The organism is Pantoea sp. (assembly GCF_028283705.1).
GTDB lineage: Bacteria > Pseudomonadota > Gammaproteobacteria > Enterobacterales > Enterobacteriaceae > Pantoea.
The window spans coordinates 286,771-335,397 of sequence record NZ_JAPWKD010000019.1 but is presented as its reverse complement, the minus strand read 5'-3'; the positions used below and the strand labels follow the sequence as shown (position 1 = coordinate 335,397).

Genomic DNA, 48,627 nt, shown 5'->3' with positions numbered 1-48,627 from the left:
CTCTCTCTCTCTCTCTCTCTCTCTCTCTCTCTCTCTCTCTCTCTCTCTCTCTCTCTCTCTCTCTCTCTCTCTCTCTCTCTCTCTCTCTCTCTCTCTCTCTCTCTCTCTCTCTCTCTCTCTCTCTCTCTCTCTCTCTCTCTCTCTCTCTCTCTCTCTCTCTCTCTCTCTCTCTCTCTCTCTCTCTCTCTCTCTCTCTCTCTCTCTCTCTCTCTCTCTCTCTCTCTCTCTCTCTCTCTCTCTCTCTCTCTCTCTCTCTCTCTCTCTCTCTCTCTCTCTCTCTCTCTCTCTCTCTCTCTCTCTCTCTCTCTCTCTCTCTCTCTCTCTCTCTCTCTCTCTCTCTCTCTCTCTCTCTCTCTCTCTCTCTCTCTCTCTCTCTCTCTCTCTCTCTCTCTCTCTCTCTCTCTCTCTCTCTCTCTCTCTCTCTCTCTCTCTCTCTCTCTCTCTCTCTCTCTCTCTCTCTCTCTCTCTCTCTCTCTCTCTCTCTCTCTCTCTCTCTCTCTCTCTCTCTCTCTCTCTCTCTCTCTCTCTCTCTCTCTCTCTCTCTCTCTCTCTCTCTCTCTCTCTCTCTCTCTCTCTCTCTCTCTCTCTCTCTCTCTCTCTCTCTCTCTCTCTCTCTCTCTCTCTCTCTCTCTCTCTCTCTCTCTCTCTCTCTCTCTCTCTCTCTCTCTCTCTCTCTCTCTCTCTCTCTCTCTCTCTCTCTCTCTCTCTCTCTCTCTCTCTCTCTCTCTCTCTCTCTCTCTCTCTCTCTCTCTCTCTCTCTCTCTCTCTCTCTCTCTCTCTCTCTCTCTCTCTCTTACCTGCTTAAATACAAAACGGACTCTGAATAATGGCTTCCTCAACGCTTTTGCCCGCCATTTTACAGGCGGTGATGCAGGGCCAGCCCAGGGCGCTCAGTGACAGCCACTATCCCGGCTGGCACCTGGCTCCGGTAACCGGCCTACTCAACGATCCCAACGGCTTTATCCACTTTGCCGGGCGCTACCATTTGTTCTACCAGTGGAATGCACTTGGCTGCCAGCATAAGCATAAATGCTGGGGGCACTGGAGTTCGGCGGATCTGCTGCACTGGCAACACGAACCTATTGCGCTGATGCCTGATGAGGACTATGACCGCAGCGGCTGCTACTCCGGTAGTGCCGTCGATAACCAGGGCGTGCTGACGCTGGTCTATACCGGCAACGTCAAATATGACGACGGCTCGCGCACCGCCTGGCAGTGTCTGGCGGTGCAAAATAGCGCGGGTGGTTTTGATAAAACCGGCCCGGTGATTGCGCTGCCAGAGGGTTATACCGGGCATGTACGAGACCCGAAAGTGTGGCGGCACGGGGACGACTGGTACATGGTGCTGGGCGCTCAGGACCCGCAATTGCAGGGCAAAGTGCTGCTGCTGCGTTCAGCGGATTTGCACAGCTGGCATAACCTCGGAGAAATTGCCGGAAGTGGTCTCGGTGGCCTGGGAGAGGCAGGTTATATGTGGGAGTGCCCGGACATGTTCTCCCTCGGTGACAACACTTACCTTATCTGCTGCCCGCAGGGCGTGATGCGGGAAGAGAAACGTTATCTGAATACCCATCCGAGCGCGTATCTCAGCGGTCAACTCGATTATGACAACGTCCATTATCGGCACGGATCGTTGCGGGAACTGGACGCCGGATTCGAGTTTTATGCGCCGCAAACTACACTCACCGCCGACGGTCGACGCTTGCTGGTAGGCTGGATGGGTGTACCGGACGGCGAAGAGATGGTCCAACCCACCGTCGCCCAGGGCTGGATCCATCAGATGACTTGCCTGCGTGAACTGAGCTCACGGGATGGCAGGCTGTATCAGCAACCCATCGCAGAATTGCAGGCACTGCGTGGGGAAGAACAGCGTTACCACGGCAGCGCTGATACCGCTCCGCCGTTAGAGGCGCAACGGCTGGAACTGTTGCTGGAAAGCCAGGGTGAGGTGACGCTGAATTTTGCCGACACGCTAATTCTGGAGTGGCGTCAGGATGCACTGCGCCTCGCCCGCCGCAGTCTGGAGACCGGTGAGTGGCTGTATCGTTACTGGGAAGGAACCGCCAGCCGTTTGCAGATCCTTTGTGACCACTCCAGCGTGGAAATCTTTATTAACGATGGTGAAGGCGTGATGAGCAGCCGTTACTTCCCGGCCCATCCGGCACGTTTAATCCTGAGCGGCAGCGCAGATCTGCAAGCCCGCTACTGGTCGTTACGTCACTGCATGGTAGAATAAGTCATTGTTTCATTAACCGATGCATTGTCGTGAGAAAAACAAAACGCGTTACCATCAGTGATATCGCCGCGCTGGCAGGGGTGTCAAAAGCCACTGCCAGCCTGGTGCTGAACGGCCGTGGTAAAGAGTTGCGCGTGGCAAAGGAGACGCGGGAGCGTGTGCTGACGCTGGCGCAGCAACATCATTATCAGCCGAGCATCCATGCCCGCCTGCTGCGTGATGACCGCAGCCATACGCTGGGGCTGGTGGTGCCGGAAATCACCAACCACGGTTTCGCCGTGTTTTCTCACGAGCTGGAAAATTTGTGTCGCGAAGCGGGCCTGCAACTGCTGATCTCCTGTACCGATGAAAATGCCGGGCAGGAAATGGTAGTGGTCAATAACCTCGTGGCGCGCCAGGTGGATGGTCTGATCGTTGCCTCCAGCATGTTGAGCGACAGTGACTACGTAAAACTCAGCGAACAGCTGCCGGTGGTATTGTTTGACCGACATATGAACGAGACTCAGCTGCCACTGGTGATCACCGACTCCATTACCCCCACAGCCGATTTAGTGGAACGACTGGCACGCGCCAGACCTGATGAGGTTTACTTTCTCGGCGGCCAGCCGCGCCTGTCACCTACCAAAGACCGTCTGGCGGGTTTTATGCAGGGGCTGGAGCGCGCCGGAGTCACACTACGGCCGGAGTGGATTATTCACGGTAACTATCACCCCAGCAGTGGCTACGAGATGTTTGCCGCACTATGCGCCAGACTCGGACGTCCCCCTAAAGCGCTGTTTACCGCCGCCTGCGGCCTGCTGGAAGGGGTACTGCGTTATATGAGTCAGCACCATTTGCTGACCAGCGATATCCGCATCGCCAGTTTTGATGATCACTATCTTTATGATTCGCTGTCAGTGCCTATCGACACCGTAGAACAGAACGTGCCACGCCTGGCGCAGGAGTGTTTCTCCATGCTGACGCAGATGATTCAGGGACAGGACCCGGCAGAAAATCAGATCATCCTTCCCGCTACGCTGCGCTTACGTTCCGTGTAGATCCTGGTGTTTAAAAAAGGGGCTCCCAATTCGGGAACCCCTTTTTGTACTCCTGCCGGAAAGGAATAAGGCAGGTTATTTAATTTCGGTGACGAAGTTTTCACGGCTACGACGAACTTTCTTCAGGTTCACCAGCCAGTCGCCTTCATCAGCACGGTAGCCCAGCGGCAGAATGATCACACTGCGCAGACCTTTCTCTTTCAGACCAAGGATTTCATCGACCGCTGCCGGGTCAAAACCTTCCATCGGTGTCGCATCAACTTCTTCAAAAGCGGCGGCAATCATTGCACTACCCAGTGCGATGTACGCCTGACGCGCCGCCGACTGATAATTACCTTCGGTGCCACGCTCAGCAACAATGCCCAGCAGCATCTGACGGTAATTCTCCCAACCCTCATTACGGAAGCCCCTGACTTCATTGGTCAGATCGAACATCATATTGACGCGATCGGGGGTGATGTCATCCCAGGCAGCAAACACCATCAGGTGAGAACAATCCGTAATCTGCGCCTGATTCCACGCCACAGCACGAATTTTTTCACGGATTTCTGCGTTGGTAATGACCATCAACTCAAACGGCTGCAATCCGCTGGAGGTTGCGGTTAAGCGCACGGCTTCAATGATGCGTTCCAGTTTGTCGTCTGGCACCACTTTGCTGGCATCAAATTTCTTGGTTGCGTAACGCCAGGCAAGTTTGTCATTAAGAGTGGTCAAGATATCTTCCTTATGGTGTTTGAGAACGCAGGCCACATCAGGGCGGCCTGCAAAGCGTTTCAGAGGATATCAGCACTTATGGATTGCCGTTGAAGCAGAACGAGCCTTGAGTTCATCATCAATACGAAGATTTATGCTACCCATACAGCACTCCTCACAATAAACGTATTTACAAACGTCATTACAATTATTGCTGGTTAGTAGCCAGTCACAACCTCGCCTGATCATGCTTTTAAGACCTGATACGTACCCTGGCACATCATTTACGATATAAAGCTGATATTTTATTAACTTAACAAATTAATATGATAATCAGAAATCCACATAATCCTATCCCCCTTTAACCATCACAAACTCAGGCGGGTTGAAGGCCGTCACTTCTGGTAGCGGTTCGTTCCAGGCAACGATCTCGACCCAGCAACTCTGCGCGCTACAGCCCTGCCCCAATCTTGAACTGCCACGATCCTCCGTCAGCACGTTCGGATTACCATGTTTATCAAGTGAATCTGTCAGGCTCGGGTCCTGCGGGTCATACCAGGCGCCCGTTGACATCTGCACCACACCGGGACGAATGTCTTCACTAAGATGAACACCAGCCAGAATGGCACCGCGCTGATTAAACACCTTCACCACGCTGCCTTCGCTGATGCTACGTGTTGCGGCATCCAGAGGATGCATCCACAGCGGTTCCCTGCCCTGAATCTTGGTTTTGCGACTCACGCTACCGTGGTCATATTGGCTATGCAGACGGGTTCGCGGCTGGCTGGAAAGCAGATGCAGCGGCCATTGGGCGGCGATTTCACGCTGTGACTCAGCTTCAGGTTCATACCAGAACGGATGCCCCGGACACTCTTCATATCCGAAATCGGCCACGGTCTGAGAAAATAGTTCAATTTTACCGGAAGGGGTCGGCAGTGGTGCCAATTCCGGGTTGTCACGGAAGGCTTTCAGGAAAATCTGCGGTTCGTCTGGACGTGCATACTCCAGCATTCCCAGCTCCCAGAAATCGTCGAAGGTAGGTAAATCGATACCATCTGCCAGCGCACGCGGTCTGGAAGCATCATAAATAAAGCGCAACCACGCATCAGCATCACGCCCTTCGCTGAAACTCTCGCCAAAACCCATCTTTTCCGCCAGCGCGTGGAAGATGGCGTAATCATCCCGCGCCTCTCCCTGCGCGGCAATATGCTGGCGCATGGCAATGATAAAACCATCATTACTGGAGCTGCCGATATCGTTGCGTTCCAGCGAAGTGGTAACCGGGAAAACGATGTCAGCGAATTTCGCCTGGGCAGTCCAGTATTGCTCGTGTACCACCACGGTATCCGGCTGTCGCCAGGCCTCAACCAGACGATTCAGATCCTGATGATGGTGGAAAGCGTTACCGCCCGCCCAATAAACCACACGGATATCGGGATAGGTGCAATCCCTGCCGTCAAACTGATAATGACCACCCGGATTCAGCAACATGTCCGAAAGACGCGCCACCGGGATGATTTCGTTGACCGCGTTGGTTCCTGCCGGGAAACGCGGGCCGGAGAAAGTACGACGTACCGAACCCGCCAGGTTGGTGCTGGCATAGGCAAAACCGAGGCCACCGCCTGGAGTGCCGATCTGGCCAATCATCGCCGCCAGCGCCACAGTTGCCCAGAAGGTTTGCTCCCCCTGGAACGCGCGTTGCAGTGACCAAGCAATGTTAATCATGGTGCGTTTTGCCATCATCTTGCGCGCCAGCTCGCGAATGACTTGCGCCTCTATCCCCGTGATAGCGGCTGCCCATTCCGGCGTTTTTGCCTTGCCGTCTTTGTGGCCCAGCAGATAGTCCCGATACTCAGCAAATCCGACGGTGTGACTGGCAACGAAACGGGCGTCGTAGAGTGATTCATCAATCAGCACAAAACTCAGCGCCAGCAACAACGCCGTGTCACTGCCCGGTTTCAGTGAAAGCCATTCCGCGTTAGTAACACCGGAGAGATCGTTTTTAACCGGACTCACATTAATAAAATGGGTGCCGTTATGCTGCATCTCCCCCAGCCAGTGCTTGAGAGAGTGATCGTTTGCTGCGCCGCCATTAACCTGCGAATTACGTAAAGGCAGGCCACCAAAAGCGACAAACAGCTCGCAATGCTCGGCCAGCGAAGACCAGTGAGTATGCTGCTTCTGCAACACATCCAGCTCTCCGATGATATGCGGTAATAACCGCTCGGCCGCCGCCAGGCTATATGTGTTAGTGCTGTCCGTGTAGCCACCCAGCTGGTTAAAGAAACGGTGCAACTGGCTTTGCGCGTGATGGAAGCGACCAGCACTCGACCATCCATAAGAACCGGCATAAAAGGCCTGGTTGCCGTGAGTCTGCTTTACCCTTGTCAGTTCATCGGCGACCAGCGCGATGGCCGTTTCCCAGCTCACTTCAACAAAAGGTTCTTTACCACGACCATGACGTGAATCGTGGCCATGCTGGAGATAACCTAGACGCACTGCAGGGCGACGGATACGGCTCGGGCCATTCACCGCACCGACCAGAGACAGGCCGATCGCTGAAGGGTTACGGTCCCATTCGACTGGTTCAACGGCAGTAAGGGAGCCTTCGGAAGTAGACACGCGATACGTGCCCCAGTGCATAACGGCGAGGTTGTGATGTTTGGTCATGGTGATTTGCGATGTGAATTACGTTATTGGTATTCCGTCACAGTAGCACAGAGGGAAAAGGTACAGAGATAAAATATCTGTACTACAGCGCTAACCTGCCCTCTTGCTTCGCTTGCAATATGCTGACCTCTCGCCGGCAATGAGACTTCGATACGATGAGGCGTCAACTGACTTGCTGCATTGTTAACATTAAGTTCCGCGTGACTACCTCGTTTTAGGTGATAAGTTTTTTATATGGGAAGAACCGTTAAAACATTTCTACTTTGGTAATAGCAAATTATTTCACAAATAAAGAAATGGATGCCTCATGTTTTCAATCGCCACCTGCCCCCATCACTCTTTTGTGCCCCTGGTTCAACACCCGGCACCCGCTAATGTATGGGGGGCACGGACACTTTCTGACGGGTGTTCTTATGCGAAGAACGTCGTTGATACACCCTGTTCCACATCCGCTGTTAATCGCAACGATTCCCGTCATGCCCCGGTCTCGTTTTCTGCGATGACCGATCAATCGCATTCAATAACGCTAAATATGTGCGACATGCCCGGCGAAGTCGATATCGGACGGGCTTTTGATAAGGATTTCACTGCAATTGATATGGAAGAACTTCCCGAACAGTCGTTTTTCACGAAGGATTTTAGCGCGATTGAGATACCAGAATTTGTTGCTGAAATCTCGAAAGCTGACTTTTCTCAGTTCTTAAATAATTTTCGCGCTGTTTTTTCACGCAACCTTGCATCCGTAGGCTTGTCCACCGCTGCGCGTGAAGTTGTCAGGCATGGTGTGCTGTCACACTTATCGACAATAGCGCCAACAGCCGTCACCACTGCGGGTGCCATCTCCGGCCTTCTTCCTGTTTTATTGCAATTTGCAGGCCTGGCTTCAGATGTTTATCAGGGAAGGCAAACGGTGCAGAGTAACTGTGCTCGACTGGCTAATATAGCCATGGTGACCGGGGCAATGGCCGGACTGGCCTGTTCTGGTGGTCTTGCTGCGGCTGCTCCAGCATTAATTTCTGCTTTCTGGGTTTATGTCCCTGTCCGAGACCTTTGCCAGTATTTTTTGACGTTACATGATAATGCAACACCTGCCCCCATTCTGCCTGCGATAGCTTGTGCTGCGGGTGCCTACGCTGTCAATCAAACTCTGGTCTGCCTGGCGATGGCCTATGTCGCCGATGCGTTATCAGCACTGGGGCCGATAACGGCGAATGTTGTTTCTGCTACCAGCCTGAATATCTTTGGTGAAACGGTAGAGCATATTACCTGCCGACAGTTACATGCTTACTTCACTGACGCAGAAGCACTACACATTCGTTGTCATTTGCGTTCTGCAGATGACATCAACTGGCAAAGTGTTGGCGATCTGGTCACTATTCCCATTGCCAGCCGCTCATCTTTATTTGCTTCCACCTATGCCAATACTTTTGCGATTCAGGGTGACAGTCTTGTTCAAAGTGTGACCGCCGCAGGCAGTCTGGCGCTGGGGTATCCTATGTTCATTTACAGTGCTGAACATAAAGCTTCACCCACTGCAAAGGGAGAGAAAATGTGATGTGCTTTGCTGCATTTTTCTGAAAAGCTTTTGGGGGTGGTAACGCCTTAAAGATAGTTCGGAGAACTCCTCTCTGTTGATTTTGGCATTAAGGCATTCAGGATTTAGTGAAACCATCCGATGAACATCATCATGTTATATTGTTATCTTAATAAGATAATCACATGATAACAGTTCATTTTAATAAGCCCATATCTTGTTAACATTAATTATGACAACCCACATATTAATAAGTTAATTCCTTAACAAGATATCATGATGACAATATCGTTTTTTATGATCTTGTTAAGTCAGCATCGTCTTATCGACTGCGTATATTACTAACCCTGTCGATGTTGGCACACTGCCGATTATAACCACTATCTGTTATCTTAACTCAGTCATTGCACCGGATGTGAACATCAATATCCTTCTTAATAAGATGATAAGAAGTTATGTTAGTAACATAATTCTATCGAATTTAACTTATTGCCATCACAATATCTTGTTAAGATAATAATGAATTAAAATATTAAATTGATAATTTTTTAGTGGCTTAGTGGCTTAGTGGCTTAGTGGCTTAGTGGCTTAGTGGCTTAGTGGCTTAGTGGCTTAGTGGCTTAGTGGCTTAGTGGCTTAGTGGCTTAGTGGCTTAGTGGCTTAGTGGCTTAGTGGCTTAGTGGCTTAGTGGCTTAGTGGCTTAGTGGCTTAGTGGCTTAGTGGCTTAACAAGATAATAAATTACTATAATATTATCCCGTCAACTTATTATTATATTAATTTTATCTTAACCATGCTCTAAATCTCTTCCTGGGGCACCTCCGGCATGTGCTCATAATGCCGACTACCCGCATTGCCTGCATACCTGCAATGTCGCAGGTATGATTAATCAGAGTACCTGCGCCAGACCAAATATGTATGTGTCCACGTTACTTCCTCAACACGTTCTGGAATATTGTCAGATGTACAGAGTAAACGTTACTTATTGGGTGCCGAATCGACCGTCACAGCAAAAGAAAAACATTAAGGTGTTAACAAATTAACTTAATAAGATAGTATGTAGGTAAGTGTCAGATATTACAAGCTTGTTAAGTAAACATCTTAATATTTTACTATGATCGTATAGACCTGACGTAACCTCCAATCCGCGTAATAACTTTGAGTTGTTGAGGCAATTTATCGTGATTGCCTCGTCGATATAATATGGCGGAAGAGAATGTTTGAGTGTTGGTGCAGTGCAATTCACGATTGCTATCTTAACAAGATATTAAGAGACAGATACCACAAATAACAACTTAACAAGATAGTATCTTGTCTTGTTGTTATCAGAAGATCTTGTTAAGATATGATGATTACAACATTTCCGCGTTACACAATTTATCGTTATTAATGGAGGTCATCGATGATTATCGTACTGGGTAGTCAGAAGGGTGGGGTAGGCAAAAGTACCCTGGCTGTGTCTCTCGCTGCTGGATTACTTTCCCGTGGCTACAGAGTGCTCATCGTGGATGCCGATGACCAGAAATCCGTATTAACCTGGTATAATAACCGTCCGGAATCACTCCCGCATATTCCCGTAACCGGCGCCTCCGGCAATATCAAAGCTATGCTTAAAGAGCATGCGAAATCTTACGACTACATCATTGCTGATTGCGCTGGTCGAGACAGTGCAGAAATGCGCAGTGGCCTGATGGCCGCAGATGTCTTCATTTCACCTCTGCGTCCATCACAAATGGATCTCGATGTGGTGCCTCATACCTGCTCAGTGTTCACAGCTGCGAAGGACTTTAACGAAGATGTGAAAGGGTATCTTGTGCTGAACATGACCCCAACCAATATGTTCGTTAATGAAGGCAACGAAGCCGCTAAGGTTCTGGAAGATTTTCCTGAAATGAAACTGGCTGAAACTCGTATCTGCGATCGTAAAGCTCACAGGGATGCCTGGGCAGAGTCTATGACCATTTATGAGACAGAAAACAGTAAAGCTAAAGATGAAGTTGAAAGGCTGATCCAGGAGGTCATCTTATGAGAAACAGAGCTGGCGTTTCGAAAGAAAGAGAGAATGACTTCATTAATGGCGGGACTGCGGCATTAACAACAACGGGTGCGCCGCAACCAAAAGCCCCCGATCCTGAGCCAGTTAAGAAGGCTAAAGCTAAACCAGTCAGTATCTCGTTTACCGATGAGAACCTTAAAGATATCGACAATCGTATTCGTAATGAAATCCTTGCCGGTGGTTCACGAGTAAATCGTTCTGACATTGTTCGCGCTGCAATTCTCGGACTTGAACATTTATCAGACGAAGAAATCTCAGTGCTAATCAGCAAAGCTAAACTTCAGTAAAGAAATCTCAAATAAGTAAGTTATTATCTTGTTAAGATAGTAACTTACTTTGTGACAACGTCACCCTCAATTTGTCTTACTCTCAATATCTTATTGCCCATCAGCCTGATGATCAGTTCGTTAGCATATCGTCAGAACAAATCTTCTTAACTTGTTAAGATCGTAAGTAAGAGCGGGAGGCAGAGATGCCCGTCTCTTACCTCATTTAAGAATGAAAAAACGATACCTGATATTCGTCATACTGCCTGATAGGGTTAAAAGCGTCCTGTATGCTCTCAGAATGCGTTATCAGGCGATTAGTGAGGGTTGGTGCTTATCCATCATGAAAAATGCGGAGAAGGGCTTATACAACGATCCTTTTGGCATGATGAGCAGATCATTTACTGAAGTGTTGGTATGTAGCTTGAAGTAAAAGCTTCTCGTTTTGAGTTGAGTGCACTTAATTCTGGATATTGTCGATCGCGTATTGCCAGAGTCTGATGCTGAAGGCCTGTCAGAAACCGATATCAGACACTCATTAAGATTACTCTCGGTTAGTGAGCAGCGATCGAAGCCTTTTGAGCCAAACAGTAAGATTGAGCCGATGGCTTAACACCCATTTCTTAGCAAGATATCCACTTATCCACTGGTTAGATCCCAATTAATTAGATCCAGTGTAGATCCTATAGAGATCCCAAATAGATCCCCGATCGTCGCAGCCCGCAGCAGCACTGGCCTGAGAGGGTATCGGCATAAGCTATAGTAAGTGAAATATAAACTGTAGTGAGAGAACCATAAACTATAGCATGCTAAATATAAGCTGTAGTTGGAAAACGACATAAGCTATAGTGAGCAAAATGCACTGAACACCGATATTGCTGTGGATTGTTTTTCTCCCTTATCTTCATGCAATTAGGCTCACTTTGCGTGAGTTGTTGTTCTGTAATTCACAATCCTGATGCTTCGATCTTTTCAACGATCATCGACGAAACCGTGAGAATGCCCGTGGATAGCGAGAATCTAGACCTGAAGAAACTGTTTGAGGAAAAGGACAAGAATACAGGTGAGGTCATCACGCTCACACCTAATGTCAACAATACGGTTCAGCCGGTTGCATTAATGCGTCTCGGTGTTTTTGTTCCTACACTTAAGTCACTGAAAAACAGTAAAAATAAAACCTTTGCTACCACGGACGCCACCGAAGAACTGACCCGACTTTCTCTGGCGAAAGCCGAGGGGTTCGACAAGGTCGAGATCGTCGGCCCGCGCCTTGATATGGACAACGATTTCAAGACCTGGGTCGGGATCATTCATTCCTTTGCCAAGCACAAAGTCATTGGTGACAAGGTACAGCTGCCGTTCGTTGAATTTGCCAAGCTATGCGGGATCCCTTCAAGCCGCTCGTCTAAGAAGCTCAGAGAGCGTATCAGCCCCTCTCTGAAGCGTATAGCAGCGACAACCATCTCATTCACCAGCAACATGGGGGATGATGGTAAGGAATATATCACCCACCTGGTGCAGTCAGCCTATTACGATACCAAAAAAGACATCGTTATTTTGCAGGCAGACCCCAAACTCTTTGAACTATATGAGTTTGATCGCAAAGTGCTTTTGCAGCTTAAAGCTATCAATGTGCTGAAGCGTCGTGAGTCAGCTCAGGCGCTTTATACCTATATCGAAAGTCTGCCAAAAAATCCTGCCCCCATTTCTCTGGCTCGCCTGCGTGACAGGCTTAACCTTAAGTCCCCGGTTTTCTCACAAAACCAGACAGTAAGGCGTGCGATGGAGCAACTGAAGGAGATTGGCTATCTGGACTACTCAGAAGTGCAGCGGGGCCGTAGCGTCTATTTCAACGTACATTATCGCCGTCCAAAGCTGAAAGCACCGAAAAATGAGAGCGTTGAAAATCCTCAGCTTCCGACCCCAGCTCCCACAATCCCGGCAGAACCGGTTGATGCAGCGCTTCAGGAAAAACTCGAACTTTTGAATAAGTTAGGGATCTCGATGGCTGACCTCGAGAAACTGTTCAAAGCTAAGTGATGGATATAAGCTGTAGTGAGTAGGTTACTTACTACAGCTTATACTTACCCCTCTTAATACTCTCTACAGTTTATGTTTATCAGCTAACCCCATGATCTTGAAATAACTGATGACTCCGCTCACATGATAGTCTTCGTGCAGATTACTCACTATAGCTTATCTTTCTGCTCTCTATAGATTCTGTCATATGCTGTAGTGAGTAGATTACTCACCATAGCTTATGCTGGGGGAGGGGAATTGGCAGGAATCTACTCACTATAGTTTATAAAAGGCTGACTACATCTCATGATCTACTCCCTGCAGCTTAGGATGCAACACCCCTGGCTGGGGAAGTTACTCACTATAGCTTATATATAGCCTGTGGTAAGCAATCTACTCCCTATAGCTTATATTCAGTTACCCCCCTGGTAACCACTAACCTGCAACTTATTGATTTTGTTTTTGTTAGCAGGTACTAACTTAATCGATAGAATCACAACTTACTCACTATAGATTATGATTACTCCCTACAGCTTATGAAGTATCACCAGAGATGATTTACTCCCTATAGCTTATATATAAACTATAGGGAGTAGAGAGAATCACGCTGATTTAAGGAAATGGTATCGGTTCTTAAAAAAGACTTATTAGCGATAACATAATCTTATCAGCAGGTTAGATAAATTAAATGCATTATGTGACAACGTCACCTGGTTCATGGCGATATGCAGGCTTCTCACAAAATCAGTGGCAGCTGAAAGAGTGATAAAGGCATATCTTTTTGATATTAAGAGACTTTTAAACTTAAAATATCAGAGTCAGAGACTGATGTTTTCTGAGCTGTAATCAGTCCTGAGTCGCCAGATATAAGCTGTAGTGAGTAGATAAGGCTTGAGTGCTGACATAACTGAAGGTATCAGCAAGCAGGCAAGAGGATCCTGCATAAGTAGATAAGATCTGCCGTGGGCTTAACGGGGGGCTTGCACCTGAAAAGTCAGCAAAAGGGAAGACGGTAACGACAGGGCTATCAGTCAGACATGTTTGAAGTCAGAAAGTAAAACTCCTGCCAGCTGTGCAGGAGTTTCATTGAAACGCATTGGACAGAGAATCAGCAGAAGCCCATCAGATGTCCTGACTACTGGTGCTATTTAGTGGCCATGAATCGAACAGGTAACCATCGAAGTAAATATCATCAACGTCAGAAAATTCCAGCAGGCGCTGTTTAACATTTTCCAGATGTTGCCACATTGCCATTTTAGCAGCACGGGCATCTTTCTTGATAAGCGTAGCGAGGATCTTTTTATGATCATCTAACCACTGTTTGCGGTAACTGGTGTTAATCAGATGGCGGTGCAACTGGCTCCACATCACATTGTCTTCACGCCACTGCCATGACTGTTTAAACAGTTCCACCAGCATGCTGTTATGGGTTGCCTCGGCAATCGCCAGATGGAAATTGCGATCACCGTTTTCTGAGCTATTCACGGCACCGGAAGCCAGTTCTTTTTCTTCCAGCTCCAGCGCCTGACGCATTTTCACAATATCTTCGCGGGTGGCCTGAAGTGCCGCAAACTCGGCGATGTTACTTTCCAGTAGCTGACGAGCCTGCAACATCTCAAACGGTCCTGCATCGTTGCAGGCGGGCTGGGCAGGGGCAGGCGGCGAGGGATTATCATTAATCACATAGATGCCTGCACCACGCCGCACTTCGATCAACCCTTCCAGCTCCAGCATGATCAACGCCTCACGCACCAGGGTACGCGTGACATTTAGCATCCCGGCAATTTCACGTTCCGGCGGCAGCCGTTCCCCCACAGCATATTCCTTCTGCGTAATCATCTTGCGGAGAAGCTCTCCGACTTCCTGATAAGGGCGCTGTGGTGAGGCATGAATTTTCATAATGCTCTTTCTGCTGGTTAAGGGATAACAACCCCTGAAGCTGCCATCTTCAGAGACAGGCACTATAGCATAGTGGTGCTGCTGAACTCACAGAGGGGCGGGTGCAAAGTACCGTTGCGCATTGTTGAAGCAAATATCCTGCACCATGTTACCGAGCAGCGGTTCATCTTCAGGCAGGATGCCATCCTTTACCCACTGCCCGAGCAGGTTGCACAGAATACGGCGGAAATATTCATGGCGGGTATAGGAAAGGAAGCTACGTGAATCGGTCAGCATGCCAACAAACTGGCTGAGTAAACCTATTTGCGATAATTGCTCCAGCTGCCGCAGCATCCCATCGCGTTGATCGTTGAACCACCAGCCGGAACCGAACTGAACCTTGCCTGCGATGCCAGCACCTTGAAAGTTACCTGCCATGGTCGCCAGCACTTCGTTATCACGCGGATTCAGACAATAAAGAATGGTTTTTGGCAACCGATCTTCAATATCCATCGCATCAAGCAGACGTGCCAGTGGCCAGGCGATATTGTTATCACCGATAGAATCGAAGCCACTGTCCGGACCCAGCAGACGAAACATGCGCGAGCTGTTATTACGAATCGCGCCGATATGCAGCTGCATCACCCAGCCACGGCGTGCGTATTCTGCGCCAAGCCATACCAACACCGCAGTGCTGAACTGCGCGATTTCCCGCTCCTCCAGCTGAACGCCCCGACGACGTTTTGCCAGAATGGTATCGAGCGTATGATCGTCCGGCACCGGCGCAAAACGCAGGGTTTCGATACCGTGGTCAGCGGCCCGACAACTATGCGCAGCAAAATGATCAAGTCGTTGCATGAGCGCACGACGGAGTGCCGCAAAGCTGTTGATGGCAACATCCGCCGCCGCTTCGAGCCGCTCCAGATAATCAACAAAACCGTCGAGTTCGATCTTAAACACCCGGTCAGGCCGCCAGCTCGGCGCAACATCAATATCAATGCTGTCGTCATCGGCGATCTGACGATGGTATTGCAGAGAATCGACAGGGTCATCGGTGGTGCCGACCATCCGAACATTCATCTGGCGCATGATGCCGCGCGCAGAAAATTCAGGAGAAGCCAGTTTCTCAGCACAGCGGTCCCAGATTTGCTGCGCGGTATCAGGTCCGAACAGGGTGTTAGTGATACCAAATGGACGACGCAATTCGAGGTGAGTCCAGTGATAGAGCGGGTTACCAAGGGTTTTCGGCACGGTATGTGCCCAGGCGATGTATTTGTCGTAATCGCTGGTGCTGGCTCCGGTAATCAGTGATTCCTCAACACCCGCCGCGCGTAATGCACGCCATTTATAATGGTCGCCTTCGAGCCAGATCTGCCCCAGATTGGCGAAACGACGATCTTCGGCGATTTCGCGCGGATTGAGGTGGCAATGATAATCATAGATTGGCATCGCGGCGGCGTAGTCGTGGTACAGACGACGCGCAAAAACGGTTTGCAGCAGGAAATCTTCATCCATAAATTGGCTCATCAGGAAACTCCATAGCTGAGTGATTCGACAGCGGCGCGTGCACCGGCCTGGCACAGCAGCAAATAGGACTGTGTCAGCGTGGCAACAAAGGCCGTATTTGCGGGCAGGTCTTCACCGAAAATCGTGTTAATCGACAGCAATGCCTTGACGCGATCTTCTCCCGTTGCATGCTGCTGATTGATCGCCTGCAAGGTAGTGAATAATGGATCAACCACCTCGATGCTATTGCCCGATTCATCTTCTGCCAGGACATAGCGCATCCACCCGGCAATACCCATCGCCAGATGACGGTAGTCAGTACCGTTTCGCAGATGTTGCCGCAGAGGATCGAGTAAACGTTGCGGGAGCTTCTGGCTGCCATCCATTGCGATCTGCCAGGTACGATGTTGCAAAGCGGGATTGCTGAAACGCTCGATTAACTGCTCAGCGTAACCTCGCAGGTCAATGCCGACAGGCAGGGCCAGCGTAGGAACCTGTTCTGCCATCATCAGGGTGAAAGCGGCCTGGCGATATGCGTTATGTTGCATGGTTTCAGCGACGGTTTGGAACCCACCGAGGTAGCCGAGGTAAGCCAGGAACGAGTGGCTGCCGTTGAGCATACGCAGTTTCATCAGTTCAAACGGGACGACATCGTCAACAAATTGCGCGCCAACAAGATCCCAGTCGGGGCGACCATTAACGAAGTTATCCTCGATCACCCATTGGCGGAACGGTTCGCAGGCAACGCCGCAGGGATCATTCACTCCCAGCATGGCGGCGATTTCCTGTTGCGTTTCTGCGGTAACCGCCGGGACAATGCGGTCCACCATGGTACAGGGGAAGGTCACCTGGCTGGCAATCCACTCAGCTAACTCAGGGTCGCGCTGCCGCGCCAGCCCGAGAACCGCTGCGCGCGTGACATGGCCATTTTCACGCAGGTTATCGCAGGACATAACGGTAAAAGGGAGTAATCCTTGCTCACGGCGCAGGCGTAGCGCTTCCACAATATAACCCATCGCCGATTTGGGCATGTCAGGGTGAGAAAGATCGTGCTGGATTAACGGATGCGTCAGGTCCAGTTCGCCAGAGGCCGCGGAGGTACAATAACCTTTTTCCGTCACTGTCAGGGAAACGATGGCGGTTTGCTCACGCGCCATCGCCTGTAAAATACCGTCACAACCATCCAGCGCCGGATGCAGGGCCTCTTTTACGACACCGATGATTTTGAGCGCGATTTGATCTGCGCCTTTTTCGGCCACGCTATACAGCAAACGCTGTTTACGCAGATTTTCCACCAGCTGCTGGCCACTTGCCGACATCAGGTTAACCTCACTGATGCCCCAGTCGCAGTCGCTGATTTCCAGCAGGTGATGCAGATAAACAGCCTGATGGGCGCGGTGAAAAGCGCCACATCCGAGATGGACAATGCGGGAGGCCAGCCGGGAACTATCCCAGTCAGGAAGGGCAACAGTACATGTGCCACTGGCAAGGGTGTTTTCCATGTTAACTCCAGTCTTAAAGCGCGGGGCCGTAAAGTCAGCCCCGGAAGCCAGCGTTAAAAACAGGCGCGATGGATCGCCAGCTCTACGCCGCGGATTTCCGCCAGACCTTTCAGGCGGCCGATCGCGGAATACCCTGGGTTGGTTTTCTTATGCAGATCGTCCAGCATCTGATGACCATGATCGGGGCGCATCGGGATCAGGTCTTCCTGACCAGCCGCTTTACGGCGATGCTCCTCTTCGGCGATGGCTTTGATCACTGCAAACATGTCCACATCCCCGGCCAGATGGGCGGCTTCATGAAAACTGTTCGGATTCTCTTCGCGTTTGGTTGAACGCAGATGGGCGAAATAAATCCGTGAGGCAAAGCGTTTAACCATGCCGGGCAAATCATTCTCTGCCAGTACCCCATAGGAGCCGGTACACATGGTGAAACCATTGGCCGGACTGCTGACGGTATCGATCATCCACTGCAAATCATCCGCATTGGAGACGATGCGGGGTAAACCGAGAATCGGACGCGGCGGATCGTCAGGATGAACCGCCATGCGGACCCCGGCTGCTTCCGCCACCGGAATAATGCTGCGCAGGAAGGTAGCAAAGTTTTCACGCAGTCTTGTTTTGTCGATGCCATCATAGCGCGCCAGTTGTGCACGGAATTGATTGAGCGTGTAGCCTTCTTCCGCGCCTGGCAGGCCAGCGATAATATTGCGGGTCAGGCGTGCTTTGCTTTCGTCACTCATGCTGGCGAAGCGCTCGGCGGCCTGAGCTATTTCTGCCGCGCTGTAATCCTGCTCCGCACCGGCACGTTGCAGGATATGCAGTTCAAACACCGCGAACTCGATTTGGTCAAAGCGTAACGCTTTCGCGCCATCGGGCAGCAGGTATTCGAGATCGGTACGTGTCCAGTCGAGTATCGGCATGAAGTTGTAGCACACGGTGGTGATGCCGCATTGTGCGAGGTTGCGTAATGACTGCTGATAATTGCTGATCCACTTCTGGCATTGCCCGCTGCCGGTTTTGATCTCTTCATGAATCGGCACGCTCTCCACCACTGACCAGACTAAACCTGCGGCTTCAATCGTTTCTTTACGCTTCATGATCTCTTCAACCGACCACACTTCACCGTTGGGAATATGGTGCAGGGCGGTGACAATCCCGGTTGCGCCAGCTTGTCTTGCATCAGCGAGTGAGACAGGGTCGTTCGGACCGTACCAGCGCCAGGTCTGCTTCATGTGTTTTCCTCTCCAGTGAATATCTAAATTGGTTGACCAATTAAGCCGGGAAATGCGCATCCTTTATCGGCTATGGCACCGTCTGACGCTAAAATTCGACTCTTTAGCGCATCATGTCAACCAGTCAGGTGAATTTGGTTAACCAGATCACAAATACGGCATCAACCTGGCGACCACCTTGATTAACTGTGTTTCACTCCTGGCGGATGGTCAGAGACGGTTCACAGAAACCGCGCCTCAATAAGACATGACAAATCCTGCGCTGAAACCCTTCCTTCAGCCTCTGTTAACCGCGGGAATTGTTAACTCATGATGTCAAAAAAAGTGGAGAACCAGATGAACCGCAGTTTGAATCCGGGGATAGCTGCCGCAGGCAGTAAGCGAATCTGGCGCAATTTGCGCTGGTGGGTATTGGTGCTGTTTTTAGCTGGCGTCACGGTCAACTACATAACCCGCAACTCGTTAGGCATCCTGGCACCTGAGCTGAAAACCAGTCTCGGCATCACCACCGAACAATACTCATGGATCGTTGGGGCATTCCAGCTGGCCTATACCGTCTTTCAGCCCCTCTGTGGTTGGTTAATTGATGTGATTGGCCTGAAAATGGGCTTCCTGATCTGTGCCTCTATATGGGCGCTGGCCTGCCTGTTCCACGCAGGTGCCGCCAACTGGGTACATCTGGCTATTCTTCGTTTTGTCATGGGTGGAGCGGAAGCAGCTGCTACGCCAGCCAACGCCAAGGTGATTGGCGAGTGGTTTCCGAGAAAAGAGCGGCCGGTGGCAGCTGGCTGGGCGGGAGTCGGCTTCTCCATCGGTGCCATGCTGGCGCCACCCATTATCTATTTTGCCCACGCTTCCTTTGGCTGGCAGGGGGCGTTTCTGTTTACTGGCCTGCTGGCGCTGGCCTGGGTGATTCTGTGGTGGCTGTTCTATCGCGATCCCGAACGTCACCCAAACCTGGCAAGCGCTGAACTGGAATTTATCCGTCAGGATAACGAACCCCCGGCAGTCAAACTCAGTTTCTTCAAAGCGCTGAAAACTGTCGCCAAAAACAAACGTTTCTATGGCATCGCCATCCCGGCCTTTATGGCTGAACCCGCCTGGGGAGTATTGAGCTTCTGGGTGCCGTTATATCTGGCGAAAGATCTGGGTATGGACCTGAAGCAAATCGCCATGTTCGCCTGGCTACCGTTCCTCGCCGCTGATTTAGGCAGTGCAGCGAGTGGTTATCTGACGCGCATCTATACGCGGTTGTTTGGTTTTACCCAGGTTAACTCGGTCGTTGCCAGCTCTGTCACCGGTGCGTTCCTGATGCTCTCCCTCGCGCTGGTGGCGATCACCAAAAGTCCCTATGTCGCCATTGCGTTGATCTCGATCGGCGGCTTCGGCCATCAGATCATCTCCTGCATGCTGAGTGCGCTGGTGGTGGAGAAGTTTGACAAAGGCCAGATGGCGACCGTCAACGGTATGCGCGGTTCCTTCGCCTGGATCTCCAGCTTCCTGTTCTCGCTGGTGATCGGGGTGACGGCCGACAAGATTGGATTCAATCCCCTGTTTGTGGCGATGGGCTTCTTTGACCTGATTGGTGCGGTATTCCTGATCGCTTTTATTGCTGAACGTCGCGCCCAGCGCGCCTGAAAAAGTAGGTAACGATGAAAACGTTAAAAAACTGGTCCCTGGCAGGTTCCGACAAGCACCATCTGGCCCTGACCGTCGACGGCAAACATACTTTATGCCTGTATGTGCTGGAGCAAAATATGTTCCGCGTGGTGATTAAACGTCAGGGGGAATATTCCCTCGACAGAACCTGGAGTATTGCGCCGGAAAGCGACGTGCCGTGGGAAGGGCGAGCGCGTGACAGCCTGGTCGGTTTCACCTTACCCGGCTTCACGTTACAGGAAACGGACAACAGGTTGGTTGTCGCGACAGAGAGATTGCGCGTTATCATTCGTCAGCCACTGTCGCTGGAGTGGCAATATCGTGACAGCGCAGGGGAGTGGCAATTGCTGACCAGCGATCGTCCCACCAGCGCTTACCTGCTGAATGCACACGGCGATGGTGTGGCACATTATCAGCGTCGCATGACTGACGATCGTTACTATGGCCTGGGCGAGAAGGCCGGTGATTTGCAGCGTAATGGCAAGCGCTATGAAATGCGCAACCTGGATGCGATGGGATACAACGCCTCCTCAACCGATCCGCTGTATAAACATGTTCCCTTTACCATCACCCGCCGGCAGGACGTCAGCTTCGGCCTGTATTACGATAACCTCAGCAGCAGTTGGTTCGATCTCGGGAATGAGCTGGATAACTATCACCAGCCGTATCGCCGCTGGCAGGCTGAGAGTGGCGATATTGATTATTACCTGTTTGTCGGCGACAAAGTGCTGGATGTCACCAAAACCTTTGTCCGCCTGACTGGCAAAACCCTGTTTGGTCCAAAATGGAGCCTCGGCTACAGCGGTTCCACCATGCACTACACCGATGCGCCGGATGCGCAGAATCAGCTGATGAATTTTATCCACTTATGTGAAGAACACGATATTCCGTGTGATTCGTTCCAGCTCTCTTCCGGCTACACCTCGATCAACAACAAGCGTTATGTGTTCAACTGGAACTACGACAAGGTGCCGCAGCCGGAAGCGATGAGTCAGGCGTTTCACGATGCGGGCCTGCGCCTGGCAGCGAATATCAAACCTTGTCTGTTGCAGGATCATCCGCGTTATGAAGAAGTGGCAGCCAGAGGGCTGTTTATCCGCGATTCGGAGCAAGATGCCCCTGAGCGTTCGGTGTTCTGGGATGACGAAGGTTCGCACCTTGATTTCACCCATCCCGACGCGGTGGCATGGTGGCAGGAAAATGTGACCCGGCAACTGCTGGAGAAGGGCATCGATTCCACCTGGAATGACAACAACGAATATGAAGTCTGGGATGGCGAAGCCCGTTGCCACGGCTTTGGCACGCCGATCGCTATCAAGCATATCCGCCCGGTGATGCCATTGTTAATGATGCGTGCCTCTATGGAAGCGCAGCAGCGCTTTGCCCCGGAAAAGCGTCCTTTCCTGATTTCCCGCTCGGGTTGTGCCGGGATGCAACGCTACGTGCAAACCTGGAGTGGTGATAACCGCACCAACTGGACGTCACTGCGTTACAACATTCGCATGGGGCTGGGGATGAGTCTCTCCGGTTTGTATAACGTCGGCCACGACGTCGGCGGTTTTTCGGGTGATAAGCCTGATGCCGAACTGTTTGTGCGCTGGGTGCAAAATGGCGTGATGCATCCGCGTTTTACCATCCATTCGTGGAATGATGACCATACCGTGAATGAACCCTGGATGTATCCGGCAGTGACGCCTGCCATTCGCGCAGCCATCGAATTGCGCTATCGCCTGCTGCCGTATCTCTACACGCTGTTGTGGCAGGCGCATGCGGACGATGAACCGATGCTGCGTCCGACCTTCCTCGATCATGAACATGACGCGCAAACCAGCGTCGAATGTGACGAATTTCTGCTCGGGCGTGATCTGCTGGTGGCTAGCGTAGTCGAGCCAGGGCAACGCGAACGCCGCCTGTGGCTGCCAGACAATCAAACCGGCTGGTATGACTTCGCTACGCATCAGTGGTACAGCGGTGGTCAATGGATCACGCTAGATGCTCCGCTGGAGCAGCAACCGATGCTGGTGCGTGCCGGTGCCGGGTTGGCTTTAAGCCAGCGTCTGCGCCATGTTGATGCAAAGGCCGACGATCAACGCGAGCTGCAACTGTACCCGCTCAAAGGCAAAGGCTCCAGTGTGGGGCTGCTGTTCGAAGATGATGGTGAGTCATGGGGCTATCAGAAAGGTAATGCGTTGTGGCTGCACTGGGAAATGGCATGCGATGCGGCGGCCATTCATCTGCGTTTCAACCGCAAAGGAAGTTATAAGCCAGCCTGGCAGACTCTGAAGGTCACCCTTCCAGCAGGCGAAACGCGCCCGCTGTTTATCGATGGTGTTGCCGTAGCCAATGGCCAGGCTGAAGTCACGCTGGCGAGCATAACGACAGCCTGAATTTAAGCGTATTAACCCAGCCGGGGCTTTCTGTCCCGGCTTTGTCTTTCCCCATCATTCTGACCTTCACCTTTTGCTCAGCACTCCCCAATAGAAATAAGGTTTCAATTGTAGATTGATCGATCTACAATTAACGCAACCACACGCCAGAGGATGCAACCATGAGACAACACGCAGGCAGGCCCAGAGAGTTTGACCCTCAGGATTTTCTCAATTCGGCACTCGATTGCTTTTGGCAGCAGGGCTATCGTGCGACGTCGATGGCGGATTTGATGAAGGCATCGGGACTGGCCAGCGCGAGCATTTATAAACTCTATGCTGACAAACGGTCGATCTTTCTGGCCGCCCTCCAGCAATATATGGATGCCGGGTTGGTGCGCGGTAAGCAACGTGATGATGAGCTGACTCCGATTGATGCCCTGCGTGAGACGCTGGAGTTTGTCGCGCTGGTTTCATCTGGTCCGGAGGGGGAAAAAGGCTGTTTTACCATCGCGGCGGCGTGCGAATTGCTGCCGGGTGACGATGAGGTACGCAATCGGGTTGCGTATAAATTTCACGGCATCGTGGCGCGGCTGACCAGCATTTTTCAGCAAGGTCAGCAACAGGGCGTGTTTCGCACCGATGAAAGCGCCGCGGTGATGGCCGAATGCATTTTCATGATGCTGGAAGGCATGCGCGTCTACGGTAAAATCAGGCCGGATATTAGCATGCTGCGGAAAAGTAATGATTTTATTATCAATTCTGTGCTTGCCAGCGCCAGCCAGGGGCCGAGGTCATGACGCTGCCTCCGGGTTCTATTGTGCGCCGCCCGAAAAGGAGGAAAACCATGGTGGTGCTGGAAACGGCTGGACAGGTGGTTTTATGCGGATGGATAGCCAACGGGAGATTCTACAAAAGACGTTTTCCAACCGATCAACTGATCCTTTGTCAGTCCCATTCCGACCTGTGGCCGCTGACGTAAACCTGTTGTCAATTTCTCCCGGTTCGCAGCGATTGTGGCGGGATACCATAGCCACGCATAAAAACATCGCGCATATGACGGCGATCACGAAAGCCTGACTCACGCGCAATCACGTCAAGGGACAGTCGGCTCTGCTCAATCATCAGGCGGGCAGATTCCAGCCGCAGACCTTCGATAGCGCGTGCCGGGGTTTTTCCGGTCTCAGCCAGGAATAAACGGTTCAGTTGCCTTGTGCTCAAATGGACCGCATCAGCCAGATGTTCGACAGTCAGCGGTCTGGCGAGGTTATTACGCACATATTCGAGTGCGGTTTGCAGGCGATCGCTGCGCGGGGACAGGGCCAGCAAGGCGGAATGTTGTCGCTGACCGCCTGATCGCCGTTGATTCATCACCATGCGCTGGGCGACACCGCGCGCAACATCGGCACCGTGATCTTTTTCGACCATCGCCAGCACCATATCTAAACCCGCCGTCATTCCGGCGGAGGTCCAGATTCGGTCATCGATGATATAAATCCGATCCTCTTCGGTTCTCACCGTAGGATGTAACGTTTTCATAGTCTGTGCATACGCCCAGTGGGTTGTCGCGCGACGTTCGGACAGCAATCCCGCCTGAGCCAGCACGAAAGCACCAGTACAAATACCCGCCACGCGGCGCGCGCGCAACGCGTGGTTTTGCAGGAAATGAACCACACCGGCGGTGGCCGGGAGCTGGAGCGGGGTGAGTACCCCACCGACTAACCAGGTATCGGCCTCCGCATGGTCTGACAGCGCCATGCTGCTAACACTGATCCCATAGGAAGACGAAACCTGGCCGCCTGCTTCCGAGTAAACCGTGCATTGATAGAACGGTTCGCCAATCACTAAATTGGCGAACTCAAAAATGCTTAAGGTTGACAGTGCCAGAGACTGAAACTGGTCAGCAATCAACAATCCGACCCGGTGCATAGCGAGATCCTTAATGTGTGAAATCGGTCGTATATCAGCTTGCGCGCAAGCCCTGATGCTTCCTCAAATGCCGCGTCTTATCAAGCATAAATCATCCAGAAAGGGTCAGAATACCGGCCAAAAGATGTCTTAAATCACGACCTTCAACGTCATTTCTTACCATTCGCCTTGCCTTAATCTTTATTCAATCGCATGTCATACAAGGTGAAGAAAATGAGCAACACAATGAAAGGTACTGCTGTTGTTACCGGAGCCTCTACCGGAATGGGCGCTATTTACGCCGCTAAACTGGCAAGAATGGGTTATGACTTGATCATTGTGGCGCGTAACCATAATCGGTTAAACCAGTTAGCCAGTCATATCACGGCGGATACGGAGCGCACAGTAGAGGCGGTTGCTGCCGATCTGAATGATGCGAAACAGCTGACGATGCTGGAGGATAAATTACGCGCAGATGCCAGCATTACGCTATTGGTCAATAACGCCGGTATCGGCATGCACACGTCCCTGCTGGACAGCAACGTGGATCAGATGACCGCCATGATTAACCTCAATGTTACGGCATTGACCCGGCTAACCTATGCGGTTGTGCCAGGGTTTGTTGCACGAGGACAGGGGGCCATTATCAATATTGCTTCCATCGTCGGCATTGCCCCGGAAATTCTGAATGGAGTCTATGGCGGCAGCAAAGCCTATGTGCTGGCGTTTAGCCAGTCACTGCATCATGAATTAGCCGGGCAGGGCATTCAGGTACAAGCCGTTCTGCCGAGTGCCACAGCAACGCCTTTCTGGGAAAACGGGGGATTGCCGTTAAGCCAGCTGGATCCGCAGATCGTCATGAGTGCGCAGGATATGGTAGACGCAGCCCTGGCAGGCTTTCAGCGTGGTGAGCTGATTACCATCCCTTCACTGCACGACGAAACCCTATTGCAGCAATGGGAACAGGCGCGCCAGGCGGTGATGCAGGATTTCTCCCATAATCAGCCCGCAGCGCGTTATCTGGTGTAATTTCCCACTGATTAACCGGCATTCCATACGGAGAACCTAACCATGAGTCGTTTACATACTCTCACCCAGGCAGAGGCGACGGGTAAAACCGCTGAGGTCTGGAGCGGCATTAAACAGGTGATGGGCAAAGTACCCAATGCGTTTCTGACCATTGGCAGCAATGCCCCTGACATCCTGGCGCAGACACTGCAACTTAACGCCACGCTGGCAAAAAGCAGTTTGCATGCGCGGGAAAGGGAAGCCATCAATCTGGTGGTGAGTGAAGAGAGCGGTTGTGATTACTGCCTGGCGGCGCACACCCCCCAGGCGCTAAAGGCTGGCTATAGCGAGGCACAGACGCTGGAGTTGCGGCAAGGTTTTCTCGCGGATGATGCCAGAATTGATGCGCTGGTGAAGTTTGTTCAATTGCTGGTCTCTACACGAGGCACGGTGCCTGCTGGTTATGTCGCCGCCTTCAAAGCCGCAGGCTTTAACGATCAACAGGTGATTGAGACCATTGGTGTGGTGACCGCCATTCTATTTACCAATATGGTGAATCGGGTGAACGACACCGACATTGATTTTCCCGCCGCAAAACCCCTTTAGTTGACCAGAATAGCTCGGGTTTCATCCGGGCCATTCTCGTTGTAGTAAACCCGCGCCAACCGTACTTCGTTACCCCTCTTCACAAAACAAGAACGCGCATTGCACAAATAACCTTCACACTAAGGGTGCAAAACGCGCTTTTTCTGCACCCCGATAATGCCTCCTGTCCGATGCACCTGCGGTCGGGCACACCATCGGCAGGCTGTTTCCGGCCTGCATCACCTCATTTTCTGGCGTGAGCGTCAGTCTGCGCCCGTGTTTCTCATTTTGAGAAATCGGCTATCGAAAATCAGTAATGGCACTTTCCGCGCTTTGGCGCTGCTCTTGCTACATCAGTCCCATCTGTTTTTGTTGATTACCTTTTCATTTAACGGTGGAGACTGGTATGGCTCGTTCCCTGGCACGACTGATCAATAAGTATGCTTTAACCGCATTGTTATTAGGCTGCGCTTCTTACAGCTATGCAGGAAAACAGAATGATACCCTGGTGTATGCCTCTGATAATGAGGTGGAAAACATCAGCCCTTACCATAACAACCTGCGCGAAGGGGTGATTCTGGCGCACATGGTGTGGGACACCCTGATTTATCGCGATCCGCAAAGCGGGGAATATAAACCCGAACTGGCATCAGACTGGAAGTGGGAATCCCCCACGACGCTGCTGTTATATCTGCGTAAAGACGTGAAATTCCACAATGGCGATCCCTTTACCGCCGACGATGTGGTTTACACCTTCCAGAGTATTGCCGGCCCCGGCACGGCATCCGTGGTGCCGCAGAGCGTTGACTGGATCGATCACGTCGAAAAAGTGGATGACTACACCGTACGTCTGCATCTGAAAAAACCTTTCCCGGCGGCACTGGAATATCTCTCCGGGCCAACCCCAATCTATCCGGCAAAATATTTCCAGCAGGTGAAGCTCGAAGGTTTCAGTAAAGCGCCCATTGGCACCGGACCTTACCGCATTGTCAAAGTGATCCCTGGTCAGGGCGTCGATATGGTGAAAAATCCCGACTACTTCAAAGAAAGCCCGGTTGGCCAGCCGAAGATTGGTAAGATCAATTTTGTCGTGATCCGCGATCCGGAAGCCCGTGTTGCCCAACTGATGACCGGCCAGGTGGACTGGATCTGGCGCGTGGCAGCTGACCAGGTCGAACCGCTGTCCGCCATGCCAAACATCGCGGTGAAAAGTGGTGAAACGATGCGTGTTGGCTTCCTCGCCCTGAACACCAATGCCAGCGGCCCGGAAGGGGTGCCGATGAAGGATCTGCGCGTGCGTCAGGCCATTAACTACGCCATTAACCGCCAGGGGATTGTTGATAACCTGGTGCGGGGCGGCAGTAAGCCGGTCTACACCGCCTGCTTCCGTGCCCAGGTTGCCTGTAATGACAGCCAGGTCACGCACTACAACTATGACCCAGCCAAAGCCAAACAGTTACTGGCGGAAGCGGGCTACCCGAATGGTTTCGATACCGACCTGTGGGCCTATCGCGAGCGTGACTATGCTGAAGCCATCATCGGCGATCTGCGTAAAGTAGGCATCCGTGCCCGTCTGCACTTCGTCCAGTATCCGGTCATGGCAACTGCCCTCAGCTCAGGACAGGCTCCGATGGCGTTCAACACCTGGGGATCGTTTTCTATCAACGATGTCTCGGCGTTTACCACCCCCTATTTTGGCGGCAAAGGCAGCGATATCTGGAAGGACAGCGAGCTGACCGCGATGCTGCAAAAAGCGGATGCCACAGTGGATGCGCAGCAGCGCAGCGAACAATATGCCGCCGCGCTGGGACGGATCTCTTCCCAGGCCTATATGGCCCCGTTGTTCTCCTACTCGACAAATTATGCCTTTAACTCGGAACTGAATTTCCAGGATTGGCCAGATGAACTGCCGCGCTTTGCGCAAGCCAGCTGGAAATAGTCAATGGCCGGGGGCTGCGGCTGTTGCTCCCGGATACCACGCCAATAAGGAGCGAACCCATGTTGCGCTTTATCTTTCATCGATTGCTGGTGGCGCTGGCTGTGCTGTTCACCGTGGCGGTGGTCAGTTTTTCCCTGCTGCACCTTTCGGGTGATCTGGCGATAGCCATCGCCGGGCCGGACGCCAGTGCGGAAACCGTCGAACAAATCCGCGTTCAGAACGGGCTGGACCAGCCGCTGGTGACGCAATTTTCGCACTGGTTCTGGTCGGCACTGCACCTGGATTTCGGTCGCTCATTCTATTTTGAAAATACCGTGATGGAACTGGTCGGGCAGCGCATGCCGGTTACGCTCCAGCTGGGTAGCGTCGCGCTGTTGCTGGCGCTGGTGGTGGCGATTCCGCTCGGGGTACTGGCGGCGGTGTTCCGTGATAGCTGGGTGGATCGTTGCGCCATGTTTATCTCGGTGCTGGGTCAGGCCATCCCCAATTTCTGGTTCGCGCTGGTGTTGATTCTGATATTCGCGGTGGGGCTGAAGTGGCTCCCGGTCGCCGGTAACGGCAGCTGGCAACATTTTGTCCTGCCCGCAGTGGCGCTGGGCTACTACGCCATGCCATCGCTGATGCGTCTGACACGCTCCGGCATGCTGGATGTGCTGGGCGCGGATTATATCCGCACCGCCCATGCCAAAGGATTAAGTGCTTTCAAAGTGGTGGTGAAACATGGCCTGCGCAACGCCATTATCCCGGTGGTGGCGCTGGCGACGGTCGAGCTGGGTTTTATGCTCGGTGGTTCGGTGGTGATCGAATCCGTTTTCTCTTTGCAGGGGCTGGGCCAGCTGGCCTGGGACTCCATCTCGCGTAATGACTTTCCGGTGGTGCAGGCCATCGTGCTGATCATCGCCATCTTTTATATCGGGCTGACATTTCTGGCGGATGTGCTCAATGCGGTGCTGGATCCGCGTCTGCGCAGCAAATAAGGGGCTTCCATGAAAACATCAATGGCAGGAACAATGAAAAACAGCATGAGTCCGGAATCCGGTCTGTTGCCCGAGCCATCTCCCTGGCAGCGTGTGTTCCGGCGGGTGCTGGGTCATCACAGCATGACGCTGGGCGTCGTTATCCTCGGCGTTATCGTGGTGCTGGCGATTCTGGCACCGCTGATCAGCCCACACGACCCCTATGCCCAGGACGTCAGCAACCGGCTGATACCGCCGGTGTGGTTTGAAAAAGGTCACTGGGATCACCTGCTGGGCACCGACAAACTCGGACGCGATTACTTCAGCCGTCTGCTGTATGGCGCGCGCGTGTCACTGACCATCGGGCTGGTGTCGGTGATGTTATCCGGCTTTATCGGTATCACCCTCGGTATTCTGGCGGGTTACTTCGGTGGTCGGGTGGATGCGCTGGTCAGCTACATTCTCACGGTACGGCTGGCGATGCCGGTGATCCTGGTGGCGCTGGCGCTGGCCTCACTGATTGGCGGGTCGGTAAAAGTCGTGATTGTCTTGCTGGGTCTGCTGCTTTGGGATCGCTTTCTTATCGTTTCACGTTCGGTCACGCGGCAACTGCGTGAGGCTGAATTCATTGCGGCGGCCCAAACGCTCGGGGCTTCCTCGTGGTTTATTATGCTGCGCGAAATTCTGCCAAATCTGCTCGGGCCACTGACTGTGGTTGTGACGCTGGAGATTGCTCACGCCATCCTGCTGGAAGCCACGCTCTCCTTCCTCGGCCTGGGTGTGCAGCCGCCGATGCCTTCATGGGGCCTGATGGTGGCGGAAGGTAAAGCCTATATGTTCTTCCAACCCTGGGTGATTTTGATCCCCGGTGTGGTACTGGCATTGCTGGTACTTAGCATCAATCTGGTCGGTGATGGTCTGCGTGATCTCACTGCGTTAGATGGGCGTAATTAAGGAGGTCAGGCCATGAGTCAAATCACTACCGACACACCACTGCTGGAAGTCAAAAACTTGCAGGTGAATCTCAAGACACCACGCGGCACCCTGCATGCAGTACGCGGCATTGATTTCAGTGTGCAGCGCGGGGAAATGCTTTGCCTGGTGGGTGAATCCGGTTGCGGTAAATCAATGACCTCGCTGGCGTTGATGGATCTGCTGCCACGCAATGCCCAGCGTCAGGCTGACAGTATGCGCTTTAAAGACACCAATCTGCTGTCTCTCGGGCGACGCGAACGCGCCACGCTGCGCGGTAATGAAATGTCGATGATTTTTCAGGAGCCAATGACCTCGCTCAACCCCTCATATACCCTCGGCGAGCAGTTATGCGAAACCCTGCTGGCGCATCGCAAGGTTTCCCGTGCCGAAGCGCGTGACCGGGCGGTTTATCTGATGGAGCGCGTCGGGATTCCGATGGCGGCGGATCGCCTGAAACAATATCCTCATCAGCTTTCCGGCGGGCTGCGTCAGCGCATCATGATTGCCATGTCGCTGATGTGTGGCCCGGATTTAATTATCGCCGATGAACCCACCACCGCGCTGGATGTCACCATCCAGGCGCAAATCCTGCGTCTGCTGCGCGAGCTGCAACAGGAAATGGGTATGGCGGTGATCTTTATCACCCACGATTTAGGCGTGGTGGCACGCATTGCCGATCGCGTGGCGGTGATGTATGCCGGTCAGATCGTCGAGACGGCACCGGTCAATGATCTGTTTCATCAGCCCCAGCATCCTTACACGCGTGGCTTGCTGGGATGTATTCCGGTATCCGGTCGCACCTTACCGGGCCAGCCATTACAAACCATCCCCGGCGTGGTGCCCAATCTGACCGGACCGCAGCACGGCTGTGCTTTCCGCAACCGCTGCAATCAGTGTCAGGAAAGTTGTGGCGAAACGCCGCCTTATCAGTCCGTCAACGCACAACATCGGGTGCGCTGTGTGCGCCCCATCGCTGTCGGGGAGGGGGTATGACAGAAATGAACACAGCATTCCCGGTGCTGCCGCATATTGCCGGTAATGAAGATATCGCCCTTGAACTGTGCGCGCTGAGTCGCAGCTTTCGCCTTAATCGCGGCTTATTCAAGCCACCAGCGGAGATCCTTGCCGTGGATAATATTTCACTGCGCATCCGGCGTGGTGAAACCATGGGGCTGGTGGGCGAGTCGGGTTGTGGAAAAAGCACGCTGGCGAAAATGTTGCTGGGGTTACTGCCCCCCACATCAGGCAACGTGCTGATTGAAGGGCGCGAGGTCGATGCGGTGGATCGCCGCAAAATGAGCGCCCGCATCCAGCCGATTTTTCAGGATCCTTTCTCTTCACTCAATCCAAGGCGCACGGTTTCCGATGTGGTGGAAGTGGCATTGCGGCTGCACAACATTGGCACTCCGGCAGAACGCAAAAAACAGGTGCGTGAGATGCTGGATATGGTGGGCATGCCGTCGCGCACCCACAGTCAGTATCCAGGCCAGCTTTCCGGTGGGCAGCGTCAGCGCGTTGCCATTGCCCGGGCGTTAATCCTGCGCCCGGAGATTTTGATTTGTGATGAGCCAACGTCAGCGCTGGATGTTTCGGTACAGGCGCAGATTCTCAATCTGTTGCTGGCGCTGAAGCAGGAGTTTTCGCTGACCTATCTGTTTATCAGCCACAACCTGTCGGTGGTTGAGCATCTTGTTGACCATGTAGCGGTGATGCGCAAAGGCAAAATTGTTGAGCAGGGCACACGCGAACAGATTTTCAGTCGGCCACAGCATCCGTATACCCGGGCGTTGCTGGCTTCGGTGATGACCCCTGAGCCTGGGCTGGGCATCCCGGAAATTACCTTCAACTGAACAGGGCAGTCAGACAATTATTGAAAGGAGCAAACCATGACTCGTGAAAGCGCCCTGCAAGCCGCGCTGGACTATTTCCACTCCGGCGAATTTCGCGAAACGCTGAATCGCCGCATCGCGTACCGTACCGAAAGCCAGAATCCGCAGCTGGCGGCTACGCTGATGGCGTATCTGGAAGAAGAAATGATCCCTTATCTTGCGGGAATGGGGTTCAGCTGCCTGATAGTGGCGAATCCCGAGGCCGGAAAAGGGCCGTTTCTGCTGGCGCGTCGGCTGGAAGACGATGCGGACTTTACCCTGCTCAGTTATGGCCACGGGGATGTGGTACCTGGCGATGAAGACAACTGGCGCAGCGGTCTGTCGCCCTGGGAGCTGCACGCGGAGGGCAACCGCTGGTATGGCCGTGGCACCGCCGATAACAAAGGCCAGCACAGCATCAACCTGGCGGCGCTGGCGCTGGTGCTGAAAGCGCGTACCGGGCGGCTGGGTTATAACGTTAAATTGATTCTTGAGATGGGCGAGGAAGCCGGGTCGCCCGGGCTGGAGCAGGTTTGCCAGCAGTACCGCGACTGGCTGGCGGCAGATTTATTTATTGCCTCGGATGGTCCACGCGTCACGGCGCAGCGTCCAACCTTGTTTCTCGGCTCGCGTGGGGTGTTCAACTTCTCGCTGGTGATAAAACTGCGAGACGGCGCGCATCACTCGGGTAACTGGGGCGGACTCCTCAGCAATCCAGGCATTCGGCTGGCGCATGCGATTGGCTGCCTGGTGGATGCCGATGGAAGGATTTTGTTGCCGGAACTGCTGCCGCCGCCGCTGTCAGCCACTATCCGCCATCATCTCAGTGATCTGGAACTGGGCAACGCACCGGGCGATCCGCAAATCGCGCCGGAATGGGGCGAGCCGGGGCTGAGTGCGGCAGAAAAACTCTATGGCTGGAATACGCTGGAGACGCTGGCGTTAACCAGCGGCACGCCGGATAAACCGGCGCATGCCATTCCGCCGGCGGCCGTAGCGCACTGCCATATGCGCTACGTGCCAGGTAGCGATGTCGATAACTTTGCCAGCCATATCCGCCGTCATCTGGATCAGCATGGATTCAATGATGTGGCAATTGTCGAGCCGGTTAACTGCTTTAAGGCCACGCGCATTGATCCTGATGATGCCTGGGTGAACTGGAGCGTTGCCTCCATCCAGCGTTCGCTGGGGAAAAAGGCGGCGGTGCTGCCTAATTTCGGTGGCGGCTTACCCAACGCCTGCTTCCTCGATACCTTTAATGTGCCGACATTGTGGCTACCGCATTCCTATCCTGCCTGTTCTCAGCACGCCCCCGATGAACATCTGCTCGCTGACCTCAGCTGCGAAGCGCTGCAACTGATGACCGGCCTGTTCTGGGATCTGGCTGAAGAAGGGCGGGAGGTCATGCAAACCCGTGGTGGCTGACAAAACGGAGGCCCGCAATGCATAACAACGAAATTCGTTACTTTATGGCGGTGGCGACCACCGGTTCGATCAGCGCCGCCAGCCAGCAACTGTTTGTCGCCATCTCTGCCATCAGCCGCCATATTCAGCGGCTGGAATCGCGTCTGGGTATGACGCTGTTCGAACGCAGCCCGCGCGGGATGCAGCTCAACGATGCCGGTCATATTCTGGCAAACCATGTGCGCCGCAGTATGGCGGATATGGAACTGGCAATGGCCGAGCTGAAGGGGATCAAAGCCGCTGATCAAACCACCATTCGGGTGGTTTGCACCGACGGGCTGGCGTTTAATCTGCTGCCGAATCTGATGGCAAAGTTTCGTCTGCTGCATCCGCGCGTCAGTTTTGTGCTGACGGTAGGCACCGCCCGACAGGTGCCGGATTTGATTCGCAACGGTGAGTGTGATTTGGGGATTAAATTCAGCCTGTCACCTGAGACCGGGGTTGAGGTGCTGGCTTCATTTCCCTCGCCGGTGCTGGTGTTTATGAAGGCTGACCATCCGCTGGCAGCACGTGATATTCAGCTGACCGATCTCAATGATTGGCCGGTGGTGCTGCCGGACCAGTCGGCTACCATTCGTCAGCTGTTTGATCTCTCCTGTCGCATGAATAACGTGTTTATCGACCCGATATTCACCAGCAACCATTTTTCAACTTTGTATGAGTTTGTCTGCAAAACCCCGCAGGCGATCAGCGTTAGCAGCCATTACTCCATCATGTATAGCGCGCGAAAAGATGGCCTGATCATCAAATCCATCAACCGCGATCAGCTCAGTCAGCGCAGCCTGCAACTTCAGACCGAAATGGGTATGCCACGAACGGCGATACTGGATACCTTTTTTGTCTTTCTGCGTCAGGAACTGCACCAGCTTGACCAGCAATGTCGTGACGATTTCGCATTGCAGTTCCGTTAAACAACATTGCCCGGCAGGGAAGGCCGGGCAACGTTTTCCTGCTGTCTGGCGATCAATCAGCCATTGCGGAAAATATAGCTATACGCGCTGAGGGCTGGTGCACCACCCAGATGGGCATACAGCACTTTGGAGCCTTCCGGGAATTCGCCGTTACGCACCATATCAATCATGCCCTGCATGGATTTGCCTTCATAAACCGGATCGGTCAGTACCCCTTCGGTACGGGCGCACAGACGAATCGCTTCCAGCGTGCCTTCGCTGGGTAAGCCGTATTCCGGTCCGCCATAGCGGGTATCCAGCACCACGTCTTCTTCAGTGATTTCGCGTCCCAGCTCCACCAGGTTGGCGGTGTTCTGCGCAATACGCAGGATCTGCGCTTTGGTTTGTGCCGGTTTCGCTGAGGCATCAATACCGATAACGTTGCGTGCACGTCCATCAGCCGCAAAGCCCACCACCATGCCCGCCTGGGTACTGCCGGTTACTGAGCACACCACGATGTAATCAAATTTGAATCCCAGCTCTTTTTCCTGCTGGCGCACCTCTTCGGCAAAGCCAACGAAGCCGAGGCCACCGTACGGATGTTCCGAGCAGCCCGCCGGAATTGGGAACGGTTTGCCGCCGTTTTCTGCGGCTTCTTCCATTGCCTGTTTCCAGCTTTCGCGGATACCGATATCAAAACCCGCAGAATCGAGACGCACATCCGCACCCATGATGCGGGAAAGCTCAATGTTACCAACACGGTCATAGACGGCATCGGAATAATTGACCCAGTTTTCCTGCACCAGCACACATTTCATACCGAGGTGTGCGGCCACGGCGGCAACCTGACGAGTCTGGTTAGACTGAACGCCGCCAATCGACACCAGAGTGTCACAGCCCTGAGCCAGCGCTTCGGGGATCAGGTACTCCATTTTGCGCGTTTTGTTACCGCCAAAAGCCAGGCCGCTGTTGCAGTCCTCGCGTTTGGCATAAATTTCCACTTTCCCGCCCAGTTCAGCACTCAAACGTTTCATCGGTGTAATCGGCGACGGACCAAATGTCAGAGGATAGCGGGGGAACTTTTCAAGATTCATTGTTTATCTCCGGGAAATAAATTGGTACGCCATTAATTTTCAGCGCTATTAATCGTGGTGACGGAATAACAATACCCTGGTGATGGTGTTTTTCACATTTCGTTTTAACCTGATTTTTTCTAATAAATTTGAATGGATTCACCATTTCACTGAGTAAAGTTTCGTTTTCACCTTTATGGAGGAAATAAAATTGCGTGGAGGCAGCTGGGAAAACAGGTTTTCTGCATAGTTTTTGAATTTAAGTTCAATAAATTCATATGGTTATGGTTGCGTGGTCTGTCAGGCTTGATGGGTGGCAAAACGGTGCTTTCCTGCCATCGTTAAAATTGAATTGGCGGGTTTGATAATGCTATTTATCTGCTAACCCTTTCCCTCATCCGAATTAATTTATGACTGACAATGCAAACAAAACTAAAGGCATCATTTTGCTGGTGGTGGCTATCATTTTATGGGGATGTAACTGGCCAGTGATGAAAGCCGGTCTTTCACATATCACGCCGCTGTGGTTTTCAACATTACGTTTTTCCAGTAGCGCGCTGGTGCTATTTTTATTGCAGTTCGCCACCGGAAAAATACGCATCCCTGGTCGCAGTGAATTTCCGATCATTATCAGCGTGGGTGTTTTGCAGATGATGGCATTTACCGCGCTGGGTTGTATTGCGATGAGTTTTCTCCCGGCGGGGAAATCGGCGGTGCTGGCCTATACAACGCCCTTATGGGTGGTGCCGGCTTCGGTTATTTTCTTTCGGGAGAAATTAACAACGCTCCAGTTATCCGGTGCCTGTACCGGTTTTATCGGCATTCTGGTGTTATTTAATCCGCTGGCAACCGACTGGCATAATATGACTCAGCTGGTTGCCAATGGATTATTATTACTGGCTTCATTGTGCTGGGCGATTTGTATTTTGCATTTACGTCGTAATCGGTCGCGCCTCAACGCTTTTGAGCTGGCACCCTGGCAGATGCTGCTTGCCTCGCTGCTGTTGCTGCCGCTGACATGGGTGTTCGAAGGGGGATGGAGTGGCGATAACTCCGGCGCGTTGCTGGCTATCACGTTGTTTGTCGGCCCGGTCGCCACAGCCTTTTGCTTCTGCGCTGTCAATGCGGCCAGCGCCTGGTTGTCCAGCGTGACGCTTTCATCAATGATGCTGTTTGTGCCGATCACCGGGCTGATTGTCTCCGTCATCACCCTGCATGAAGATCTGCCGCTGTCGTTACTGGCAGGTTCATTGCTTATTGCGCTGGGGATCGCGATTATGATCCGGAAAAAGGCAAGGCAGAATCATAAAGGTATTTGTGTGGTGGAAAATACTTCGCGCAGTCCAATAAAAGAACGAATCTGACGTACGCCAGGAAGAAATAACAGCTGCTCGGCATGGAGTTTATTAAAACTCTGATTATCAGCGGTGCGAATTAACATAATATAATCAAATTCGCCGCTGACCATATGGCACTCCATGCAGCCTCTTATTTTACTGACCGCACCTTCGAAGTCTTTAAATGATTCCGGCGTTGAACGATCCAGTACCACACCGATCATCACCACCAGTCCGGCATTAAGGGTGGATGGGTCGAGTAAGGCCACATAGTTCTTTATAAAGCCGAGTTTTTTCAAGCGCTCAACCCGGCGCAAACACGCGGGAGGACTCAGGTTGATTTTATCTGCGAGGGCAACATTGGAGACTGAACCATCGCGCTGTAAAATACGCAAAATCGCCATATCAAAGCGATCCAGCGTTTTATCATTCCCCGGCGCGTCGGTGCTTTTTTTCTTCTCCATGATTACCCACCTGTATAATATGATTTTCTTATTTTAATCATACTGTACTCTTATATTTTTTTGAGGACGCATGATTTCCTTGTTTGCATCCTGTCATTGGAATATAAAAAAATCAATTAAGATACTCATCCATTTCCGTAATCCTCTGAAGGTGAAAATGGCAGCCATTGACAGAATTATCGCTGAACGACTGCGGCAACTGAGAAAATCATATGGCTGGAGTCTGAGCGAGGCGGAAAGAATGACCGGCGTCAGTAAATCGATGCTGGGACAGATTGAAAGAGGGGAATCCAGCCCAACACTGGCAACTATCGAAAAAATTTCCGTTGGTTTTAAACTGACCTTAAAAGATTTTCTCAATCTGCAATAACACCGGCGCGCCAGTCGCAGAGGGCGTCTGGCGCGGACGGCGAGATTAGGCCGCGACCAGCGAGGCGAACTTCGCGATATCCACGTTTCCGCCGCTGATAATGATGCCAATCCGTTTGCCTTTCAATTCCTCCGCATGCGCCAGCGCAGCGGCAAAACCCAGGCAGCCGGTGGGTTCAACAATCATCTTCATTCTTTCCGCAAAGAAGGTCATCGCGCTGATCAGCTGCTCATCCTGCGCGGTATAAATGTCCGTGACCAGTTGACGAATCAGCGGAAAGGTCAGATTGCCGAGATGCTGCGTCTGCGCACCATCAGCGATGGTTTTTGGCGTATCGATATGCACGATTTCGCCTTTACGGAACGATTGCTGACCATCGTTACCCGCCGTCGGTTCAACGCCGAATATCTGACACGCTGGAGAAAGTGCCGCAGCGGCCAGCGCCGAGCCGGAGAGCAGGCCTCCGCCGCCGAGCGGCGTAAAAAGGGCATCGAGTTCACCGACTTCTTCAAACAACTCTTTGGCGGCCGTGCCCTGACCGGTGATGATGTCCGCGTGGTCGTAGGGCGGGATCAGGGTCAATCCGTGCCGTTCTGCCAGTTCCCGACCAATCTGCTCACGATCTTCGGTATAACGGTTGTATGTGACAACGTTGCCACCGTAGCCGCGTGTGGCCGCTACTTTCGCCGCAGGTGCATCCTCTGGCATCACAATGGTGGCCGGAATGCCGAGGATTTTTGCTGCCAGGGCGATGCCCTGCGCGTGGTTTCCCGACGAAAAAGCGACGACACCCGCTGCTTTCTGTTCATCACTGAACTTCAATAGTGCATTCAATGCGCCTCTGAATTTAAACGCGCCCATACGCTGAAAGTTTTCACATTTAAAGAAGATCTGCGCGCCTGTCAGCGCATCTGCTGTGCGGGAGGTCATCACCGGGGTGCGGTTGAGATATGGCGTAATGCGTTCTGCGGCGGCCTGAACATCGGCAAAGGTGGGGAGCGTCAATGCAGTCATACTTTTTACCTGTGTGAGAATTTTGCACCAGTAATGGATTACAAAAAGTATAGTTTTAGACAATGAATCTAAAGGTATAGCGATAAATGGCGCTTCTGACAAGTGTTAAAATACCGCAAACGGAGTAGATATTTGACAAAAAATCTTACTATGAATATTTTATCGAAAAATAGCCGATGGCAGCCGGAGAACGCATGGCAAAGCAGCAGGAACATCTCTTACTTTCTCAACTTGACGCGATTGCTGAGGGATTGAGTGCGACATTTGCACCCTTTTGTGAGGTAGTGGTCCATGACCTGACCAATCCCGAGCACGCCATACTGTCCATTCACAACAATCTTTCCGGGCGCGAATGCGGTGAACCGGCAACAGAACTGGGGCTAGCCCGCATCGCCTCGCCTGATTTTCCCGATGTGATTGCCAACTACGCCAATCACTTTTCGGATGGACGCCCGGTGAAAAGCACATCAGTTGGTATCCGTAATGCGAAAGGCGAGTTTGTTGCGGCGTTATGCCTGAATGTGGACATGACATTGTTCCGCGGCATGCAAAGTGCTTTCGATCAGTTCACCAAAATCACCACCGATAGCATCCTTGAGCACCTGGAACCCGCCGGGACGGAGTCGATTCGCAGGCACATCGATCAGTTTGCCGCGAAACTGGCAACCACGCCACGCGCGCTTAAGACAGCGGAACGCAAAGCGCTGATTAATGATCTGCGCGACAACGGTTTCCTCGATATCAAACGGTCGATGGAGACGATCGCGCAGCATATTGGCGTCTCACGGGCATCGGTCTATCTGTATGCAAAAGATCAGGCGGAATAGCTGGCGAGAGGGAATTAATCCAGTACGCGGCCTATCAATGAGGAAGACTGTTGGATAAATGCCTGCATATGTTGTGGGTCGCAAATCCCTTTCGAGGGATGAATGGCCCGCCCTTTACGATCAAACAGCGTACCGTTGTGAAGATCTAACTGGGGTGAAAGCAACAATGGGGTGATTGATCGGGCATATTGTTCAGCTGTCGGGGTGAGCCAGCCAATAACTGTCTCCAGGGCGTTGAAAAACAGCTTATTTCCCCCGAGAAAATTGGCGCGGATATTGGTTTTAACAAAACCGGGATTCAGGCCAAAGATACTGAGATTGGGATATTGCTGTGCGCCATCCAGCACCATCATTTCATTACCTGCCACGGTATTCATATGCACTTCCATCGGGCGGTAGTTTGTTTCCGCGTTTAAGTCACCGAGCGTGCCGGGTTTACCGGAGCCGGGATATCCCATCACAAAAACACGGGTTTTGGTGGTATTTGCTGAACCAAGCTGTGCTGCAAGCTCGCGCAGCATAACCTGACGGCTGAGATAACTCACCGCCATATCCCGCTCCAGTCCCTCGGCAGTTTCCTGACGTTTGGGAGCTGCGAAGATACCGCTGGTAAAGATCAGCATATCTATCGAAGGGGCAGGCAGCAGGCCAGCGACTCTTTTGGCTTCGGTCATGCGACTCAAATCGGCCTGAAGGAAAGTAATCCCATTGATCCCGGCGTCGCGAAAGGTTTGCCCTACCACAATCACGCTGGCTTTATTCGCCGCAAAATAGCGACTCAGCGCGCGGCCAATCCCCCCGGTCCCCCCCACAATAACTACCGTTTTGCCCTGTAAGTCATGTGGGGAGCCATAGGATATTTTGGGAAAGTTAGTGTCTTTAATCATCGTGTCACTCATGCAAAAAATTCAGGAAAGAAAGTTTTCCCGGAGTAGTACATGATTCACTAATCAATTGACGGCATAAATAGTATAAAATGGAAATTATTTTTCCATTTATGGCGTAATGAGATGGAACTGCTGAACGACATGGCGTTATTTGTTGAAGTGGCGAAAGCCATGAGTTTTACCCGGGCGGCGGAGGTGTCAGGGATCCCAGGCTCGACCCTTTCCCGTCGCATCAGCCAACTGGAGAAAGCCATCGGGCTGCGGCTGTTGCACCGCACCACACGCCGGGTGGAGTTAACCGAAGCCGGGCAAATTTATTATCAACGCTGCAAGCGCCTTGTGGATGAGGCGCGACTGATTCATGAACATCTGGGGGATATGCTTGAACAGCCTGAGGGGGTAATCCGGGTATCCCTGCCAGTGGATTTTGCCGCGATATTCCTCACGCCATTACTGGCTGAGTTTGCCGGGCTTTATCCCGGCATTCAGTTTGAGATGGATTTAACGCCACGGCGAGCTGACCTGATCTCTGAAGGTATTGATGTGGCTATTCGCATTGGCGAACCTGCCATGTCGAATTTAATAGCTCGTAAGCTGATGCAGTTTCACGGACAACTTTTTGCCTCGCCAGTCTATCTGGCAGGGGCAAAAAAATTGACGCACCCTGATGATCTTAATGAACATCAATGCATTGGCTTTCTCAAAAATACCGGCTGGACGCTGCTCAATGATCACCAGCGCGTGACCATCAATGGTCGTGGGCGGTTCACGCTGAATAATGTTGGCATGATGAGAAAACTGGCGCTGATGCATCAGGGCATCATTTTTGTCCCTGCCCAGGCGATAAAAGACGATCTGGCGGCGCAGCTGCTGGTTCCGGTACTGCCCGAATGGCACGGAGAAGCCACTGCCGTTTATGCCTTAACCGAAACCCGGTTATTACCGGCAAAAACGCAGAGTTTTCTCGATTTCATCCGCGACAAACTCCGGGACAGCAACCCCCAGATATAGTGCCTCCTTCAGACAGCCCGATAAGAAAAATAATCAAAATCAGCGTGGCGGTTTTCACCGGTGAAATCCTGACAGCAGATGCCGACAAAGGCACCGGTGAAGCGCTCATACCCGCGTTCTTTGAAATATTCATCAGAGAGTTTGCTGTATTCCACATACCCCCCCACGCGATGCCATTCCTGCTCATCAACCGAGTAGAAGAAATAAGCCGCATCATGATCAACGCACACTTTCAAATGAATGAGGCTATGGCCGTCAAGTTCAATGCCGTCACCAGCAGGCTGGCTGAATCTGTTCAGGTCATTGATCAGTAAATTAACCGTGCGCTTGCCATGGTCGTTAGTCGAGACAAAGAGATACAGATAGTTGGTGGTATCGTAATAACAAACCAGCCCGGCCATATGCTGAAAAGAGGTGGGGTGAAAATCCACACAGGTTTGGGCCTCAAAACTGAAATCGGTCTGACGCCGCGCCACCAGACTCTGGCAATGATGGGAACTTAATGATTCTCTGCCATGCAGCCGCAGCCATCCCCTGCGGGCGTGCAGGCTACAGATCTGTTCTGTCAGCGGAATACGCAAACTTTGAAACTGGAGCGGTAACGTTGTGCCATCAAAATCTTCACGAGGAGGCTGTTGCGCCCAGGGACGCTCCGGCAACTGAGTGTGGATAACCTTGTCTGGCGTGGTCTTTTCATTGGCCAGCTTTAACCAGCCATCATGGCTCCAGTAAACTTTTTGAATCGCCGTCTCACGCCCCATCGGGCTTCTGCCCCTGGAGGGCAGTGGTCTGCCGCACAGATGAACCATAAACCATTCACCGGCTGGCGTTGCTACCAGGTCGGCATGCCCCGTTCGCTGCAAGGGTAAGCGGCAGTCATAACGGGACGTCATTAACTGGCCAATGGGGTCGGTTTCATAAGGACCCGTCAGCTCGCGCGATCGCGCCATGGTGACACCATGATTGTAAAACGTGCCGCCCTCAGCGGTTAACAGATAAAACCATCCCGCGCGTTCATAAAGATGTGGGCCTTCGGTTATGCCTAATTCGCTGCCAGCATAAATCTTATGTGACATACCGACGAGTTTTTGCTCTCGTTCATCATACTGTTGCAGAATAATGCCGTTCCATTTAGGAAACCCGGGCTTGCCGCCATCCCGGTAACTCATCTCCATACTCACCAGCCATTTTGTACCGTCTTTTTTATGAAAAAGTGAGGGATCGATACCACGGCTATTAAGATAAACCGGTTCTGACCATGCCCCTTCAATATCCGTGGTTGTGACCAGATAATTATGGGTATCCCAGAATCTGCCGGTGAGATTTTTAACATCGGTATAAACCAGCCAGAACATCCCCTTGTCATAACTTAAACAAGGCGCAAAGATTCCACCCGAGTCAGGATTGCCTTTCATATCTAGCTGACTCACCCTGTTTAAGGGGAAAGAGATTAATTGCCAGTTTTTCAGGTCAAATGACTTATACAGCGCAACGCCAGGAAACCACTCAAAGGTTGAGGTGGCAATATAATATGCACCGTTGGCAAAAATGATCGAAGGATCAGGATTAAAACCAGGCAGTATGGGATTGATTATTTCTGTCATCTTGCATCTCCTTCCGCTTCTGTCAGTGTATCTACAGAGTGAGTGAATGATTCACCAGGTTTATTTTTATTCAGCGTGTATTTTTTCAGTATCAGGATTAAGCTCAAAATTAACAGTGCGGGGATTACGGTAAAAATAAGCCGAATACAGAGTATGGCATCGTCTGCCTGAACGGCAGCATTGCCAACATATCCGCCGAAGGTCAGCAGCCATCCGATCAGCGCACCGCCAATCGCAATGCCCACCTTGATGGCAAACAGATTGGTGGAAAACACCAGGCCGCTAAAGGACTTCTCTGCTTTATGTTCAATATCATCGATGATATCGCTGAGCAGGCTCCATTGCAGTGGGGTTGCGGTGGAGTTAATAAAATGGATGACACCGATAATGGCACAAATAAGTATCAGGTGTTGTGCCTGTACGAAAAATAAACCAATCATAATCGCCGCCTGGACAGTCATGGCCATCTTGTAGGCGAAAACCCGGTCCAGTCTGGAATAAAGCGTGGTGGTGAACATAGAACCGATAAATTTTGCGCCAAGAATAATCGTCAATATAAGGCTGACATAATCAGGACGGTGAAGATAATAAGTCACGAAATACATCGCTCCGCCGGTTTTCAATATTCCGGCAGTCAGGTTCACAACATTAAGTACAAATATCCTTCGCCAGTTAGCATTGGCGGCAAGCTGGCGTAATTCGATAAATACGCCGCTGAATTTCTGCGAAGCATCAATCTGCGGGATATAGCGTTCTTTTGTTAACGCAAAACACAGGTAAAACATGATGCTACTGGCGATGCCCATCAATAGCATGGCGTAGAAGTAACCCTGTTGCAGGTTACCACCGGCAATCACTTTGGTCAGTGGCAGGGCAATCATGGAAACCACAATGCCACCCAGTGCGGCAAACGCGAAGCGGTATGACTGCATAGACACGCGTTCTTCCGGGTTCTTCGAAATGTTATTGATCATAGCGCAATAAGGCACGTTGACCAGCGTGTAAAGCAGAGATAACGCCGTGTAGGAAACATAGGCGTAAATGACTTTGCCTGTCTCACCAATATCTGGCGTAAAGAAGGTCAATGCACCCAGAATACCAAAAGGTAACGAGAACCAGAGCAAATAAGGCCGGAACTGTCCGTGTTTAGTGGTGGTATGGTCGGCAAGAAAACCGACGTAAACATCGAAGAATGCATCAACGACGCGTACCACCAGAAACATCATCCCCATGTGGAAGGCACTTAAACCATAAATATCGGTATAAAAATAGGCCATAAACAACATGATGGTTTGCCAGATAATGTTTGATGCGCCGTCACCTAGCCCATAGCCTATTTTTTCTTTAATGGTGAGTGTAGACATAATGATACTCCTGGTGCGTTCCTGGAATGTAGGTAGAGAGGTCGTGGCTGCCAGGTATCAAAATTAGGCTTAAATCAGGGGCGGATATGTAGTGTTTTTCGGCTTTTATATGATTTTTTTGCGCTGGCGGTGAAACGCAGATCACTGTTTAACTCATTGGCTTAACTCAAGGCTGGGTGCTGGTGGTGGCTGGGGGGGAAACATCATGTTTGGTGGAAAGCTGTTTAGTCGAACGCGAGTGGCTGCGGAATTTTTTCGGTGTTACCCCCATCAATGACCGGAACTTAAAGCAGTAATACGCGCTGTCAGTAAATTCACATTGATAGGCGATGTCGGTAATGCTCAGATCGGTATTTCTGAGTAATTCGGCAGATTGGGCGATTTTCTTGCGTAGCAGGTACTCTTTAAAACTGATTTGCATGATTTTTTTAAAGGAACGGGAGAAGTGGCTGGCAGAGAGTTTACAGTGTGCGGCCGCCTCATTAAGGCTGATGCTAAATTTTTTGCTTTTCTCAATTTGAACCACGAAGTCAATGATATTATCGAATGTGTTGTTATTTTCTCCGCTGATCACCACCTTTTCCGCAGATTCGCCATGGGTTAATACCGTATTTAATAAAAGAACCAATAAAGGATCCACTTCGTCAAGCGTATGGGGTTCATCATGTAACTCTGTCAGCCACTGAAATAAAAACTGGACCCTTTCTGCCGGGTGATGAGTCAACTGCATCACGAAGCCTGTATGAGGAGCAGATGCGGGGAAGGGATATTTCAGCCGATTCAGCACCGCAGTATCGTATTGCAGCAGGAATCGCTCATGGTCACCAGAGAAACTCAGCTCCATATCGTGCAACATCATGGATGAGACAAAAACCAGGGTATTGTTCCTGATCTTGAATTTTTCACTACCGATCGAAAAAGCCCCCTCAGCCCGATGAAACCACATGATTTCGTGCTCAAGGTGGACATGTGGCCGGATGTAGACGCCTTGTTGTGGGACGCCTTCACGTGCCCGCAGCATATAATCCACACCGATAGAGGTTTCAATCCTTTCGAAAAAATGATCAGTATTCAACATGGTGCGCAAATTTCTTATAGAAAGAGGCCTGTTTCGTTATCTATAACCTGTATCGGCATTGAGAAGCAACACGTTTTGCCGTGTGGTTATCCACATAAAATGTGGGTGAAATTCAGAGGTTGTCTGGTAAATAAAATGAGGTGCTTTTGCGAATACTGATTCGGGTGGTTAAATTTCTCTCTTCGAGTTCGCAACAAATTCTTTCGCAGTTCTGCTCAAGGTTGCTAATTTTCAATTCCAGTATGCTTAAAGTATGCGCCGGAACCATTTCCAGCATATGGAAAATTTCATGACGCACACTTTCACCGAACGTTTTGTTAGATTTATGATGTGTTAACCAGTCTGAAAGTTCTGATTTTTTATCTTCCTCGCTTTTATTTCGATAGAAACGGCTGGTTTGTATATGCCGTATTTTTGCCAGGAAATGGGTATAAAACCGATGTATCTCACCGAGTTGTTTAATATTCATCACAGCCTCATTAAATCAATTTAGTGAAAAATACGCCATCAGCCTGCGACGACAGGCTGATGGTTTATCACGGAATCAGAGTGGGGCAGCAGGGGCTGCAGCCTGGTCGTAACCACCCCAGATAGTCTGGTCATAGTTGATGATGGAACCCGTCATCAGCCCCGACTCTTCACTGGCTAAAAACGCCACGGCGCGTGCGGCTTCCTCAGGCTGGATCAAGCGGCCAAAAGGTTGTTCCGCTGCCGCTTTCTCAAGCCAGTTATCCTCAGCCCCGTGATAAGTCCGCATAATGCGGTCTTCACCTTCTGATGACATCCAGCCAAGGTTAATACCGTTGACCCGAATACGATTGCGCAGCAATGCATAGGCGGTATTGCGAGTTAACGTCGCCAGCGCTCCTTTGGAAGAACAATAGGCTGCAATGAACGGTTGACCCGCCAGTGCCGACATCGAGCAGATATTGACGATGCTGCCGGCAATGTTTTCCCGGCGCATAATCTTGATCGTTTCCTGCATCAGGAAAAAGGGGCCACGTACGTTAGTGGCAAACATTTGGTCGAACAGCTCGGGTTCAGTATCCAGAATAGTGCCGCGATCGGTCATCCCTCCCGCATTCACCAGCACATCAACCCGGCCAAAAATTTCATCTGCCGCTGCAATTACCTGGCGGCAGTCTTCTACCGAGGACAGATCGGCGCGCACAAATTCGACTCTGGCGTTGCCTTCCGCGTTAAGTTTTGCAGCGAGGTCTGTTCCCTTTACGTCATTCCTGCCGCAAATAACCACACCGGCAGCACCTTGCTGTACAAAGTGCCTCGCGATTGCAGCGCCTAAACCCTGAGTACCACCCGTGACGACCGCCACTTTTCCGCTTAACTGATTCATTCAATAGCCCCTTCGACGAGAGTGTATGCTGCTGCGCTGAGTGCCGCTTGCAGGGTGTCATAACCAATACGTGCATATTTCAGTGGCGGTGCTTTTGCCGGGTCCTGCTCTGCTTCCACCACAAACCAGCCCTGATAGCCAATTTCTGCCAGTTTCTGAATGATGGCGTTAAAGTTGATGGCCCCATCGCCTGGTACGGTATAAACGCCTTTGAGAACCGCATCGAGGAAACTGTGTTGATTCCAGTCGAGTGAAGCCAGCACGTCCTGTCGTACATCCTTGGTATGGACATGAATAATGCGATTACCGTGCTTTTCCAGAATGCGCATGGGGTCAACTCCGGCAAAGACCAGATGACCGGAGTCAAACAGCAATCCGACGTTGGTGCTGGTGGCGGCCATCAGGCGATCAATATCATGCTCATCTTCGATCGCCGTCCCCATATGATGGTGGAAGGCCAGCGGTACACCGTAATCAGTACAGAAGTCGGCGAAGCGTGAGAGCTTATCACCGTATTCCTTGATCTGTGCATCGCTGAGACGCCGACGTTTTACCAGCGGAACATTCTGTTGGTGCTGTATCGTGCCCGCTGTTTCGCCATACACCAGACAGGTTGCGCCACAGTCGCGAAACAACTGCATTTGCGGCAGCGACTTTCTGATCTCATCTTCGACGCTGTTATCCAGCAGGGTGCCGGAATACCACCCTGAAACCAGCTCCAGTTGAAACTCACGCAGCAAGGGTTTGAGGGCATCGCTGGTCTTTGGGAATTTGCCGCCGGTCTCAACTCCCTGAAAACCGGCCATATGACTTTCCACCAGACAGGTTGAAAGCGGTGTGTCTCCCCCTAACTGCGGGAGGTCGTCGTTAGACCATGCGATGGGAGCGATGCCCAGTTTGGCTTTCAGCATTTTTAACCCTCCTCAATTAAATACCGATACGCTGATTTTTACGCCCGGCAACATGTTCTGCCCGGGCCTGATTAACGCTGTCGCGGGTGCTCACTTCCGGCACACCCACATCCCACCAGGCATCGCCAGGGGTCCAGTCGAATGGATGGGTTGCAATGGAAATCACGGTCGTGCGGTCATTGCCTTTGGCCCAGGTAATCGCGGCTGCCAGTTCGTCCAGGGTGGTGACTTTCCGCGCCAGTGCCCCCATCGATTGCGCATTGGCGACAAAGTCGACATGGAAGGGTTCCTGCACGCGGCAATCTTTCAGCAGGTTATTAAAGGAAGCACCACCTTTGGCGTTTTGCAGACGGTTAATCACGGCATAGCCGCCGTTATCACACACCAGCAGGATAAATTTGTGCCCCGACAACACGCTGGAATAGATATCGGAATTCATCATCATGTAGGTGCCGTCACCGATCATCACGAACACATCCTGATCTTTGCCTGCCATGGCGGCTCCCCAGCCTGCGGACAATTCATAGCCCATGCAGGAGAAGCCAAATTCACAGTCAAAAGTGCCGGGATTTTTGACGCGCCAGCCTTTGACCAGCTCACCTGGCAGGCCGCCAGCGGCACTGATGATGTAGTCTTCGGGAGCGGCGAGGGCATTCACTACACCAATCACCTGCGCATAGGTGGGGTCACCTTCGCCACAGGTACGCTCCTGTCGTCCGGCGATCAGCGCATTCCAGCCCGCAAAGGCTTTACGGCCACGTTCCAGCCAGCTGCTGTCGGCCTGCCAGTGGCCTAATGCCGCATCTAATTCGGTGATCCCTTCGCGGGCATCGCATACCAGCGGGATAGCACTGTGCTTATGTGCGTCAAAGCGGGCGGCGTTCAGTGCAATAAACTGGGCTTTCTGATCAAATACCGTCCAGGAGCCGGTAACGAAATCCATCAGGCGCGTACCGACCGCAATGATGACGTCTGCATTGCCCGCCAGCTCATTGGCCGATGTGGAACCGAGGATGCCGACAGGCCCCATGTGCATTGGATGATCATGGGTGAAGGCACCTTTACCGGCGATGGTTTCCACCACCGG

At 51.9% G+C, this 48,627-nt stretch carries 42 protein-coding genes (1 of these 42 only partly in view); 23 read left to right on the top strand and 19 right to left on the bottom strand.

Annotated elements, in window-relative coordinates:
* A partial coding sequence (locus PW844_RS17785) for a hypothetical protein (RefSeq protein ID WP_299454584.1) occupies positions 1-839 on the bottom strand: 839 nt, incomplete at its 3' end.
* Here PW844_RS17785 and PW844_RS17780 point away from each other — a divergent pair.
* Together PW844_RS17780 and PW844_RS17775 are read left to right on the top strand one after the other, a co-directional pair.
* Positions 827-2,236 (top strand): sucrose-6-phosphate hydrolase, encoded by a 1,410-nt coding sequence (locus PW844_RS17780; protein ID WP_299454582.1) that lies wholly within the window; start codon positions 827-829, stop codon positions 2,234-2,236. The two genes, PW844_RS17785 and PW844_RS17780, sit on opposite strands and share 13 nt — an antisense overlap.
* 29 nt (positions 2,237-2,265) lie before the next feature.
* Complete coding sequence (locus PW844_RS17775; protein WP_299454579.1) at positions 2,266-3,273, top strand: substrate-binding domain-containing protein; 1,008 nt, start codon at positions 2,266-2,268, stop codon at positions 3,271-3,273.
* 75 nt (positions 3,274-3,348) lie between these two features.
* Here the strand turns inward: PW844_RS17775 and PW844_RS17770 are convergent, their stop codons facing one another.
* Both PW844_RS17770 and PW844_RS17765 read right to left on the bottom strand, forming a co-directional pair.
* Positions 3,349-3,987: an NAD(P)H-dependent oxidoreductase gene (locus PW844_RS17770; protein ID WP_299454576.1), complete on the bottom strand. Its 639-nt coding sequence runs from the start codon at positions 3,985-3,987 to the stop codon at positions 3,349-3,351.
* A 330-nt stretch (positions 3,988-4,317) separates the two neighbouring features.
* The gene (locus tag PW844_RS17765) at positions 4,318-6,636 is read right to left on the bottom strand and encodes a molybdopterin guanine dinucleotide-containing S/N-oxide reductase (protein WP_299454573.1); all 2,319 of its coding nucleotides are present in this window, start codon (positions 6,634-6,636) and stop codon (positions 4,318-4,320) included.
* 499 nt (positions 6,637-7,135) lie between these two features.
* On the opposite strand from PW844_RS17765, the gene PW844_RS17760 reads away from it, so the two are divergent.
* From PW844_RS17760 to PW844_RS17745, 4 genes are all read left to right on the top strand, one after another.
* A complete protein-coding gene (locus tag PW844_RS17760) occupies positions 7,136-8,191 on the top strand; it encodes a hypothetical protein (protein WP_299454572.1) in 1,056 nt (351 codons plus the stop codon).
* A 1,380-nt stretch (positions 8,192-9,571) separates the two neighbouring features.
* On the top strand, positions 9,572-10,198 hold the full coding sequence (locus PW844_RS17755) for a ParA family plasmid-partitioning AAA ATPase (RefSeq protein WP_299454569.1): 627 nt from the start codon (positions 9,572-9,574) through the stop codon (positions 10,196-10,198).
* Positions 10,195-10,512, top strand: coding sequence for a hypothetical protein (locus tag PW844_RS17750; RefSeq protein WP_084879435.1), 318 nt, complete (start codon positions 10,195-10,197; stop codon positions 10,510-10,512). The genes PW844_RS17755 and PW844_RS17750 overlap by 4 nt, the downstream gene beginning before the upstream one ends.
* A 1,014-nt stretch (positions 10,513-11,526) precedes the next feature.
* A complete protein-coding gene (locus tag PW844_RS17745; RefSeq protein ID WP_299454625.1) occupies positions 11,527-12,531 on the top strand; it encodes a RepB family plasmid replication initiator protein in 1,005 nt (334 codons plus the stop codon).
* 1,101 nt (positions 12,532-13,632) lie between these two features.
* On the opposite strand, the gene uxuR is transcribed toward PW844_RS17745, so the two are convergent.
* The 4 genes from uxuR to uxuA all read right to left on the bottom strand — a co-directional run bounded on the left by uxuR (position 13,633) and on the right by uxuA (position 18,628).
* Positions 13,633-14,409, bottom strand: a complete 777-nt coding sequence (gene uxuR / locus PW844_RS17740) for a Uxu operon transcriptional regulator (RefSeq protein ID WP_299454564.1) — start codon at positions 14,407-14,409, stop codon at positions 13,633-13,635.
* 87 nt (positions 14,410-14,496) lie between these two features.
* The gene (gene uxaC, locus PW844_RS17735) at positions 14,497-15,915 is read right to left on the bottom strand and encodes a glucuronate isomerase (RefSeq protein ID WP_299454562.1); all 1,419 of its coding nucleotides are present in this window, start codon (positions 15,913-15,915) and stop codon (positions 14,497-14,499) included.
* Positions 15,915-17,396 carry a fructuronate reductase gene (locus tag PW844_RS17730; protein ID WP_299454560.1) on the bottom strand — a complete coding sequence of 494 codons (1,482 nt, stop codon included), beginning with the start codon at positions 17,394-17,396 and terminating at the stop codon, positions 15,915-15,917. Before PW844_RS17730 ends, uxaC begins: the two co-directional genes overlap by 1 nt.
* Positions 17,397-17,449: 53 nt before the next feature.
* The gene (gene uxuA / locus PW844_RS17725) at positions 17,450-18,628 is read right to left on the bottom strand and encodes a mannonate dehydratase (protein WP_299454558.1); all 1,179 of its coding nucleotides are present in this window, start codon (positions 18,626-18,628) and stop codon (positions 17,450-17,452) included.
* Positions 18,629-18,964: 336 nt separating this feature from the next.
* Between uxuA and PW844_RS17720 the strand changes: the two genes are divergently transcribed.
* The 4 genes from PW844_RS17720 to PW844_RS17705 all read left to right on the top strand — a co-directional run bounded on the left by PW844_RS17720 (position 18,965) and on the right by PW844_RS17705 (position 23,635).
* Positions 18,965-20,266 carry an MFS transporter gene (locus PW844_RS17720; RefSeq protein WP_299454557.1) on the top strand — a complete coding sequence of 434 codons (1,302 nt, stop codon included), beginning with the start codon at positions 18,965-18,967 and terminating at the stop codon, positions 20,264-20,266.
* A gap of 14 nt (positions 20,267-20,280) precedes the next feature.
* Entirely contained in the window at positions 20,281-22,674 is a 2,394-nt protein-coding gene (locus tag PW844_RS17715) for a glycoside hydrolase family 31 protein (protein WP_299454556.1), read from the top strand.
* A 161-nt stretch (positions 22,675-22,835) separates the two neighbouring features.
* Positions 22,836-23,453: a TetR/AcrR family transcriptional regulator gene (locus PW844_RS17710; RefSeq protein ID WP_299454554.1), complete on the top strand. Its 618-nt coding sequence runs from the start codon at positions 22,836-22,838 to the stop codon at positions 23,451-23,453.
* Positions 23,450-23,635, top strand: coding sequence for a hypothetical protein (locus PW844_RS17705; RefSeq protein ID WP_299454551.1), 186 nt, complete (start codon positions 23,450-23,452; stop codon positions 23,633-23,635). The genes PW844_RS17710 and PW844_RS17705 overlap by 4 nt, the downstream gene beginning before the upstream one ends.
* A gap of 8 nt (positions 23,636-23,643) precedes the next feature.
* Here PW844_RS17705 and PW844_RS17700 read toward each other — a convergent pair whose 3' ends face one another.
* Complete coding sequence (locus tag PW844_RS17700; RefSeq protein WP_299454548.1) at positions 23,644-24,582, bottom strand: GlxA family transcriptional regulator; 939 nt, start codon at positions 24,580-24,582, stop codon at positions 23,644-23,646.
* Between the two features lie 213 nt (positions 24,583-24,795).
* On the opposite strand from PW844_RS17700, the gene PW844_RS17695 reads away from it, so the two are divergent.
* The 9 genes from PW844_RS17695 (at position 24,796) to PW844_RS17655 (ending at position 34,267) form a co-directional block, all read left to right on the top strand.
* Entirely contained in the window at positions 24,796-25,590 is a 795-nt protein-coding gene (locus tag PW844_RS17695; RefSeq protein WP_299454545.1) for an SDR family oxidoreductase, read from the top strand.
* A gap of 42 nt (positions 25,591-25,632) precedes the next feature.
* Entirely contained in the window at positions 25,633-26,175 is a 543-nt protein-coding gene (locus tag PW844_RS17690) for a carboxymuconolactone decarboxylase family protein (protein WP_299454542.1), read from the top strand.
* A gap of 385 nt (positions 26,176-26,560) precedes the next feature.
* On the top strand, positions 26,561-28,093 hold the full coding sequence (locus PW844_RS17685) for an ABC transporter substrate-binding protein (protein ID WP_299454540.1): 1,533 nt from the start codon (positions 26,561-26,563) through the stop codon (positions 28,091-28,093).
* 59 nt (positions 28,094-28,152) lie between these two features.
* Positions 28,153-29,070: an ABC transporter permease gene (locus tag PW844_RS17680; RefSeq protein WP_299454538.1), complete on the top strand. Its 918-nt coding sequence runs from the start codon at positions 28,153-28,155 to the stop codon at positions 29,068-29,070.
* Between the two features lie 9 nt (positions 29,071-29,079).
* The gene (locus tag PW844_RS17675; protein ID WP_299454536.1) at positions 29,080-30,003 is read left to right on the top strand and encodes an ABC transporter permease; all 924 of its coding nucleotides are present in this window, start codon (positions 29,080-29,082) and stop codon (positions 30,001-30,003) included.
* Between the two features lie 12 nt (positions 30,004-30,015).
* The gene (locus PW844_RS17670) at positions 30,016-31,017 is read left to right on the top strand and encodes an ABC transporter ATP-binding protein (protein WP_299454534.1); all 1,002 of its coding nucleotides are present in this window, start codon (positions 30,016-30,018) and stop codon (positions 31,015-31,017) included.
* A complete protein-coding gene (locus PW844_RS17665; protein ID WP_299454532.1) occupies positions 31,014-31,874 on the top strand; it encodes an ATP-binding cassette domain-containing protein in 861 nt (286 codons plus the stop codon). The genes PW844_RS17670 and PW844_RS17665 overlap by 4 nt, the downstream gene beginning before the upstream one ends.
* A gap of 36 nt (positions 31,875-31,910) precedes the next feature.
* The gene (locus PW844_RS17660; protein ID WP_299454530.1) at positions 31,911-33,317 is read left to right on the top strand and encodes a M20 family metallopeptidase; all 1,407 of its coding nucleotides are present in this window, start codon (positions 31,911-31,913) and stop codon (positions 33,315-33,317) included.
* A 17-nt stretch (positions 33,318-33,334) separates the two neighbouring features.
* A complete protein-coding gene (locus PW844_RS17655) occupies positions 33,335-34,267 on the top strand; it encodes a LysR family transcriptional regulator (RefSeq protein WP_299454528.1) in 933 nt (310 codons plus the stop codon).
* Between the two features lie 56 nt (positions 34,268-34,323).
* On the opposite strand, the gene PW844_RS17650 is transcribed toward PW844_RS17655, so the two are convergent.
* Positions 34,324-35,340, bottom strand: coding sequence for a 1-aminocyclopropane-1-carboxylate deaminase (locus tag PW844_RS17650; RefSeq protein ID WP_084879418.1), 1,017 nt, complete (start codon positions 35,338-35,340; stop codon positions 34,324-34,326).
* A 389-nt stretch (positions 35,341-35,729) separates the two neighbouring features.
* Here PW844_RS17650 and PW844_RS17645 point away from each other — a divergent pair, with 389 nt between their 5' ends.
* A complete protein-coding gene (locus PW844_RS17645) occupies positions 35,730-36,683 on the top strand; it encodes a DMT family transporter (protein ID WP_299454526.1) in 954 nt (317 codons plus the stop codon).
* Here PW844_RS17645 and PW844_RS17640 read toward each other — a convergent pair.
* Positions 36,623-37,120 carry a winged helix-turn-helix transcriptional regulator gene (locus PW844_RS17640; RefSeq protein ID WP_084879416.1) on the bottom strand — a complete coding sequence of 166 codons (498 nt, stop codon included), beginning with the start codon at positions 37,118-37,120 and terminating at the stop codon, positions 36,623-36,625. The genes PW844_RS17645 and PW844_RS17640 overlap by 61 nt on opposite strands.
* A gap of 157 nt (positions 37,121-37,277) precedes the next feature.
* Between PW844_RS17640 and PW844_RS17635 the strand changes: the two genes are divergently transcribed.
* Entirely contained in the window at positions 37,278-37,490 is a 213-nt protein-coding gene (locus PW844_RS17635) for a helix-turn-helix transcriptional regulator (RefSeq protein WP_299454522.1), read from the top strand.
* A 45-nt stretch (positions 37,491-37,535) separates the two neighbouring features.
* Here the strand turns inward: PW844_RS17635 and PW844_RS17630 are convergent, their stop codons facing one another.
* On the bottom strand, positions 37,536-38,504 hold the full coding sequence (locus tag PW844_RS17630) for a threo-3-hydroxy-L-aspartate ammonia-lyase (protein WP_299454520.1): 969 nt from the start codon (positions 38,502-38,504) through the stop codon (positions 37,536-37,538).
* 194 nt (positions 38,505-38,698) lie between these two features.
* Here PW844_RS17630 and PW844_RS17625 point away from each other — a divergent pair, with 194 nt between their 5' ends.
* Entirely contained in the window at positions 38,699-39,331 is a 633-nt protein-coding gene (locus tag PW844_RS17625) for a PAS domain-containing protein (protein WP_299454518.1), read from the top strand.
* 14 nt (positions 39,332-39,345) lie between these two features.
* Here the strand turns inward: PW844_RS17625 and PW844_RS17620 are convergent, their stop codons facing one another.
* The gene (locus PW844_RS17620) at positions 39,346-40,218 is read right to left on the bottom strand and encodes an SDR family NAD(P)-dependent oxidoreductase (RefSeq protein ID WP_299454514.1); all 873 of its coding nucleotides are present in this window, start codon (positions 40,216-40,218) and stop codon (positions 39,346-39,348) included.
* A gap of 123 nt (positions 40,219-40,341) precedes the next feature.
* Between PW844_RS17620 and PW844_RS17615 the strand changes: the two genes are divergently transcribed.
* The gene (locus tag PW844_RS17615; protein ID WP_299454513.1) at positions 40,342-41,229 is read left to right on the top strand and encodes a LysR family transcriptional regulator; all 888 of its coding nucleotides are present in this window, start codon (positions 40,342-40,344) and stop codon (positions 41,227-41,229) included.
* Positions 41,230-41,237: 8 nt separating this feature from the next.
* Here the strand turns inward: PW844_RS17615 and PW844_RS17610 are convergent, their stop codons facing one another.
* The 7 genes from PW844_RS17610 to iolD all read right to left on the bottom strand — a co-directional run.
* Positions 41,238-42,833 (bottom strand): glycoside hydrolase family 43 protein, encoded by a 1,596-nt coding sequence (locus PW844_RS17610; RefSeq protein WP_299454511.1) that lies wholly within the window; start codon positions 42,831-42,833, stop codon positions 41,238-41,240.
* Positions 42,830-44,197, bottom strand: coding sequence for a glycoside-pentoside-hexuronide (GPH):cation symporter (locus PW844_RS17605; RefSeq protein ID WP_299454509.1), 1,368 nt, complete (start codon positions 44,195-44,197; stop codon positions 42,830-42,832). Before PW844_RS17605 ends, PW844_RS17610 begins: the two co-directional genes overlap by 4 nt.
* Positions 44,198-44,363: 166 nt before the next feature.
* Positions 44,364-45,275 (bottom strand): helix-turn-helix transcriptional regulator, encoded by a 912-nt coding sequence (locus PW844_RS17600; protein WP_299454507.1) that lies wholly within the window; start codon positions 45,273-45,275, stop codon positions 44,364-44,366.
* Positions 45,276-45,387: 112 nt separating this feature from the next.
* Positions 45,388-45,744, bottom strand: coding sequence for a hypothetical protein (locus tag PW844_RS17595; RefSeq protein WP_299454504.1), 357 nt, complete (start codon positions 45,742-45,744; stop codon positions 45,388-45,390).
* Between the two features lie 75 nt (positions 45,745-45,819).
* Entirely contained in the window at positions 45,820-46,629 is an 810-nt protein-coding gene (locus tag PW844_RS17590; RefSeq protein WP_299454501.1) for an SDR family oxidoreductase, read from the bottom strand.
* Complete coding sequence (iolE, locus tag PW844_RS17585; RefSeq protein WP_299454622.1) at positions 46,626-47,537, bottom strand: myo-inosose-2 dehydratase; 912 nt, start codon at positions 47,535-47,537, stop codon at positions 46,626-46,628. The genes PW844_RS17590 and iolE overlap by 4 nt, the downstream gene beginning before the upstream one ends.
* Before the next feature lie 19 nt (positions 47,538-47,556).
* Positions 47,557-48,627 carry the 3' portion of a 3D-(3,5/4)-trihydroxycyclohexane-1,2-dione acylhydrolase (decyclizing) gene (iolD, locus tag PW844_RS17580; RefSeq protein WP_299454497.1) on the bottom strand. Its footprint extends 774 nt past the window's final position, so only the last 1,071 of its 1,845 coding nucleotides appear in the window; the start codon falls outside the window, past its right edge — the gene reads right to left on this strand; its stop codon occupies positions 47,557-47,559.

What these genes read in the sequence shown, in the direction of transcription:
- PW844_RS17780 (WP_299454582.1), top strand. Translation starts at nt 827, where the DNA reads ATGGCTTCCTCAACGCTTTTGCCCGCCATTTTACAGGCGGTGATGCAG.
- PW844_RS17765 (WP_299454573.1), bottom strand. Translation starts at nt 6,636, where the DNA reads ATGACCAAACATCACAACCTCGCCGTTATGCACTGGGGCACGTATCGC.
- PW844_RS17760 (WP_299454572.1), top strand. Translation starts at nt 7,136, where the DNA reads ATGACCGATCAATCGCATTCAATAACGCTAAATATGTGCGACATGCCC.
- PW844_RS17755 (WP_299454569.1), top strand. Translation starts at nt 9,572, where the DNA reads ATGATTATCGTACTGGGTAGTCAGAAGGGTGGGGTAGGCAAAAGTACC.
- PW844_RS17750 (WP_084879435.1), top strand. Translation starts at nt 10,195, where the DNA reads ATGAGAAACAGAGCTGGCGTTTCGAAAGAAAGAGAGAATGACTTCATT.
- uxuR (WP_299454564.1), bottom strand. Translation starts at nt 14,409, where the DNA reads ATGAAAATTCATGCCTCACCACAGCGCCCTTATCAGGAAGTCGGAGAG.
- uxaC (WP_299454562.1), bottom strand. Translation starts at nt 15,915, where the DNA reads ATGAGCCAATTTATGGATGAAGATTTCCTGCTGCAAACCGTTTTTGCG.
- PW844_RS17730 (WP_299454560.1), bottom strand. Translation starts at nt 17,396, where the DNA reads ATGGAAAACACCCTTGCCAGTGGCACATGTACTGTTGCCCTTCCTGAC.
- uxuA (WP_299454558.1), bottom strand. Translation starts at nt 18,628, where the DNA reads ATGAAGCAGACCTGGCGCTGGTACGGTCCGAACGACCCTGTCTCACTC.
- PW844_RS17720 (WP_299454557.1), top strand. Translation starts at nt 18,965, where the DNA reads ATGAACCGCAGTTTGAATCCGGGGATAGCTGCCGCAGGCAGTAAGCGA.
- PW844_RS17715 (WP_299454556.1), top strand. Translation starts at nt 20,281, where the DNA reads ATGAAAACGTTAAAAAACTGGTCCCTGGCAGGTTCCGACAAGCACCAT.
- PW844_RS17710 (WP_299454554.1), top strand. Translation starts at nt 22,836, where the DNA reads ATGAGACAACACGCAGGCAGGCCCAGAGAGTTTGACCCTCAGGATTTT.
- PW844_RS17705 (WP_299454551.1), top strand. Translation starts at nt 23,450, where the DNA reads ATGACGCTGCCTCCGGGTTCTATTGTGCGCCGCCCGAAAAGGAGGAAA.
- PW844_RS17700 (WP_299454548.1), bottom strand. Translation starts at nt 24,582, where the DNA reads ATGCACCGGGTCGGATTGTTGATTGCTGACCAGTTTCAGTCTCTGGCA.
- PW844_RS17695 (WP_299454545.1), top strand. Translation starts at nt 24,796, where the DNA reads ATGAGCAACACAATGAAAGGTACTGCTGTTGTTACCGGAGCCTCTACC.
- PW844_RS17690 (WP_299454542.1), top strand. Translation starts at nt 25,633, where the DNA reads ATGAGTCGTTTACATACTCTCACCCAGGCAGAGGCGACGGGTAAAACC.
- PW844_RS17685 (WP_299454540.1), top strand. Translation starts at nt 26,561, where the DNA reads ATGGCTCGTTCCCTGGCACGACTGATCAATAAGTATGCTTTAACCGCA.
- PW844_RS17680 (WP_299454538.1), top strand. Translation starts at nt 28,153, where the DNA reads ATGTTGCGCTTTATCTTTCATCGATTGCTGGTGGCGCTGGCTGTGCTG.
- PW844_RS17675 (WP_299454536.1), top strand. Translation starts at nt 29,080, where the DNA reads ATGAAAACATCAATGGCAGGAACAATGAAAAACAGCATGAGTCCGGAA.
- PW844_RS17670 (WP_299454534.1), top strand. Translation starts at nt 30,016, where the DNA reads ATGAGTCAAATCACTACCGACACACCACTGCTGGAAGTCAAAAACTTG.
- PW844_RS17665 (WP_299454532.1), top strand. Translation starts at nt 31,014, where the DNA reads ATGACAGAAATGAACACAGCATTCCCGGTGCTGCCGCATATTGCCGGT.
- PW844_RS17660 (WP_299454530.1), top strand. Translation starts at nt 31,911, where the DNA reads ATGACTCGTGAAAGCGCCCTGCAAGCCGCGCTGGACTATTTCCACTCC.
- PW844_RS17655 (WP_299454528.1), top strand. Translation starts at nt 33,335, where the DNA reads ATGCATAACAACGAAATTCGTTACTTTATGGCGGTGGCGACCACCGGT.
- PW844_RS17650 (WP_084879418.1), bottom strand. Translation starts at nt 35,340, where the DNA reads ATGAATCTTGAAAAGTTCCCCCGCTATCCTCTGACATTTGGTCCGTCG.
- PW844_RS17645 (WP_299454526.1), top strand. Translation starts at nt 35,730, where the DNA reads ATGACTGACAATGCAAACAAAACTAAAGGCATCATTTTGCTGGTGGTG.
- PW844_RS17640 (WP_084879416.1), bottom strand. Translation starts at nt 37,120, where the DNA reads ATGGAGAAGAAAAAAAGCACCGACGCGCCGGGGAATGATAAAACGCTG.
- PW844_RS17635 (WP_299454522.1), top strand. Translation starts at nt 37,278, where the DNA reads ATGGCAGCCATTGACAGAATTATCGCTGAACGACTGCGGCAACTGAGA.
- PW844_RS17630 (WP_299454520.1), bottom strand. Translation starts at nt 38,504, where the DNA reads ATGACTGCATTGACGCTCCCCACCTTTGCCGATGTTCAGGCCGCCGCA.
- PW844_RS17625 (WP_299454518.1), top strand. Translation starts at nt 38,699, where the DNA reads ATGGCAAAGCAGCAGGAACATCTCTTACTTTCTCAACTTGACGCGATT.
- PW844_RS17620 (WP_299454514.1), bottom strand. Translation starts at nt 40,218, where the DNA reads ATGATTAAAGACACTAACTTTCCCAAAATATCCTATGGCTCCCCACAT.
- PW844_RS17615 (WP_299454513.1), top strand. Translation starts at nt 40,342, where the DNA reads ATGGAACTGCTGAACGACATGGCGTTATTTGTTGAAGTGGCGAAAGCC.
- PW844_RS17610 (WP_299454511.1), bottom strand. Translation starts at nt 42,833, where the DNA reads ATGACAGAAATAATCAATCCCATACTGCCTGGTTTTAATCCTGATCCT.
- PW844_RS17605 (WP_299454509.1), bottom strand. Translation starts at nt 44,197, where the DNA reads ATGTCTACACTCACCATTAAAGAAAAAATAGGCTATGGGCTAGGTGAC.
- PW844_RS17600 (WP_299454507.1), bottom strand. Translation starts at nt 45,275, where the DNA reads ATGTTGAATACTGATCATTTTTTCGAAAGGATTGAAACCTCTATCGGT.
- PW844_RS17595 (WP_299454504.1), bottom strand. Translation starts at nt 45,744, where the DNA reads ATGAATATTAAACAACTCGGTGAGATACATCGGTTTTATACCCATTTC.
- PW844_RS17590 (WP_299454501.1), bottom strand. Translation starts at nt 46,629, where the DNA reads ATGAATCAGTTAAGCGGAAAAGTGGCGGTCGTCACGGGTGGTACTCAG.